The following is a 56,333-nucleotide window of genomic DNA, read 5'->3' on the forward strand; positions in this document are numbered from 1 at the left end:
GGGGCGGAGCCCCAGGGGACGGGAATGGGTAGGGGCGGCGGGGGCGAAAAAACCGCCCCGGCGCCGTACTCAGCCGCGCACCTCGGAGAGCACCGCTTCCGTGAACGGTGGCCACGCCTCGACCGCCCACGGCCCGAACGCCCGGTCCGTCAGGGCCACGCAAGCCGCGCCCGCGACCGGGTCGACCCACAGGAACGTACCGGACTGCCCGAAGTGCCCGAACGTCCGAGGCGAGGACGAACCCCCCGTCCAGTGAGGCGACTTGGCGTCACGGATCTCGAAACCGAGCCCCCAGTCGTTGGGGTTCTGGTGCCCGTACCCCGGCAGCACACCCTTCGTTCCCGGGTACTGCACCGTCATCGCCTCGGCAACCGTCCGCGGATCGAGCAGCCGCGGCGCCTGCACCTCGGCCGCGAAGCGGACCAGGTCGTCGACGGTCGAGACACCGTCCTTGGCGGGGGACCCGTCCAGCGTCGTCCCCGTCATCCCGAGCGGTTCGAGCACCGCCTGCCGCAGATACTCCGCGAACGGAATCTCCGTCGCCTTCGCCACATGGTCCCCGAGCTGCTCGAACCCGGCGTTGGAGTACAGCCGCCGCAGCCCGGGCTCCGACGTCACCCGGTGCTCGTCGAAGGCGAGACCGCTGGTGTGCGCGAGGAGATGCCGGACGGTCGAGCCCTCGGGCCCGGCCGGTTCGTCGAGCTCGATCGCGCCCTCCTCGTACGCGACCAGCACCGCGTACGCCGCGAGCGGCTTGGTGACCGAGGCGAGCGCGAACCGCTGCCCGGTGGGCCCGTGCGCCCCGAGCAGCGTGCCGTCCGCGCGCACGACGGCCGCGGCGGCGTGGGGGACGGGCCAGTTCTCGATCAGCGCCAGGCTCTGCAAGGACAAGGACATGCACACGAGCCTAAGCGGCTCAGAGCTTCAGTCGCATCGAGGGGTCCGGCTTGCGGACGAAGCCCAGGGACGCGTACAGCGGCTCGGCCTCGGCGGAGGCGTTCAGGTCGACGTGCGGGACGCCCTTCGCCCGGAACCAGTCCAGGAGCGTCCGCATACAGGCGCGGGCGTAACCGCGGCGCCGCACGTCCGGGTCGGTGGCGACGCTGAACACGTACCCGACGGACCCGTGGGGGTTCCCGGCCCGCCCGATCCGGTACTCGATGGTCCCGGCCACCAGCGCCGCGAGCGCGCCGGGACGCGCGGGGTGGTCGATCACGAAGGCGGCGAAGCCCCCGTCGGCATCGGCGAGTCGGCGGCGTACGGTCGGCAGGGACTCGGCGTGCCAGTCGGTGGCCGCGTTCGAGGACGAGTCCGTGGTGAAGACCGAGTCGATCATTACCTGGCGCAACCGGAGCAGTTCCTCGGCGTCTTGGGGCGTGGCACGGTGTACGAGGCTCATGCGCCGCACGGTAGCGGCCGCAGCCGTGGTGGGTCGCAGGGATTTCTCACCAAAATTCCCTTGCTTGGAGTGCGCTCCAAGGTTCTAGCGTTGAGGCCATGACGGTGATGGAGACCACGGCCGCGGCCGCTGAGGCCGGCACCAGGACCAGCGTCTGTTCCTCGCCCCCCGCCGGGCACCGGCGACCAGCGGGGCAGGACAAATACACGATCAGCGAGGTGGTGGCCTTCACCGGTCTGACGGCGCACACCCTGCGCTGGTACGAGCGGATCGGGCTGATGCCGCACATCGACCGCTCGCACACCGGGCAGCGCCGCTACAGCAACCGCGACCTGGACTGGCTCGACCTGGTCGGCAAGCTCCGGCTGACCGGGATGCCGGTCGCCGACATGGTGCGGTACGCGGAGATGGTGCGCGAGGGCGACCACACCTACCAGGAGCGTTGCGAGCTGCTGGAGGCGACCCGGCGTGACGTACGGGCCCGGATCGCCGAACTCCAGGACACCCTCGCGGTACTGGACCACAAGATCAGTTTCTACGGGGACGCCGGGCGTGCCCCGGCGTCGGAAAGGTCCTGATGACGGACAGCAAGATCAGCACAGTGGAACTCGGCAGGGGCGGCCCCGAGGTCGGCGTACAGGGCCTCGGCTGCATGGGCATGAGCTTCGCGTACGGCCCGACGGACGCCGACGAGGCGCGGGCCACCTTGGAGCGGGCGCTGGAACTCGGCGTCACGCTGTACGACACGGCGGACGTCTATGGATTCGGCGAGAACGAGAAGTTCGTGTCGCCGTTCGTCAGGGCGCACCGTGACGAGGTCGTGCTCGCGACCAAGTTCGCCCTGTCCCTGGACCACGAGGACCCGACGAAGCGGACCATCCGTAACGACCGGCCGTACATCCGCCAGTGCGTCGAGGCCAGCCTTCAGCGCCTCGGCATCGACGTGATCGACCTGTACTACATGCACCGCCGCGACGTGAACGTCCCCATCGAGGAGACCGTCGGCGCGATGGCCGAGCTGGTCCGTGAGGGCAAGGTCAAGCATCTCGGGCTCAGCGAGGTCACGGGCGCGGAGCTGCGCGCGGCGCAGGCCGTGCACCCGATCGCGGCCCTGCAGTCGGAGTGGTCGCTGTTCAGCCGCGACATCGAGGACTCGGTGGTCCCCGCGGCCAGGGAGCTGGGTGTGGCCCTGGTGCCGTACTCGCCGCTCGGTCGTGGATTCCTGACGGGCTCCTTCGCCAACGCCGACAAGGACCTGACCACCGACGACTTCCGCCGGACGATGCCGCGCTTCACGGGCGACAACGCGGCGGCGAACGCGGAACTCCTGGAGCCGGTGCGGACGGTCGCCGAGGCGCACGGGGCGACGCCGGGTCAGGTCGCGCTGGCCTGGGCCCAGCAGCAGGCGCAGGTCCACGGTCTCGCGGTCGTCCCGATACCGGGCACCCGCAAGCGCACGCGCGTCGAGGAGAACGCGGCGGCGACCCGCCTGGTCCTCACCGACGAGGAACTGGCGCTGCTGGAGCCCATCGCCTCCAAGGTCGCCGGAGACCGCTACGCGGACATGAGGTTCACGTCGGCGGGCCGGGAGTAAGGCCGCGGAAGTAAGAAGGCCGCGGAAGCAATCCGGCGGAGCCGCTCGCGGAGCGCTAGAGCTCCGCGAGCAGCTCCGCCTTCTTCGACGTGAACTCCTCGTCCGTCACCAGCCCCGCCTGGTGCAGTTCGCCGAGGTGGCGGATGCGGTCGGCGATGTCGGCCGGATCGCGGCGCGGGGCTGTGGCGTGGGCGGGGCCGTCGCTCTTCGTGGCGGAACCGGCCGCGCGTACCGCCGCGAGGACCGAGGCCGCGAAGGGGAGCGACTCGTGGACCGGACCGTAGCCGAGGCCGAAGACGACCGCGGCCGGGTCCTGGTCGGCCTGGGCGGGCTGGCTGGGGGCCGGGTCGCTGCGCAGCAGGCGCAGATGGCCCTCGAAGACCTCCGGGGAGCGCCACTCGACCCCGCTCAGCTCCGAGACGGCGAAACTCTGGTCGCCCGACTTCCACTTGGCGGACGAGGCGCCCGTCCAGAACCACCGGAAGGACACCTGCTTGCCGTCGAAGGACGCCTTCCCGTCGTACGCCTTGAACTGCAGCGGCGCTTCCGGCGGGGCCACCAGAAAGCGTTCGGCCGGTTCCGGGCCGTCGAGCGAGTCGTCGTGTACGAGCAGGGACCGCAGTTCGTCCGCGTAGTACTCGGCGAGCGTCTCGCGCTCGCCGGGGAGCACGAGCCGGTAGGGATCGCACGCTTCCTTGAGCTGCCCCGCGGCCGCCTCCATGAGCGGATCCGCGCCCGGTCTCGGTTCGGCGCGCAGAACGACCGTCCCGCGCTTGCCCGGGGACAGTGTCACCGCCGCGATCGCCTCGAGGGGGATGCGGCGCTCGCCGAGCGCCTGGAAGAGCTTCGGTGTACGAATCCCCCGTTCGAAGCGGATGAGCACGGAGTCGGACTCGAACTCCCAGGCGGCATGAAATCCGGCCAGTACGTCACCCATGCGGGCCATCGTATGCGGCATGAGCTTCCTCGTCCCTCCCCGTGCGGGCCGTCGTTTCTTCGTCCTCTACGCGCGTCCGGCTTCAGCCACGTCGGACAAACCCTTCGAGCACACGACATTCTCGTGTGCACAGCGCACAGCGCGGTATGCGCCAATACCGATCTCCGCGAAGTTCCGCAGGCTCTCCGTTCCCGGCACGAAATAACCTCCGTGGCCCTTCGCTCCCTGCGCGGACAGCACCCGCGCCCCGAAGGCCCGGGACATCGGGTCGGCGCCGTGACCGAGCCCGCCGACCTCCAGATACGGCACGTCCTGGACCCAGTCGTCGGAGTCCCGCATGGCCCACACGCGGGCGGAGGTCCGCAACTGCGTGGCCTTCTCCGCGCGCATCCCGGGGCTGCCCGCGACCGCTATGTCGGAGACCCGGGACGGCAGCGTGCGCGCGGCGACTCCGCAGAGCACGGAGCCGTAGCTGTGGCAGACCAGCGCCACCGGCATGCGGCCGGGCAGTGCCCGGACGAGGGCGTTGAGCCGGACCGCGCCGTCCTCGGCGCGCATCGCCGTGGCCGCGTCCATGCCGACCCCGCTGGGCGCCGTGTAGTCGGCCCAGGCGATCACGGCCGTGCGCGTGCCCGAGTCGGTGCTCGCCGCACGCTCCGCCTCGTACAGCGACTTCGCCATGCCGACGGGCGCGGAGTACTCGCGGTCGGTGCGCTGGAAGTTGAGCAGGTCGCTGTCGACACCCGGCACCACGACCGAAACGCGCTGTGCCTTGCCGAGGTCTCCGAAGACCTCGGCGACCCGGCCCGAGCCGTTCGGGTCGAAGGCGAGGATCTGGCGGCCTTCCTGCAGCAGGTCCTCGAAGCGATGCATACGGCGACCCGCCTCGTGCTGCCCGGCGGGCGAGAGCCGGTCGTCGTGCATGCGTTTCCGCTCGACCTTGCGCGCCTGGTCGAGCGCGACACGGTTGGCGCGGTAGCGGAGCTTCACCGGCGCCCCGTTCATGTTGCCGACCGCGAGGGGATAGCGGGTGGCGAGCCGCGTGCGCTGCTGGACGTTGAGCGAGGCGAAGAAGCGCGCGAGGCGGGCGGGCTCGGCGTCCGCGTCCGGCAGCCGGCGTCCGCCGAGGTCACCGCGTTCCCAGGCGGAGAGGGAGGCTTCGAGCGGTGTCGCCGGCCCTCTGTGGTTACGGATCGCGGTCCAGCCGGTGGTCGCCAGCATGACGAAGACGACGGCCAGCGCAAGCAGTGCGCGCCAGACGTTGAGTTGGGGAGGGGAGTCGAAGGAAGTCACTGGGAGGACACACTAAGAGAACGAGAGTGTCTCGCGTTAACCGAGTGAGGGGGATCACGTTTCTCGCCGGGTAATTGGGGCAAAGCGGGCTCAGTGGGAGTTAAAGAGTCACGCTACGTGCACAATTGAGGTGCCACACGTAGGCGGCGGCGGTGACTCGCCGTGCGACGAGGCTTACTCGGTGTGTATTTCGCTGCACATCGACTGCACTCCGGCTGCACCCCGGGTGTACTCCGGGTGCATTCCCTGTGTGTCCTCCGTGGCGGTTACCCACCGTGAGGTCTCCGCTCGTCAGTTCCCCGTGTGTCAGTTCCCCGTATGCCAGTTCTCCGTCAACGCGGGCCCCAGCTGGTCGAGATGCGTGGCTGTCAGTTCACGGATCGCCTCGACGCTGATGTCCTCGCCCGCGCCCCACAGTCGCCCGGTCACCCGCATCACACCGCTGAACGCGGCCACCGCCACCCGCGGCCGCGGATCGGCGTCCACGTCCAGGCCCTCGCGCCCGGCGATCAGCCGCGCCAGCTGCTCCTCCAGTTCCGCGGACCGGCGCAGGTGGGCGGCGATCAGTACGGGTGTCGACTCGATCAACTGGTAGGTGCGCATGTGCAGTTCGAGCGGGACCACGCTCTCGATGGCCTCGTTCAAGGTGTCCCAGCCCTCCAGGACTGCCCGGCGCAGCGCCTCCAACGGGCCTTCGTGGGGTGGGCGTTCGCGCACCAGGTCGACGAAGTGCGCCTCGGCCATCTGCTGGATGGCGAAGGCGGCGTCCTCCTTGCCCGCGAAGTACCGGAAGAACGTGCGCTGCGACACATCGACCGCGTCGGCGATCTCGTCGACGGTCGTCTGCTCGTAGCCCTGGGTCGTGAACAGTTCCAGGGCGGCCCTCACCAGCGCGTCCCGGGTGCGCTGCTTCTTGCGCTCGCGCAGCCCCGGCCGTGTCGCCGTGTCCATGAGTCCTTCCCTCCGAACCGTATGCCCCGACTCGTTTGTTCCCATTGTGTTTTTCAAGCTGTTTTTCCAGGTTGACCTATGTGTGAGCCACGTGACAGTTACCGACTTGTGAATTGGTTTGTCAATTGTCAGTGGCTGTCATTAGCCTCGAACGCATGACTAGTCAGACCACTGTCGACACGACGGGCACGGGGGGCAAGGCGCCGACCGCCCCGTCGGAGCAGACACCGGACCGGGGGCTGCGGGGCCATCCCTGGCTCACTCTCATCACCGTGGCCGTCGGGGTCATGATGGTGGCCCTGGACGGCACCATCGTGGCCATCGCCAACCCGGCCATCCAGAAAGACCTGGGCGCCAGCTTCGCGGACGTCCAGTGGATCACCAACGGCTACTTCCTCGCGCTCGCGGTCACGCTGATCACGGCGGGCAAGCTCGGCGACCGGTTCGGCCACCGGCAGACCTTCCTCATAGGTGTCGTGGGCTTCGCCGCGGCCTCCGCGGCGATCGGGCTCTCCGACAGCATCGCGCTGGTGGTCGTCTTCCGCGTCTTCCAGGGCCTGTTCGGCGCGCTCCTCATGCCGGCCGCGCTCGGTCTGCTGCGGGCCACCTTCCCGGCCGAGAAGCTGAACATGGCCATCGGTATCTGGGGCATGGTGATCGGCGCCTCCACCGCCGGCGGCCCGATCCTCGGCGGCCTGCTCGTCCAGCATGTCAGCTGGCAGTCCGTCTTCTTCATCAACGTGCCGGTCGGTATCCTCGCGGTCGTCCTCGGCCTGGTGATCCTCACCGACCACCGTGCGCAGAACGCCCCGCGTTCCTTCGACGTGTTGGGCATCGGGCTGCTGTCCGGTGCCATGTTCTGCCTGGTCTGGGCGATCATCAAGGCCCCCGAGTGGGGCTGGGGCGACGGTATGACCTGGGCGTTCCTGGGCATCTCCGTGCTCGGCTTCGGCCTGTTCGCGTTCTGGGAGACAAAGGTCAGGGAGCCGCTCATCCCGCTGGGCCTGTTCCGTTCCGTACCGCTGTCGGCGGGTGTGGTGCTGATGGTCCTCATGGCCATCGCCTTCATGGGCGGCCTGTTCTTCGTCACCTTCTACCTGCAGAACGTGCACGGCATGAGCCCGGTGGACGCGGGCCTGCACCTGCTGCCGCTCACCGGCATGATGATCGTGGGCTCCCCTCTCGCGGGCGCCATGATCACCAAGACGGGGCCGCGCATCCCGCTCGCGGGCGGCATGGTCTGCACGGCCGTCGCGATGTACGGCATATCGACGCTGGAGACGAACACCGGCAGCGGGGTCATGTCGATCTGGTTCGCCCTCCTCGGCCTCGGCCTCGCACCCGTCATGGTCGGCGCGACCGAAGTCATCGTGGGCAACGCGCCCATGGAGCTCTCCGGTGTCGCCGGCGGTCTCCAGCAGGCCGCGATGCAGATCGGCGGCAGCCTCGGTACGGCGGTCCTCGGCGCCGTGATGGCCTCCAAGGTCGACAGTGATCTCGCGGGCAACTGGGCGGACGCCAAGCTCCCGCCGCTCACCGAGGCCCAGCTCCACCAGGCCTCCGAGGCGGTCCAGGTCGGCGCCGCGCCGGTGCCGCCGGGAACTCCGGCCCCGATCGCCGAGAAGATCACGGGCGTCGCCCACGACACATTCATCTCCGGCATGAGCCTGGCCAGCCTGGTCGCCGCCGGGGTCGCCGTCGTGGCGGTCCTCGTCGCCTTCCTCACCAAGCGGGGCGAGAACGCGGACGCCGCCGGCGCGGGGGCGGGGCACATCTAGGGGGCGTCGGTCGGATCACCCCGGGTCCGCGCCGCCCGTGCAGCGTGCCCAACCGGGTCCGCCACGCCCACATCTGAAGCCCCGTCGGGTCACCTCGCCCCGGCGGGGCTTTCGCCTATCAGGGTGACGCCTGCCCGTACGACTTTTGTACGCGGTGCTCCGCCGGTCACAGTGAGGGCGCAACTGATCCGTACGCCACGGACGTCGGTGAGGCCGCGGCGCGCTGCCGGAGGGGGGCGGCGCGCCAGGGCCTGGGAAAAGAGCCGCAGTTGTGAGGAAAACCAGCGGGAGGTCTGAAGCGAGGGAACCGGGGTACCCGCCGCACCGAGCCCGAACCGGCCGGCAATCCGGCCGGCTCAGAGTTCCAGGGAGTTGATGATGGCGGGCTTCAGTCACACCACGCGCAGGCACCCCCGCTCACGGAGCCGGACGTGGCATCGGAGCGGGCCGGATCGCGCGACGCTCGGAGTCATCGGAGCCATCTGCGCGGTCGCCGGGTTCTTCGTACTGGGGATCTTCCTCGGCCCGGTGGCCGTCGTCTGCGGATGGCTCGCCATGGGGCGCCGCTGGAACGGCGCCCGTCCGGTACCGGCGCTGATCGCCCTCGTACTGGGCGCAATCGACACTGTCCTGGCGCTCATGGTGATCGTCGGGACAGCGGCTCCCGCGAACGGAATGTTCTGATCCGCGGGATGTGAGGGAAAGACCGCCCGGCGCCGGGGAACCCTGCACAGGTGCGCGGCCGGACGGAAGGGGCCTTCGGTACCACACGCCGAGGGCCCCTCCTCGTTGTTCCACGCGCTACGGCTCCTCCGCCGCCACCCCCGGACGGGGCACCTTGCCGCCCGACACGCCTGACACGCCTGACACGCCTGACACGCCTGGCACGCCCGACAGGGCGGCCACCTCCGCGCGCAGGGCCCGTACCTCCTCCGCGAGGGACTCGATCGCGGCCGTCTGCCGACGCTCCTCCACGTCGTCCGACTCGAAGCGGGCGATGAACCAGGCCGCGATGTTCGCGGTGACCACACCGAGCAGGGCGATCCCGGAGAGCATCAGCCCGACCGCGATCACGCGGCCGAGCCCGGTCGTCGGCGCGTGGTCGCCGTACCCGACGGTCGTCATCGTGGTGAAGGACCACCACAGCGCGTCCCCCATCGTCTTGATGTTGCCGTCCGGCGACTGCCGCTCGACGGACAGCACGGCGAGTGAGCCGAACATCAGCAGGGCCACCACGGCGCCCACGACATACGTGGTCAGCCGTATCTGTGTGGCCAGCCGGGCCCGTTGCCCGACGAGCAGCAGGGTGGAGACGAGCCGCAGCAGCCGCATCGGCTGGAGCAGTGGCAGCAGTACCGCGGCCAGGTCGAGCCAGCGCGTGCGGACGAACTCCCAGCGCCGCTCGGCAAGAGCGAGCCGTACGAGGTAGTCCAGGGCGAACGCGCCCCACACCCCCCACTCGGCCGCCGTGCACAGGGCCCTCACGTCCCGGCCGGCGGCGGGCCACACGATCGGTACCGCGTAGGCGACGGCGAACACCACCGCGAGCCCCAGCAGCGGCTGCTGTGTGCGCTGCTCCCAACGGACGCGTGCCGATCGTTCGTTCATGCCCGCATCGTAGAAAACGCGAGGGGGCGACGGGCCCGTGGCCCGCCGCCCCCACCCGGTATTTGCTTGTGATCCGGCCTCGCGGGGCGCGCCCCGCGAGGGGCGCGGGGAACTGTGTGCCCAGCCCCCACGCACCCGCACGTCGTCGCCCGGCCCTGGCAGAGCGTTTACGCGTCGCCGCCGGCCGCGCCCGGATCGGCCGCCGCCACGTCCAGGAGCTGGTAGCGGTCGATCGCCTGCTTCAGGGCCGAACGGTCGACCTTGCCCTCGCGGGCCAGCTCGGTGAGGACCGCGACCACGATCGACTGCGCGTCGATGTGGAAGTGGCGCCGCGCCGCACCGCGTGTGTCCGCGAAGCCGAAGCCGTCCGCGCCCAGCGACTGGTACGTACCGGGCACCCAGCGCGCGATCTGGTCAGGAACGGACCGCATCCAGTCGGAAACGGCCACGAACGGGCCCTCGGCATCGGTCAGTTTCCGCGTCACGTACGGGACGCGCTGCTCCTCCTCGGGGTGCAGGAGGTTGTGCTCCTCCACCTCGACGGCCTCGCGCCGCAGCTCGTTCCAGGAGGTCGCCGACCAGACGTCCGCCTTGACGTTCCACTCCTCGGCGAGGATCCGCTGCGCCTCGACGGCCCACGGCACCGCGACGCCGGACGCCATGATCTGCGCCGGGATGGAACCCGAAGTGCCCTGGCTGAAGCGGTAGATGCCCTTGAGGATGCCGTCCACGTCGACGCCCTCGGGCTCGGCCGGGTGCTGGATCGGCTCGTTGTAGACGGTGAGGTAGTAGAAGACGTCCTCGCCGTGCGGGTGTTCGTCGTCCGAGCCGTACATCCGGCGCAGACCGTCCTGCACGATGTGCGCGATCTCGAACCCGAAGGCCGGGTCGTACGCGACACAGCCCGGGTTCGTCGAGGCGAGCAGCTGCGAGTGGCCGTCCGCGTGCTGGAGGCCCTCACCGGTCAGCGTCGTACGGCCGGCCGTCGCACCCAGTACGAAACCGCGCGCCAGCTGGTCGGACATCTGCCAGAACTGGTCACCGGTGCGCTGGAAACCGAACATCGAATAGAAGACGTACACCGGGATCAGCGGTTCGCCGTGCGTCGCGTACGCCGAACCCGCCGCGATCAGCGATGCCGTGCAGCCCGCCTCGGAGATGCCGTCGTGCAGCATCTGACCGGTCGGCGACTCCTTGTACGCGAGGAGCAGATCGCGGTCCACCGCCTCGTACTGCTGGCCCAGCGGGTTGTAGATCTTCGCACTCGGGAAGAACGAGTCCATGCCGAACGTGCGGTACTCGTCGGGCGCGATCAGCACGAACCGCTTGCCAATCTCCTTGTCCCGCATGAGGTCCTTGAGCAGCCGTACGAACGCCATGGTCGTGGCGATCGACTGCTGACCGGAGCCCTTCTTCACGCTCGCGTACGTCTTGTCCTCGGGCAGGTCCAGCGGCTTCGAGCGCACCACACGGGTCGGGACGTAACCGCCCAGGCCCTTGCGGCGGTCGTGCATGTACTGGATCTCCTCCGAGTCGCGGCCCGGGTGGTAGTAGGGCGGCGGGCCGTCCTCCAACTCCTTGTCGGAGATCGGCAGGTGCAGCCGGTCGCGGAAGCCCTTGAGGTCGGCGACCGTCAGCTTCTTCATCTGGTGCGTGGCGTTGCGGCCCTCGAAGTTCGGGCCGAGCGTCCACCCCTTGACGGTCTGCGCGAGGATCACGGTCGGCTGGCCGCTGTGCGCCTTGGCCGCCGCGTACGCCGCGTAGACCTTCTTGTGGTCGTGACCGCCGCGACCGAGGTGCAGGATCTGGTCGTCGGTCATGTTCTCGACCATCGCGCGCAGCCGGTGGTCGTCGCCGAAGAAGTGCTCGCGGATGTACGCGCCGGTCTCGGTGGCGTACGTCTGGAACTGGCCGTCGGGCGTGGTGTTCAGCCTGTTGACGAGCACGCCGTCGCGGTCCTGGGCGAGCAGCGGGTCCCAGGTGCGGTCCCAGACCAGCTTGATCACGTTCCAGCCGGCGCCCCGGAACTGCGACTCCAGCTCCTGGATGATCTTGCCGTTGCCGCGTACCGGCCCGTCGAGCCGCTGCAGGTTGCAGTTGACGACGAAGGTCAGATTGTCGAGGCCCTCGCGCGCGGCGATCGACAGCTGCCCGAGCGACTCCGGCTCGTCCATCTCCCCGTCGCCGAGGAACGCCCAGACGTGGGACTTGGAGGTGTCCGCGATGCCGCGCGCCTCCATGTAGCGGTTCATCCGCGCCTGGAAGATCGCGCTCAGCGGGCCGAGGCCCATGGAGACCGTCGGGAACTCCCAGAAGTCCGGCATCAGCCGCGGGTGGGGATACGACGAAAGTCCGTGCGGGGCCTTGGACTTCTCCTGGCGGAACGCGTCGAGCCGCTGCTCGGAGAGGCGGTCCAGGAGGAACGCGCGGGCGTAGATGCCCGGCGAGGCGTGCCCCTGGAAGAAGACCTGGTCGCCTCCGTCGCCCTCGTCCTTGCCGCGGAAGAAGTGGTTGAAGCCCACGTCGTAGAGCGAGGCGGAGGAGGCGAAGGTGGCGATGTGGCCGCCGACCCCGATGCCGGGCCGCTGGGCGCGCGAGACCATGACGGCGGCGTTCCAGCGGGTCGCGTTGAGGATCTTGCGCTCGATCTCCTCGTTGCCGGGGAAATACGGCTCGTCCTTGGTCGCGATGGTGTTGACGTAGTCCGTGCTGCGCATCTCGGGCACGGCCACGCGCTTCTCGCGGGCCCGTTCGATGAGGCGCAACATCAGATAGCGGGCACGCTCGCGGCCGCGCTCGTCGACGGCGGCATCGAGCGAGTCGAGCCACTCCTGGGTCTCTTCGGGATCGAAGTCAGGTACCTGACTCGGAAGGCCGCCAATGATGATCGGGTTGCGATCGGGTCCGGAAGCCACGCTGTTCCTTCGCTTTCAGGGGGCCGTTCTTCTCGGTTTTCTTCTCTGTTTCCTAGGTGTCTGCACCGCTCCCCATCGTGTACCTCGGGAACGAAAACGTCATCTCTACCGAGGGGTAACTGAGGCGTTCGCCCTGTTCCCCCGGAGCGGGCCGGGTAAATCGCAACGATATGCCCGACCTGCGACGCGTTCCGCAAACCCATTCGGTTCTCGTACCCTCGTAGCGTTCCGAAATCCACAAACCGGGCGGATCGCTGTGGTGTGCGTCACCAGGTGCTGTGATTCGCTGTCTGGAGTTGCGGCGACACGGCCAGGATCGTCACCGTTTCGGCGGTCTCGACGGCCGGGTACTTGCGCGATCCGTCCCGCCCGTGTGGACTACGGCCAATGCTTCGCGCACGCGCGTGGCTGAACATCTACCCATTCATGATCAGGAGGCAACCCGTGAGCGCGACCGCGGACCACGCGGAGGAGCGGACGAGCCTGGCCGCCAGGCTGGGATTCCAGCCCGAGCAGGTGGTCCAGGAGATCGGCTTCGACGACGACGTCGACCAGGAGCTCCGCGAGGCCATTGAGGCAGTCATCGGCAGCGAGCTCGTGGACGAGGAGTACGACGACGTCGCCGACGCCGTGGTGCTCTGGTTCCGTGACGACGACGGCGATCTGACAGATGCGCTGGTGGATGCCACCACGTACGTCGAAGAGGGCGGAGCCATCCTGCTGCTGACGCCGAAGACCGGCCGAGACGGCTACGTGGAGGCGAGCGACATCGCCGAAGCCGCTACGACCGCGGGTCTCTCCCAGACCAAGAGCATCAGCGTGGGCAAGGACTGGAGCGGCAGTCGGCTGGCCACGCCCAAGGCAGCCAAGTCCAAGCGGTAGCGATCCGCTGGGGCCGGCCGTATGTCCGGGGGCTTCGCCGCCCCCAGACCTCGTTTTCGGCCGGGACGGCCTTGTCCTCGTCAGACCGGAAGGGGCTCGCAACGTGCGGGCCCCTTCCGGCGTCCGTGCTTGTGGGGCCGGAGCTTGTGGGGCCGGACTCGGGCCGTGGGCTGATCACTGCGTAGGCTGGGGCTCGTCAGAACAGCCCAGGAGAACAGCCCCAGGGAAGGACGCAGGACTATGGCGATCGAGGTCGGCACCAAGGCCCCGGACTTCGAGCTCAAGGACAATCACGGCGCCACCGTGAAGCTCTCCGACTTCCGTGGCGAGAAGAACGTGGTGCTGCTCTTCTACCCGTTCGCTTTCACGGGCGTGTGCACCGGCGAACTCTGCGCCCTGCGCGACAACCTGCCCCAGTTCTCCGACCGCGAGACCCAGCTGCTCGCCGTCTCCAACGACTCCATCCACACCCTGCGCGTCTTCGCCGAGCAGGAGGGCCTGGAGTACCCGCTGCTGTCCGACTTCTGGCCGCACGGCGAGACCTCGCGCGCGTACGGCGTCTTCGACGAGGACAAGGGATGCGCGGTGCGCGGAACCTTCGTCATCGACAAGGAGGGCGTCGTCCGCTGGACCGTCGTCAACGGCCTGCCGGACGCGCGTGACCTGAACGAGTACGTGAAGGCACTGGACACTCTGTGATTCTTCGGGCGCAGGGCCTGCGTGGACGGGGAACCCGTCACTAGGATCGACACGTTGATCCGATACCAACGCACTACGGGGCTCCCCGCCCCTGGACACCAATGGGAGGACTCGTGGGAGTCAGCCTCAGCAAGGGCGGCAACGTATCGCTTTCCAAGGAGGCGCCGGGCCTTACCGCGGTCATCGTCGGTCTGGGGTGGGACATCCGCACCACCACCGGCACCGACTTCGACCTCGACGCCAGCGCCATCCTGACGAACACGGAGGGCAAGGTCAGCAGTGACGCCAACTTCGTGTTCTTCAACAACCTGAAGAGCCCGGACGGCTCGGTCGAACACACCGGTGACAACCTCACCGGTGAGGGCGAGGGCGACGACGAGCAGATCAAGGTCAATCTCGCCGCGGTTCCGGCCGATGTCGAGAAGATCGTGTTCCCGGTCTCGATCTACGACGCCGAGACCCGCCAGCAGTCGTTCGGCCAGGTCCGCAACGCGTTCATCCGCGTGGCGAACCAGGCCGGCGGCGCGGAGATCGCGCGGTACGACCTCTCCGAGGACGCCTCGACGGAGACCGCGATGGTCTTCGGCGAGCTGTACCGCCACGGCGCGGAGTGGAAGTTCCGCGCCATCGGCCAGGGATACGCCTCGGGCCTGCGCGGCATCGCGCAGGACTTCGGCGTCAACGTCTGAATCCTGGGCCCCGTCGTCACCTTCCCGTCGAGAGACCCGGAGGGTGACGACGGGAACCGGCCGCATCATCTCTTCCCGTCCGGCGCCGCACACATCGAGTGCGGCGCCGGACGCGCTCGACAACCGAAGGCTTGACCGGGGAGGACCAGGATCATGGGCGTAACGCTCGCCAAGGGGGGCAATGTCTCCCTCTCCAAGGCCGCACCGAACCTCACACAGGTGATGATCGGGCTCGGCTGGGATGCCCGCTCCACCACCGGAGCGCCGTTCGACCTCGATGCCAGCGCCCTGCTGTGCAACTCGGGACGGGTGCTCGGTGACGAGTGGTTCATCTTCTACAACCAGCTCAAGAGCCCGGACGGCTCGGTCGAACACACGGGGGACAATCTCACCGGTGAGGGCGACGGGGACGACGAGTCGATCCTGATCGACCTCTCCAAGGTGCCCGCCAACGTCGACAAGATCATCTTCCCCGTCTCCATCCATGACGCCGACAACCGCGGACAGACCTTCGGCCAGGTCAGCAATGCCTTCATCCGTGTCGTCAACCAGGCCGACGGCCAGGAACTCGCCCGCTACGACCTCTCCGAGGACGCCTCCACCGAAACGGCGATGATCTTCGGCGAGGTCTACCGATACGGCGCCGAATGGAAGTTCCGGGCCGTGGGGCAGGGGTACGCGTCAGGCCTCCGAGGCATCGCTCTAGACTTCGGAGTCAATGTTTCGTAAAGCCGGGTACGGCGGGGGGTGACCCTCACCGGACTTCGTCCGGGGGTAGCCCCCCAACACACGATGGGGTAGCCAGTGGTTCTGAAAACCTTCGGCTGGTCGTTCGCGGTCACCGCGCTCGGCTTGGTCGCGGCGGTGCTCTACGGGGGGTGGACGGGCTTCGGTGTAGTGGCGATCCTGTCCATCCTCGAGATCTCGCTGTCCTTCGACAACGCGGTGGTCAACGCCGGGATCCTGAAGAAGATGAATGCCTTCTGGCAGAAGATCTTCCTCACGATCGGTGTCCTGATCGCCGTCTTCGGTATGCGACTGGTCTTCCCCGTCGTGATCGTCGCGATCAGCGCCAAGATCGGCCCGATCGAGGCCGTCGACCTGGCCCTGTCCGACAAGAACCAGTACAAGGCGCTGGTCACCGACGCTCACCCGGCGATCGCCGCCTTCGGTGGCATGTTCCTGCTGATGATCTTCCTCGACTTCATCTTCGAGGACCGCGACATCAAGTGGCTGGGCTGGCTGGAGCGCCCGCTGGCCAAGCTCGGCAAGATCGACATGCTGTCGGCCTGCATCGCGCTGATCATCCTGCTGATCACCTCGATGACCCTGGCGACCGAGGCTCACCTGTCCACCGGGCACGCGGACAAGGCGGAGACGGTCCTGCTCTCCGGTATCGCGGGTCTGATCACGTACATGGTGGTGGGCGGCCTCTCCGGCTTCTTCGAGAACAAGCTCGAGGAAGAGGAGGAACGCGAGCACGAGGAAGAGGAAAAGGCCAAGGCCAAGGGCAAGCCGGTCTCGGCCGTCAAACTCGGCGGCCAGGCCGCGTTCTTCATGTTCCTCTACCTCGAGGTCCTGGACGCGTCCTTCTCCTTCGACGGCGTCATCGGCGCCTTCGCCATCACCAACGACATCGTCCTGATGGCCCTCGGCCTCGGCATCGGCGCCATGTACGTCCGGTCGCTCACCGTCTACCTGGTCCGCCAGGGCACTCTCGACGACTACGTCTACCTGGAGCACGGCGCGCACTACGCCATCGGCGCCCTCGCCGCGATCCTGCTCATCACGATCAAGTACGAGATCCACGAGGTCATCACCGGTCTCGTCGGTGTCGCCCTGATCGGCTGGTCGTTCTGGTCATCGGTACGCCGCAACCGGGCACTGGCGGCCGCCGAGGGAAAAGCTGACACCTCGGACGACAACAAGGCTGAAGTCCAGTCCGGGGTGTGACACCGGTCCGTGCGAGGAACGCTCTGTAGCGGGGCGGCCGTCGAGGGGTTCCTCGGGGCCGCCCCGTCGTCTTGTCGAGGAGAACGGGTAAGCGTGGGGGCGGAATGAGCTTCTGGGACGATCTGTGGCGCGGGCGGTCGACGCAGTTCGATTCGGGCAGCGCGGCGACCAACGCCATAGCGCTGACCAAACGGCACCAGGCGGTGTCGCTCACCAAACAGAGCGCGGCCACCGGCAACCTGCGCATCAACCTGTCCTGGCGGATGCGGACCTCCGACATAGGCGGCGGGCGGCGCAGCAGCCTGCTGCGCCACCCCTTCCAGGCCTTCAAGCCCGACGTCGTGCAGGCGCACACCCAGAGCATGGTCAACGTCGACCTCGACCTGGGCTGCCTGTACGAGCTCTCGGACGGCACCAAGGGCGTCGTCCAGCCGCTGGGCGGCTTCTACGGCGAGCTCAACTCGGCGCCGTACGTCAAACTCAGCGGCGACGACCGCTTCGGCTCGGGCTCGGGGGAGACGATCTTCGTCAATCTCGACCACCGCGACGACATCAAGCGGCTCCTGGTCTTCGTCTACATCTACGACCAGACACCCGCCTTCGACCGCACGCACGCCCACGTCACGCTGTACCCGAGCAACGGCCCCCGGATCGAGGTGGGTCTCGACGAGCGCCACCCGCAGGCACGGTCCTGCGCGGTGGTCATGATCGAGAACATCAAGAACGAACTCATGGTGCGCCGCGAGGTGAAGTTCGTGTACGGCTTCCAGGCCGAACTCGACCGGCTCTACGGCTGGGGGCTCCAGTGGGGCCGCGGCTACAAGTCGAAGGTCGACCGCTGAGCGCCGCCCTTACGGGGCAGCGCTCACCGCAGGAACTGCGGCCCCTGCGGCGGCAGCCTGAACTCCGGTTCGGGCAGTGCCGCGACCGGCTGCGGATAGCCGTACGCGGGCTGCGCGGCCGCCGACGCTGCCGCGGCGGCGGGCTGGGGCGGCGCGGTCTGCGGATAGCCGTACGCGGGCTGGCTGGTCGGCTGCGGATAGCCGTACGCCGGCTGGGCAACGGGATGCCGTGCCGGCTCCGTGGGAAACTCCGTGGGAAAGCCGTAGGCGGACTGCTGGGGCACCGCGGTGGGCTGCTCCGGCGGCAGTGGCAGCGAGCCGCCGGGAGCAGCGCCCTCGGGAGCCGCGGCCTCGGACTCGTCCACCGAGATCCCGAAGTCGCTCGCCAGCCCCTCCAGACCGTTCGAATAGCCCTCGCCGAGCGCCCGGAACTTCCAGCCGTCCCCACGCCGGTACAGCTCGCCGCAGATCAGCGCCGTCTCCTCGCCGGTCTCCGGCTTGATGTCGAAGTACGCCAGCGGTTCGGCGTCCGCGAGCGCGGCGTCGTACAGCAGGATCCGCAGTGCGCGGACCCGGTCGAAGGTGACGCCGTCCGCCGAAGCGACAAGGAGAATTCGTCCCACACCATTGTCAACGGCCGCCAGATCCGACTGAATCGTGTCGGTGAGACCCTCGGCGACGCGTTTCTTGCCGAGCCGCCAGACCTTGCCCGAGGGGTGCCGGGGCTGGTTGTAGAAGACGAAGTCCTCGTCGGATCGCACGCGACCGTCGGGCCCGAGGAGCAGCGCCGAGGCGTCCACGTCCGGGACACCCTGTCCCGGCGTCCATCGCAGCACCGCGCGCACCGCGGCGGCGTCCAGCGGGACGTTCGACCCCTTCAGCATCGCGTGCGTCATGCGATCATCCTGCCTTCTCGGTCCTGGTCACGACAACGCGGGGTGCCCCGACACACTGGGCCGGAAGTGTGCAGGGGCGACATGGCTCGGTTTTTCCGCGTTACCTGAACTTCATGCCCAGTGGGAACTCTTGACATGGATCTCTACGTACTATTACCGGCCACATATTGTCAGCCGCCTAGCCGACTCGGGGGAGTCTTATGCGTCATTTCGGGCACATCGCCCCGGAGGTGCGGCAGCGCCTGTTCCACCAGGAGCCCTGCGTTTTCACCGCGGACTCCCCGGCCGCGGTCCTCTCCGTGGCCCTCGGCGCAACCCTCTACAGCCCCGCGACCAGGACACGGCTGGCCGAGGACATCGTCAAGCAGACCGGGCGCGGAGTCGTCTCGATGGTGCTGTGCCTGGAGGACTCCATCGACGACGCGGACGTCGCGGAAGCCGAGGAGAACCTGATCCGGCAGTTCCGTGATCTGGCCGAGCGCTGCCCGGAGACCGAGCTGCCGCTGCTGTTCGTCCGCGTCCGCACCCCCGAGCAGATCCCGGGCCTCGTCGCACGGCTCGGCTCCTCGGCTCGGCTGCTGTCCGGATTCGTACTGCCGAAGTTCACCGAGGAGCGGGGCGTGCCGTTCCTGGAGGCGCTCACCGCGGCCGAGGCCACGAGCGGACGGCGTCTGTTCGCCATGCCGGTCCTCGAATCGCCCGACCTGCTGTACATGGAGTCGCGCGCGGGGACCCTGGAGGGGATATTCCGCGCCGTGGACAAGTACCGTGACAGAGTGCTCGCGCTCAGGCTCGGCGTCACCGACTTCTGCTCCTCCTACGGGCTGCGCAGGGCCCCCGACATGACCGCGTACGACGTGCAGATCGTGGCCTCCGTGATCGCCGACGTGGTGAACGTGCTCGCGCGGGCCGACGGCACCGGGTTCACGGTCACCGGGCCCGTGTGGGAGTACTTCCGCGTCCAGGAGCGCATGTTCAAGCCGCAGCTGCGCCGCAGCCCCTTCACCCCCGAGGCCGAGGACCTGCGCAACGCGCTGATCGAGCACGACATGGACGGCCTGCTGCGCGAGATCGCCCTCGACCGGGCCAACGGACTGCAGGGCAAGACCTGCATCCACCCCTCGCACGTGCTGCCCGTGCACGCCCTGTCCGTGGTCAGCCACGAGGAGTTCAGCGACGCCCAGGACATCCTGCGGCCCGAGCGCGGCGGCGGGGGTGTCCTGCGGTCCGCGTACACGAACAAGATGAACGAGGTGAAGCCGCACCGCGCCTGGGCCGAGCGCACCCTGCAGCGTGCCGAGGTCTTCGGCGTCGCGAACGAGGACACCGGCTTCGTGGAGCTGCTCGCCGCCGGGCTGCCCGGCTGAACGCAAGGACTTGATGAAGGCCGAACACAGGGACTCGATGAAGAACGTGGTGTGGAGCGGGAACTGGGTCGCCGAGCGACTCGGGGTCGAACTCGTCGGCGACGAGGAGCTGCGCGACCTCCTGGGGCTCGCGCTGCGGCGCAATCCCAAGCGCGCGCATCTGCTCGTGTCGAACGTGCTGGGCAAGCACGTGCCGCAGAGCCCGCTCACGGTCTGGCGGACCGGGTACGAGCTGGGCCGCCGGGTACGTGATCTGCTCGGCGTCCCCGGGGCGCGCCGGGCCGTGGTGCTCGGGTACGCCGAGACGGCCACGGGCCTCGGCCACTCCGTCGCGGACGGCCTGGGCCTCGCGCCCTACCTGCACTCCACGCGACGCCCCGTCGACGGCGTCGAGCGGGCGGGCGGCTTCGAGGAGTCCCACTCCCACGCCACCTCGCATCTGCTGCTGCCGGAGAAGCCCGGCCTGCTCGCGGGCGACGGGGCGCTGGTGCTCGTGGACGACGAGTTCTCCACGGGCAACACCGTGCTCAACACGATCCGCGCGCTGCACGAGCGCTACCCGCGCGAGCACTACGTGATCGTGGCGCTCGTCGACATGCGCTCCCCGGCGGACCGGGGCCGCCTCGACGAGTTCGCCCGCGAGATCGGCGCTCGTGTGGACCTGGTGGCGGCCGCCTCGGGCACCGTACGACTGCCCGACGGCATACTCGCCAAGGGCCAGGCCCTGGTCGCCGAGCACGAGCAGCAGCACGAGAACGGGATGGCGGCCTCGGCCCCCGCACCGCTTCCGGAGCCCGGCACGGTCGCCCGCGTGGAGCTCGGCTGGCCGCGCGGGCTGCCCGACGGCGGACGGCACGGCTTCACTCCCGAGCACCGCGCACAGCTGGAGGGCGCCCTGCCCGCGATGGCCGCGCGGCTCGCGGACGCCCTTCCGGAAGACGCCCGCCGCATCCTCGTCCTCGGCTTCGAGGAGCTGATGTACGCGCCGCTGCGGCTCGGCGTCGCGCTGGAGAAGCTGAAGCCGGCCGACACCGAGATCCGCTACTCGACGACGACCCGTTCCCCGGTGCTCGCCCTCGACGACCCCGGCTACGCGATACGCAGCCGCCTCGTCTTCCCCGCCCACGACACCCCCGGCGACGGCCCCGGCGAGCGCTACGCCTACAACGTCGCGGGCGCCGGCTTCGACGCCGTCGTCGCCGTGGTCGACTCGGTGGCCGACACCGCCGAACTGCACGCCCCCGACGGCCTGCTGGCGCGGCTCGCCGCACACACCCCGAGCGTGCTGCTCGCCGTCGTCCCCTCGTACGTCCCAGCGTGCGCGCCTGTTGAGCCGAACCCCTCCGAAAGGCCCTCGATGCTGCCCGAGCCCCTCCGCGGCCCCGACTTCTCCTCGTACGCCCCGGACGAGGTCGGCTGGCTGCTGCAGGACCTCTCGGACACGCGGCTCGAGGCCCCCACCGAGGAGCGCGAGGAGGCGATCCAGAGCGGTGGCGCGCACTACGCGGAGTCGCTGCCGGTTGAGTACCAGCCGAGCGCCCAGTACCAGGAACTGTTCCGCGCCGCGCTGGACGCCTCGGCCGCGCGCATCGCCCAGGCCGTGGGCGCCGTCACGGAGACGGTGCTGGCGGAGCGGTCACCGCGACCCGTCCTGGTGTCGCTCGCCCGCGCGGGCACCCCCATCGGCATCCTGATGCGCCGCTGGGCCAAGGTCCGGCACGGGCTGGACCTCCCTCACTACGCCGTCTCCATCGTGCGTGGGCGTGGCATCGACGCGAACGCGCTGCGCTGGCTGGCCGCCCACCACGACCCGGCCGACGTCGTGTTCCTGGACGGCTGGACGGGCAAGGGCGCCATCACCCGTGAACTCGCCCAGGCGCTTGAGGAGTTCGAGGACTCCGACGGCATCACCGGCTTCGACCCGGAGATCGCCGTGCTCGCCGATCCCGGCTCGTGCGTCCGCACCTACGGCACCCGCGAGGACTTCCTCATCCCCTCCGCCTGCCTCAACTCCACCGTGTCCGGGCTCATCTCACGTACCGTGCTGCGCGCGGACCTGGTCGGGGAGCACGACTTCCACGGCGCGAAGTTCTACCGCGAGCTCGCGGACGCGGACGTCTCCGCCGACTTCCTGGACGCCGTGTCCGACCGCTTCGGCGAGGTCGGCGAGGCGGTCGGCACCCAGGTCAAGGAGTTGCTCTCGACGGACCGCAGCCCCACCTGGGAGGGCTGGGCGGCAGTCGAGAGGATCAGCGAGGAGTACGGGATCCACGACGTGAACCTCGTCAAGCCGGGCGTCGGTGAGACGACCCGCGTGCTGCTGCGCCGCGTCCCGTGGCGCATCCTCGCCCGCGCGGGAGCGGGCGCCGACCTGGACCACGTACGCCTGCTCGCCGAGCAGCGCGGCGTGCCCGTCGAGGAGGTGGCCGAACTCCCGTACACCTGCGTCGGGTTGATCCACCCCAAGTACACCCGGGGAGCGACCGGCGCCGACGGCAGGGCGGTGACGGTCTGATGACGGTACTGGTGGCAAGCGACCTCGACCGCACGCTCATCTACTCCGCCGCCGCCCTGGCGCTGACCATGCCGGACGAGCGGGCGCCCCGGCTGCTCTGCGTCGAGGTGCACGAGAGCAAGCCGCTGTCGTACATGACCGAGACCGCGGCCGGACTGCTCACCGAACTCGGCGACGCGGCCGTCTTCGTGCCGACCACGACCCGCACCCGCAAGCAGTACCAGCGCATCCAACTGCCGGGCCCGGCCCCGAAGTACGCGATCTGCGCCAACGGCGGCCACCTCCTCGTGGACGGTGTCGCCGATGTCCAGTGGCATGCCCAGGTGACGGAGCGCCTCGCCCGCGAGTGCGCCCCACTGGCCGAGGTGCGCGCGCACATGACGGCCACCGCCGACCCGGCCTGGGTGCGCAAGCACCGCGTCGCCGAGGACCTCTTCGCGTACGACGTCGTCGAACGCGCGCTGCTCCCCGAGGACTGGGTGAAGGAACTGGCCGTGTGGGCGGAGAACCGCGGCTGGACGGTCTCCCTCCAGGGCCGCAAGATCTACGCCGTACCGCAGCCGCTCACCAAGAGCGCCGCGATGCGCGAGATCGCCCGCCGCACCGGAGCCGAGCTCACCCTCGCGGCCGGCGACTCGCTGCTCGACGCCGACCTGCTGCTCGCCGCGGACCGCGGCTGGCGCCCGGGCCACGGCGAGCTCGCCGACGCCGGGTGGGTGGCGCCCACGACCACCGCCCTTCCGGAACGGGGTGTCGCCGCCGGCGAGCGGATTCTGCGGGAGTTCCTGCGGGCGGCTCGGTAGGCCAGGACATCCGCAGGCCCGCCTTTTGAGACTGGGCGAGGCGGCTGGTCAGCCGCAGCAGCCGCCACCGCAGCAGCCGCCGCCACCACCGCCGCCCGCCCGGGGTGCGGGCGCGGGCGCCGAGGCCGAGGCCGAGCCGCCGACCGCGACCGTCGACAGGAGCTTCACCGTGTCGTCGTGGCCGGCGGGGCAGGCCGCGGGGGCGGAGGACTCGGCCATGGGGCGGCTCATCTCGAAGGTGTCGCCGCAGGTCCGACAGCGGTATTCGTAGCGAGGCATGAGCACAGGTTACCGGGCGGGGCCCCGCTTGCCCTGGGGCAGCGCCCTGGAACGCACGGCCGCTCTGCGGCGTCGCTCGCGTGCGGCCTGTTCGGGGTGGCGGGCCTGCCAGTAGGGGTTGTCGTGCGGCAGGGCCGAGGTGACGCGGCCGTACATGCCGAAGACCATCAGGAGCAGGCCGACGACAAAGCTGAACAGCACGTTCTGCATGTGGAACGCGAGGATATTGAGATCCGTGTCCAGGAGGGCGAGGTTCACGAACCCGCTGAGGATGAAGAGGACTCCGAAGACCATGTTGAGCGTCGAGGCGAAGTTCCCGCCGATGACCATGCCGACGAAGAGCAGCAGCCCGACGCAGATCGAGAGCACGCTGAGGGCGCCGTTGGTGTTGAGCCCGGCGACCCTGTCACCGCCCGTGTCGAAGAAGCCGACCTTGTCGATCAGGCCCAGGATGCCGAAGGCGACAGCACGAGCCCCATCAGACCCGCGCCGATCCGGTAGACCGAACTGAGGCGGTGGTCGACGGGCAGATGCTCGTCGAGGCTCATCCGCATACTCGGACTCTTCCTTCAGGACCCTTCCCTGAGGGCTGTTCCTTCAGGATCCGCCCGCCCCTGCCCGCTCGCCAGCCCTGGCCCGCCGCCGCCCCCCGGCATGACCGCCGGCCGGTTACGCTCCGGCCCCGCGCTCCTCACGGATCTGCGCCACCACGCGGGCCACCGTCCGCCGTACGGCCTCCGTCTCGGTGAGGAAGTGCCAATAGTCGGGGTGGCGCCCCTCCAACGTGCCGATCGCGCGCTCCAGGCGGGCCACCGAGTCGTCGAGGGGGAGGGCGTGGCGCGGGTCGGGCGTGCTGCGGCCGGCCATCGCCAGGCGCTGGGCGTCGCGGATCGCGAAGCGGGTGCGGTCGATCTCCTGCTGCGGGTCCTTCGACACCTCGTTCAGCCGCCGCAGCCGGTCGCCCGCCGCGGACACGGCCTCGTCGGTCGTGTTCAGCAGCGCCCGCACCGTCGACAGCAGTGAGGTCGCGTCCGGCCAGCGCTGCTCGTCACGGGCCGACCGGGCCTCGGTCAGCTTCTGCTCGGCCTGCCGTACGGTCTCCGCGGCCTGGTCCGGTACGTGCTGCAGGTCCTGCCAGCAGGCAACCGTGAACCGGCGCCGCAGCTCGCTGAGCACCGGCTCGACCTGTCCGGAGCGTGTGGTGAGGGCCTGGGCGCGGGTGCGCAGCGAGACGAGGCGGCGGTCGATCTCGGCGGCCCGCTCCGGCAGCCGCTCGGCCTCCGCACGCACTGCCTCGGCATCGCGCGCGACCCGGTCCGCGCGCTCCAGCGTCTCCGGCACGCCGTGCTGCCCCGCACCCTGGTTGAGCCGGGTCAGCTCGGGGCCGAGGGCGGCGAGCCGGGCGGCCAGGTCGTCGGCCTTGAGCCCCGATCCCCGTACCGCGTCGAGCGCGTTCGACGCGGCGAGCAGGGCCTGGCGGGCGCGCTCGACGGCCGGGGCGAGCCGGGCCAGCTGGGTCTCGGCCTTGCCGAGCAGCGGGCCGAGCCCCTCGGCGAACCGGTCCAGCTCCTGCTTGACGCGGCCCAAGTCGTCCTTGGCCTTGGTCAGCTCCGTGCGCGCCTGGGCCGCGACGGAGGCCTCCAGGTCGTCGCGGTCGAGGTCATGGGCGTCGACCGCGTTGATGTACACGTGGCTGACCTCGTCGATACGACGGCCCAGCGCGTCGAAGTCGGAGACCGCGCGCCGGGCCGCGGGGGAGCCGTCGACGGCCGTGATGGTCTCGATCGAGATCCGAAGATCGCGCTGCGCGGTGTCGAGTTCGTAGAACGCGGCCGCGGCGGCGTCCTTCGCCGCCTGCGCCTCGGCCCGCTGGCTCTCGGAGCGTCCGCCGAACCACCGCCGGGTGCCGCCGCCGGCGAACGCGGCGGGCAGGGTGAGCGCGAGCAGCGGGAGCGGGAGGAGCACCAGGGTCAGCAGGTCACGAGCGACTCCGCGCGGCCTGGTGGACCTCGCGGGCGCGAAACCGGCACGGTGGCGAGGTAGTTCCTGTGCGCATGGCACAAACGGCGTGTACGGCTGCGAAGGTGTCGCCGTCACATCCCTCTCCCGTGCTGTGGTCCGCCCTGCCCGGTGTCATTCTCCCACCAGGTAAGGACGAACACACGGGCCGGTTAGTTCGCGGTACGCACCGTGACTTTCCCGTCCTGCGTGTGGGCGGACACCACGTGCGAGCTGCGCTCGTCCCGGGGCACGGACACCTCCACGCCCCCGTCGTCGGTCTCCGTCGTCACGCGGTACGTCGCGTCCGGCAGCCCGATGGTGATGGAACCGTCCTGGCTGCGCGAGGCGATCCGGTCCGGTACGGCGGCGAGGTCGAGCCGTATGGCGCCGTCCTGAGTGTTCACGTCCACGCGTCGGGAGCCGACCTCGGTCGCGGTGACCGAACCGTCGGAGGTGTGCAGCTGCAGGGGTCCGCTGGAGTCCTCGACGTGGACGGAACCGTCGTCGGTACGGATGTCGAGCGGCTTCTCGAAGCCCCGGGCCCGCACACTGCCGTCCTTGTCCCTCACCGTGACCGCGATGCCGCGAGGCACCTCGATCCGGTGCTTGGCCGAGCAGTCGGCGATCATTCCGGAGCACTTCAACCGGAGCGTGAGCGTGTCGTCCTTCATCGCCCAGGTCACCTCGGGGTCGTCGCCGACGACGACGCTGCCCTTGAACCACCGGGTGACCTCGACCTTGTCGACGTCCGCGGGGACCAGTTCGAGCGCGGAGTCGTCGGAGTCGACGGTCAGCGTGCGGCCGCTGAGCGCGAAGGACCGCTGCTCGGGTTCGTCGTCGTCCCCGGCACTGGCGCCGCATCCCGAGGCGAGCAGCGTGACGGCGGCGACGGCCGCGATGGCCGTGGCGGAACGCCGAACGTGAGCGGACCGGCGAACGCGAGTGGGACGGCGAACGCGAGTGGGACGGCGCATATGAGTGGTCACGGTGGGCTCCCCCTGTCTCGGGCGCCCTCGACCGTACGGACGACCGTACGGATGGCTGGGACGCTCTTCGACCGTACGGAGGCGGGGCGAGCGGCGGGATCCGGAGCACTCCCGAATCAGGGGTGGGGTAAACCCCCGTACCCGTTGTCGGCAGCGCCGGCGCCTCATTTGGGGCCGATACGGGTTTGCGGGGCACTGCCCCGGGCAATGTAGGCTGTCGACTCGTCCCGGGCACGTAGCTCAGTGGTAGAGCGCCGCCCTTACAAGGCGGATGTCGGCGGTTCGAAACCGTCCGTGCCCACCAGTTCCAGGACGTGAGAAAGGCCCAGCTCGGCGGGTGTGCACCCGGAGACCTGGGCCTTGGTCTTTCTCGGCCGGCCGGTGGCGGCGTGCCACTTGAGCCGTGCCACTGAGGAGGAGGGGCCATGCCTGCCGAGGGGCGGTTCCGGGCGAGCGGGTGGCGAGGGCGCGAGGTGGAGATACCGCGCCTCGAGGGGCAGCGGGGGCCCGCGCTCCTGGAGTTCAAGGGGGGGCTGACCACCTCGTTCAAGGTGTCCGCGCTGTACCGGTCGGCGACCCGGAAGATCCACGGCGACGCGCTGCTGTATTCGTACGGGCCCAGGGCGCGACGGGTGCTGCTGCCCGCGCGGTACAACCGGGTGGCGATCCGCCGCGTGAAGCCGAGCCACACCTCGGGGACCGGATTCTCCCGCTGGCACCTGCGGACGTTGGAGGTCGCCGACCTGCCGAAGCTGGTGGACACGCTGGCAGGCAAGCACGAGACGCTCGTGTACTTCGACGGCAGTGCCCGCGTGTCGTTCGCCTGGCTGGGAGACACCGAATACGGAGAGCTCCACTTCACGCCCGAAGGCGGGGGCGAATCCCGAGAGCTGACCCGGCGCGGCCACATCCGCGGCACGGTCGTGATTCCGGGCGAAGGCTTCCTGGCCGTCCGCCACTGCGATCAGTGGACGCTGGAACGGCGGTAGCGACCGTCACACCGGCTCCTCGTCCCCGCGAGGTCCCTCCTCCGCCTCGTGCGCGTGCTTGAGGCTCATCCGTGCGTCCACCTTCTCCGCGGTCGCGACCTCGGCCCAGAAGCGGTGGCAGGTCACGAAGACCGCCAGCTCGCGTTCGCGCTCTCGGAGCTTCTCCACTTCGGCCTGTTCGTCGGCGGACCAGCCGGGCGACGCGGGGCGCTCCACCTTGCGCCAGCCGGCGTCGTCACTGAAGCCGTCGAGCGGCTCGACCGACCAGGGGAGCCGCTTCAGCAGGGCCAGAAGCTCGGCCCGGACCTGATGCAGTTCCTCCTGACCAGCCAGGAGGTCACTCGGGAAGTCATAGGTCGCAGCCACGCGGCAATGCTACGCCTGTTCGAATTTGGGATGCGAGTTTCTTGGGGGACTTCACGCGAACTGTGACCGAGCGACCCCGCGCCCGCCGGGGTCCTCGGTGGGAAGCCGGGGCACCCCCGCGTGCTCGGTGAAAAGATTTTCCGGGGCAGTTGTCGATCCCGTCGTCGCCCGCTCGACGCATGGGTGAGAGGCGGGGAGAGACCCCGTCCGTTCGATCGAGGAGTCACCATGCCGCGTTTTCTGACGATGGTCCGCATCGACGAGCAGAGCATGCCCGCGGAGGGGCCGGGTCCCGAGTTCGAGGAGCGCATGGGCGCGCTGCTCGAGGAGATCACCAAGGCCGGGGTCATGCTGGACACGGCCGGGCTCACGCCGACTGCGGAGGGCACCCGGGTCACCTGGTCCGGGGGCCGGTTCAGTCAGGTCGACGGGCCGTTCACCGAGTCCAAGGAAGTGATCGGCGGCTACGCCATCACCCAGTGCAAGGACAAGGCCGAGGCCCTGGAGTGGACGAAGCGGTTCCTGCAGATCCACCCGGAGGAGTGGACCGTCACGGTCGAGGTCCGCGAGATCGCCGAGGGCTGACCGCTCAGGTCACTGCAGAACGGGTCGCGTTGCGACCCGCCCGAGGGGGAGGCGGTTCTCCCTCGGGCGGCGGACCCGGGTCCTTCCGGCAGGCGATCCGGGCGCCCCGTACGGCTGGGACCTTCGATGGGGAAGAGTCCGCCGGACCGGAGGACCGTTCATGCCCACTCATACCGAACCGCCGCCCACCGCCGGGCGGTTGCGTGCCGCCTGGGCGGCCGCGCACGCCCCCGTGCCGGGGGCGCCTCGCTGGGGGCGGGCGGCCGCGCTCGCCGTCCCGTTGCTCGTGCTGCCGTCCGGGCTGTGGCGGATCGTGACGGTTGTCTTCCCCGTTCAGGACGACGGAAGGGCGCACGGCTCGGGAGACCTCCCGCCATGGCTGCCCGAGGAGGTGTACGTGGTCCTTCTGTCGGTCCTCACCGAACTGCTGGCCTTCACCGCGTACGGGCTGATCGCCACGTGGGGAGAGGTCGTCCCGCGGTGGGTACCGGGACTGGGCGGGCGTCGGATCCCGACGCCCGCCGCCGTCGTGCCCGCGGCGGCGGGCGCCCTCCTCCTCACGGCGCTGAGCTCCGCGACGGCCGTCGCGGACCTCGCCGGAGTCACGCTTCGCGGCGACCCGCTCCCCGAGGGCTACCCGGGACAGGTGCCGGGCTGGAGCGCGGTCGTCTTCTACGTCAGCTATGCGCCGCTCCTGCTGTGGGGGCCCTGCCTGGGCGCGCTCACGGTCGCGTACTGGAGGCGCAGGCGCGCACCTACAGCCGTACCGACGCTCCCGGCTCCAACAGGTGCAGCCGGTCGGTGAGTTCGGCCTCGGTGAAGGCCTTGGTGAGGGTGAGCGGGCCGTCCGGTACCAGCGGGGTGCGCCCGCGAACGGCACCGCCACGTAGGGCAGCGCTCGCGCGGGCGCGCTCGTACGCCGAGGCCGTGGACAGCACCAGCGGGGCGCCCGCGAGGTACCTACGGCCCGAGGCATCGAGGTTGTCGGGGTGCTGGTCGTGCGAGAGCAGGACCGCGTCGACCGCGCCGATGTCCGGGGCGGCGACCGCCGGACCGGCCGACTTCACCAGCTTCCGTAACGCATCCCCGTTACACGAATCCCGGTCACGCGCGAGACTGGACGCATGTGCCGCAGCATCAAGACCCTTCGCCCGCCCGTACTCCCCGAAGAGGCCACCGAGGAGGACATCCGCGCCGCCGCGCTCCAGTACGTCCGCAAGGTCTCCGGCTTCCGCGCCCCGGCCGCCCACAACCGCGAGGTGTTCGACCGGGCGGTCGAAGCGATCGCGCAGGCGACGGCCGACCTGCTGGACGGGCTCGAGGTGCGGGGGCAGGGGCAGCCGGCTGCCCGCCGGGCGGGCTGACCCCGTAAGCCACTGGCGGCCGGTCGGCCCGTCACGCCTCGCCCCGCCGCGCAGGGTCACGCTCCCGAACCGGTCACGCCCCGCAGACTCACGCCTCCGCCGGCGGTCGTCGTATGAGGTACGCCGCCCCGGCGCCCGCCGCGAACAGCGCCCCGATCGAAACGGCCGTGGCGAGCCACGTCGCGCCCAGCCACTGGCCGCCGAAGTAGCCGAGGGCGACGCTGTACGCGGCCCAGGTCAGGCCCGCGAGGACGGACCAGGGCAGGAACTCGCGGACGCGGCGGTGCGCGGCGCCCGCGCCCAGCGAGACGACCGAGCGGCCCGCGGGCGCGAAACGGGCAATGACGACGAGGGCGCCGCCGCCGCGCGAGAGGGCCGCGCCGAGACGTTCCTGCGCGCCGGTCAGGCGGCGGGAGCGGGCGATGGCACGATCCAGTCGCTTGCCGCCGCGCCAGGCCAGCCGGTACGCGACCAGGTCACCGAGGACCGACGCGGTGGCCGCGGAGAGGATCAGCGACAGGATGTCGGGCACATGGCCTTCGGGCATCTGGCCGGTCGCCGCACCGGTGCCGGCCGCGGCGGCCGTCGCCGCCGTGATGACCAGGATGCCGCTCGGCAGCACCGGCAGGAACACGTCGAGCAGGACGGACAAGGCCACCACGGCGTAGATCCATGGGCTGCCGGTCAGCGCCCCCACACTCTCAAGCACCACATCTCCCTGTGTCTCCCCCGTAGGCCCGGCCCGTGCGGCGATGCCGCGATGTCGCGGGGGAGCGGCAGGAGCGGCCTGTGACAGCCATACAGCGTACGCCGCGGGTCAGACGGGAGATCCACAGGGGGATCGTCTGATTGCCACACCATGTTCACCAAGACGACGGCACCCGCCCCCGGTTGCGCTTGGGGGCGGGTGCCGTGACACAGCGTCAGGCGGCGACGGGCTCCGAGCTGCGCTCGCCCGCGGTGGCCGAAGACGTGCGGCGCGAGAAGAGCCGGTCGACGCCGAGCGCGCCCGAGCCGGTGAAGACCAGCAGGAACATCGACCAGCAGTACATGGCCGCGCCCTCGCCCTGGTTCTCGATCGGCCACAGGCCCTGGGGCTGGTGGACCTTGAAGTACGCGTACGCCATCGCGCCCGAGGCGATGAACGCCGCGAAGCGCGTACCGAGGCCGAGCAGGACCAGAGCACCGCCGACGAGCTCGATGACAGCCGCGTACCAGTTCGGCCAGGCGCCCGTCTCGACAGTGGCGCCCTTGCCGTCCATGCCGCCCAGGACACCTAAGAGCGACTGGGCTCCGTGGCAGGTGAAGAGCAGGCCGATGACGATGCGGAACAGGCCTATGGCGTACGGCTGGGCGCTGTTGAGCCGTCCGGTCATTGGGGGAACTCCTTCGGTCTAGTGCGGTCCTCGGGACCGCTGTTGGGGGACGTAAACCGAGCGAGTGACGAGGTTAGGTTACGCTAATCAATGGTTGCAAGTTCAACATCTGGCCAGTAATCGGCTTCCGTATCCGGCTTCGTCGCAGCTACGGCCGTCCGCAGCGCCGCTCGCGCCACCGCATCCGTGTCCGAAAGGGTGACCGAATCTACGCCCGGCCTGGCCCCGGCCGCCGTCACCCAGTGCACGCCCTCCGTGGGCACGCCCAGCACGAACCGCCTTGGGTGCGGGTGTCCCTGACGGTCGATCAGACGATACGGCCGCGGGGTGACGTCGAGCCCTCCGGTTTCGTAACCGTCCACCGTGTGCGGACGGCACCGGCCCGTCTTCAGCAGCCGGGCGAGCAGGTCGTCGGCGGTTCGCCGCAGGTCCGGCTCCGGCAGCCGTGCCTCGATGAGTGTGGTCGCCCGGACGATCGAGCCGGGCACGTCGGGGGAGTGCGCCACCCACGCTCCGTCCTCGGCCCGTACCTCCAGCCGCGGCCCGAGTACCTCCAGGACGCCCGCCTCGATCAGCGCGACCATCTCCTCGATGCGGCGCCGGGGCGGGCCGATCGACAGGAACGCGTTCAGCGGCGTGTACCAGCGGTCCAGGTGGTCCCGGCGCGAGGCGCCCGCCAGCCCGCTGTGGTCCACGATCTGCCGCACCTCGTTGCGCAGGTCGCGCAGGACGTCGAGGGCCGCCTTGAGCGGGCCGTCGACGTTGCCGAGAGCGGCCTGCTCGGCGTCCTCGCGCAGATATGCGAGCAGCCAGCTCCGGAAGTCGCCGGGGCCTTCGAAGACCTGTCCCGCGTGCGGGCGCGAAATCCGGTCCCAGGACCAGCGTTCGGCATCCGGGATGCCGAACTCATCAAGGATGAGGGCCTCTTGGGGCGCACGGTGGGGCACGGCGAGGAAGCGCTCACGGAAGCTCTGTCGCACCGTGCCGGTCCGCATCGCGGGGTCGGCCCGCCGGCCCGGCTCCTGGGCGCGCCCCAGCAGTGTCTCGTAGTAGACCGTTTCCACCTCCTTCGCCACCAACGGCCATATCTCGGCGAGGAAGTCCGCGGCGTCGCCGGAGTCCGCGCGTTTGCGGAAGAGCGAGATGACGTCCGGAGTGAGGACCAGGGGAGTGTGCCGGCCGTACGGGCCCTTCGCGTTGTCGCCGCGGGCCTGGTACGGGATACCGCGGCGCGAACCCGCGTACAGGCGGGGCTCGCGGCCCGAGGCCGCATAGCGCAGGCCGCCCTGTGCCGTGGGGAGGAAGCGGCCGCCGCGGGCCGTCGTCAGCAGGGCCATGTGGTCGAAGAAGTTGAGGCCCAGGCCGCGCAGCAGGACGGGTTCACCGGGGGCGAGCGGGGCGAGGTCGAGGTCGGCCGGGTTGGCGGGCGGGATGTGGCGCAGGCCGTGACGGTCGGCGTACTCCGTGAGGCGCTGCTGTGTCTGGTCCGCGACCGTGGGCAGGTGGCCCTGAGCGAGGATCACGGCGGCCAGGTCCGACAGGGTGCGGCCGTCGTCGAGTACGAGCGACTGGTGGCCGTCGGCCGCGTCGTCGAGGCGTATCGCGCGTGCCCGGTGCACCTCGACCCGTATCGAGGGCGGCGCCCCGCGCACGACCTCGGCGAACACCCACTCCAGGTACTGGCCGTACCGCGCGCGAGTCGGGTACGCGTCCGGGGCCAGCTCGCCGGCGGCCCAGGCGTGCAGGCTCGGTCCCGGGCGTATCGGTCCCGCGCACTCCACGCTGTCGTCGGTGAAGAGGGTCACCTGGGAGGCCACGGTGTTCATCAGCAGCTCGGCCGGCTGGTCGGTCCGCCAGACGCGGCCGGGGCCCGGCGGCGACGGATCGACGACATGGACCGTCAGACGCGTCCCGGGCGTGAGGAGCTCGGGGGCGGAGGCGCAGAGGCGTTCCAGGACGCTCGTGCCGCGCGGGCCGGCGCCGACCAGCGCGACGGAGACCTCGGCGGAATCGGCGGTCGCCGCTGGTTCCGCGGTCGCTGCAGACAAAGGGGTGACTCCCGGGCGTGTGGGGCGCTGGGTAGCAAACCGTCCGCCGGAAGCGGATGGTCCGCCTCATCATGCCGTCACGCGGCACGGGAGCCGAGCCCTTGACGGGATCAAGGGCGTCAGGTGTGGGATGCGTCACGAGCATCACGGGCAACAGGCGTGATAGGCGGGCAACCTGCGGAATAGGCGTATGCAAGAGACGTATCGATCGGTGGATCGGTGGATCGGTGGCTTGACGACTCGCGGCGCCTGTCGTCGCGGGCAGGGTGGTGTGAGTTCGGGCTCGGTGCCCGGCACCCGGCGCCCGTCGTGACCGGCAGGGCTATGTGAGCTCGGACTCGACGACCGTCCTCAGCCGGGCGCTCCCGCCCCGCTCCTCCCGGGCCTGGTCGAGTCGTAGCCGTGCCGAACGGCCGCGCAGTGTCAGCGTCATCAGCTGGTTGCCGAACCAAGGGCCGCCCGTCCGGCGCCAGTCGACCGGCGGGCTCGGGCAGCCGCCGTGGCCGGCGAAGCGGCGGCCGAGGGCCCGGCCCACCCTGCTCCAGCCGAAGTGGAAGCCGAGTTTGATGGACATCGGGATGGAGTTGTGGACCGGCGAGCAGGTCAGCTGCAGCACGCGGGCGTCGGGCCCCGGCGAGCCCTTCGGCCACGACGGTTCGGCGATGTACGCGTGATGCACGTCCCCGGACAGCACGCACACGGTCGCCGGCGCCCCGGGCCCCGAACCGGCCTCGGCGATCAGCTCGGCGAGCGCGTCGAATGACGCCGGAAAAGCCGCCCAGTGCTCCAAGTCGGCCCGGCGCCGCAGGTCCTCACCCCACCGTGCCCATCGCGCACCCCGCTCGCCCCGGCACAGCGCGGCGTTCCACGCCTCGGCGTCGTGTACGAGGTGGGGGAGCAGCCAGGGGAGCGAGGAGCCGAGCAGAAGGTGGTCATAGGGGGCGTGGGGAGAGTGAGGGGCGTGGGGAGCGGTCGTGGGCGTGGAGCCCTGCTCCTCCGCTCGCTCCTCTCCTTGCTCCATGCCTCGCCCCTCCAGTGCCTGTTCGCGCAGCCATGCCATCTCGCTCGGGGCGAGCATGGCGCGGTTGTCCTCGTCGAGGACGCGGGCCGCGCGAGTGTCGAGCATGAGCAGGCGTACGCGGCCGAAGTCGCGGCGGTAGCTCCAGCGGACCGAGTCGGGGGCGGCGTCGGCCTCGGCGGCGAAGGCGCGCAGGACGTCCGTGCCGTCGGGGGTCGCGCGCACGGCGGCGTACAGGAGGTCGGCGGCGAGGCGCTCCGGCGGGAGGTTGCCGAGGTGCTGGTAGACCCAGTAGGACATCAGGCCGCTCACCACGCGCTCGCGCCACCAGGGCGTGGCCCGCATGTCGGCGAGCCAGGCGGCGCTGGTGTTCCAGTCGTCTATGACGTCATGGTCGTCGAAGATCATGCAGCTGGGAACGGTGGAGAGCAGCCAGCGGATCTCGGGGTCGAGCCACGATTCGTAGTAGAGGCGCGTGTACTCCTCATAGTCCGCGACCTCGGCGCCCGGCGGTTCCGTCAGCCCGCGCCGGGCCTCCAGCCAGCGGCGCGTGGCTTTGGAGACCTCGTCCGCGTACACCTGGTCGCCCAGCAGCAGCAGTACGTCCGGGCGTTCGCCGTCCGGGTCCCCGGCGATACGGGCCGCGAGGGTGTCCAGCGCGTCGGGGCCCACCGGGTCCTTCTCGTCGGCGGGCGGCGCGGCCCAGCGGCAGGAGCCGAAGGCGACGCGGACGCTCTCGTGGTCGTCCGCCGGGGCGTGGATCGCCGAGGGCGGGAAGGGGGAGCCGGGCAGCGGCCAGACGGTCGTCCCGTCGAGCAGCACCTCGTACGTCGTTGTCGTGCCCGGCGAGAGACCCGTCACCGTGATCAGGGCGTAGTGGTGGCCCGCGACCTGGAACGTGCGGGTCTCGCCGCGGGCGCCGTCCGCGCAGCGCACCTCGGCGGCGCACGGACGACTCGCCTCGACCCAGACGGTCGCGGACGAGCCGTCGACGTATCTCAGAAGTGGTCCCAGCCGCAGCCTCGCCACGTGATCACCTTCCTCCGTCGCCCCGTACGGTACGGAACGACGGAGGTGATTGGGGAGGTTCCGGTGCGACCAATGATCGGCCGGTGGCCGTCGGGCGCCGGTCAGCAGCCGGTGCGTACGGTCGGCTGCGGTTGAGAACGGAGGTTCAGCGGCCGTTGAGCGCGGAGGTTCAGCAGCCGTTCAGCACGGAGGTCAGCTTGCTCTTCTCCGCGGAGTCGACCGAGAGGTTGTAGTAGTACTTCACCTGGACCCAGGCGCGGACGTAGGTGCAGGCGTACGCGGTCCGGGACGGCATCCAGGTGGCCGGGTCCTGGTCGCCCTTCGCCTGGTTCACGTTGTCCGTGACGGCGATGAGCTGCGGGCGGGTCAGGTCGTTGGCGAAGGCCTGGCGCCGGGAGGTGGTCCAGCTGTCGGCGCCGGAGTCCCAGGCCTCGGCCAGCGGGACGAGGTGGTCGATGTCCACGTCGGAGGCGGCGGACCAGGTCGCGCCCTCGTAGACGGAGTACCAACTGCCGCTGGTGGCCGAGCAGGAGGAGTTGGTGACGACGTTCGTGCCGTCGCGCTTCAGAACCGTCTCGCGGGTGTTGCAGGCCCCGCTGATGGTGATCCAGTGCGGGAACAGATCGCGGTCGTAGCCGGTGCGGTCCTCGGCCGCCACGGTGAGCGAGGCGAGGTAGGTGCGGGCGGTGGCTGCGCTGACCGGGGTAGGCAGGGCGGCGGAGGCGGTCGGACCGTTGAAGAGCCCGACCATGGCTATCAGACCGCTGGCGGCGGCTAGTATGCTGAGCCGTCGACGCGCGTAGACCTTGGGCATGCGAACTCCCTGGGGATGTGGGGAAGTTGACGGTGCGAGCGCATATTTGCGGCACCGTGTTTCCGGGAGGTGTGCGTCAGGTGAGAAATTAGTGACGTGCCCATGACAGGACAAGAGCTGGGGCGGGGCTTTTGAGCTGGCGCCTGCCTTTGCGTGGGTTTGCCCGGGCGTTCATGTCGAGATGATCTTTGCGTCGGGTCGGGTCGGGTCGGGTCGCGTCGGGCGGGGTTCCGGCATTTTGGGGAATTGGTTGCCGTGAGTGGTAGCGGTGCCGGGTCCTTGTTTTGTACCGTGGGGGAACAAAGTGGCCCCCGCCCGCTTCCCCTGACCGGTGGGCGGGGCCACCTTGTCTCCCGGGCCCTGTGCGCCCCTCTTCCACGCTTGGAGCATGCCGATGACGGCCACGACCGTGCTGACCGCCCGTGCCCTGCTGCTGGACATGGACGGCACCCTCGTCAACTCCGATGCCGTCGTCGAGCGCATCTGGCATCGCTGGGCCGAGCGGCACGGGCTGGACGGGGCCGAGGTCATGAAGGTCGTCCACGGGCGGCAGGGGCATGCGTCGATGGCTCTGCTGCTGCCCGGCCGGCCGAAGGAACGGAACCTCGAGGACAACGCGCGCATGCTCGCCGAGGAGACCGTCGACATGGACGGCGTCGTCGCGATTCCCGGAGCCCCGGAGTTCCTGGCCGCGCTCGTCGACCACGGCTTGCCGCATGCGCTCGTGACGTCTGCGGACGTGGCGCTGTCCACCGCGCGGATGCGTGCCGCGGGGCTGGCGCTGCCCGCTGTACGGGTCACCGCCGAGTCCGTCGGCGCCAGCAAGCCGGACCCGGAGGGTTTCCTGAAGGGGGCGGCCGAGTTGGGGGTCGCGCCCGAGGACTGCGTGGTGTTCGAGGACTCGGGGGCGGGGATCGAAGCGGGGCGCTCCGCGGGGATGCGGGTGGTGGGGGTCGGGCATCGGGCCGGGGCCCACGGTCCCGATGCGCTGGTGCGGGACCTTACGCAGGTGCGGGTCGAGGCTTTGGGTGACGGCGGGATCCGCTTGCACATCGGGTGACGGTGCGGTGCCTCCGGCGGTTGGGCGGTCTCGCTTTCTGCCGGTGGGTGGGTCGGGGTCGTGTACCGGTGCGTCCGCCCGTCGCCGCGGGGGCGTACGACCCGGGGTTGGTAAGAGGTGCGGGTTTCCTGAGACAAGCCCTACGCGACGGGCGATGACGCACCGGCACACGCCCCCTCCCGCCGGTGACCAACTGCGGGAGCGTGGGGGTGCGCCCCTCCAGGGGCCACTGGGAAACGGAGCCTGAGCGGGACGCGCCCGTCAGGGGCGCGGGGAACTGCGCGACCAGCCACAACCGGCCTGCAGCTGAAGTGCGAATCCCACCCACCCCCTAACCGCTTCCGCGCATGGGCGTCTGCGGGTGGGGCGTGCCCCTTTAGGGGCGCGGGGAACTGCGCGATCAGCCACAACCGGCCCGCAGTCGAAGTGTGACCCTCCCCGCCCCCCGGAGGGGCCGGCTACGGGACTTGCTGGGACCGGCTGTTCGATGGCGTGACCGTGTTACGGCCACGCGGTTCCGCCGTCTCCGATTCCAGGCGCTGGCGCGTCTGCGCGCCATAGACGCCGGGTTCCTCGCGGAGGCCTCGGCCCGACTGGAAGGTGCGTACGGCGGTCTCGGTCCGGCTGTTGTAGGTGCCGTCGGCGTCACCCGAGAAGAGGGCCAACTGGCTCAGGCGCAGTTGGAGTTCGGTGACTTCCGAGCCACGGTCGCCGGGGCGCAGGACAGGGTCGTCGTCCCCGGGTGCCCCTTGCGAGGAGGCAGGCCCCGAGTCGGTGGGCCGTGCGGTGGACGGTGGGCGGGTCGTGGGGAGCGTGGGGGAGGGCCTGGCCGGGGTGGTCGGCTTGGTGGCCGACGGCGAGGGGCTCTTGCTGCTCAGTGCGGGCGGCGCGGGCGGTACGGCAGACGCGGGCGTCCGGGTGGGTGACTTGGTCGCCGACGGCGACGGCTCCGGCTCGGTCGCGTCCGGCACGCTCGCGCGTATGTCGTCCGGGTGGGCGCTGGTCCGTGACGGCGTCTCATAGGTGAACAGCCCGCTCGCGAAACCGGCCGCGGCGACCACGACGGCGACGGCTCCGGCGCCGACGAGCGCGAACCGGCGCCGTCGGCCGCCGCCTTCGGCGGGCTCCTGGGGCATGGACGCGGGCAGGGACCCGGGGACGGACCCGGGAGGAGCCACGGGTATGGACGCGGTGATGGGCTCCGGGTCGAGAGCCTGCGTTTCGAACAGGCGGAGGTCGGCCGTGTCGGGCGGGGTGGCCGCCGGGACCAGGGGAGCGGAGACGGTCGACGCGGCGGTCGGGTCTGCGGAGGGCTCGGACGCCCGGGGCGCGCTCGGTGCCGAGGGCGACTCCGGCTGGTGCGGCGCCGTGTGTGCCTCCGGCCGTTCACCGGGCTCGCTCAGCGGCCGGGATGCCCCCGCGTCGGCGTCGGCGTCCGCGGCCAGGGGCCCTTCGTCCGCTCCCAAGTCCACGTAGGGCCGAATGCGCAACGGGTTGAAATCCTCCGCCACGGCCGCCTCCGCGGAGCGGGTCTCCAGGAGGGCATCCGCCGCCCGTTGGGCGCACGCGCAGGAGGGCGCGCCCCCTTGCGCCCGGGGCGCCCCGCATTCCGGGCAGACGTGCTCGTGCCGGTCACTCACGTGTGAATCCCTCCCCCAACAGAACTCCAGTGATTATGCAGACCTCCTCCACACCTTCTCCCTGTTACCCCCGGAATCCCCAACTCTATTCAGGATTCAACAGGCCATAACAGGTCACACCGACCAGGATGGGACCGGAACGGGACCCTCGCGGCCGGGAGGTCTGCATGGCCGAGGATGCGCAAGGCGGGAACGCACAGGAGCCGGCGGGCGGCGCCCCGGACCTCGCGCGCCCCGCCCGGAACCACACGCAGGGCGCCCACCCTGATCAGAGGCATCTGCGGGGTGGCGTTCTCGTCTCGATCGGCGCCCTTCTGCTGGGCATGCTGCTCGCGGCGCTGGACCAGACGATCGTGTCGACCGCGCTGCCGACCATCGTCAGCGAATTCGGCGGCCTGGACCACCTGTCCTGGGTCGTGACGGCGTATCTGCTCGCCTCGACCGCCGCCACCCCGCTCTGGGGCAAGCTCGGTGACCAGTACGGACGCAAGAAACTGTTCCAGACCGCCATCGTGGTCTTCCTCATCGGCTCCGCGCTGTGCGGAATGGCGCAGAACATGCCCCAACTGATCGGATACCGGGCCCTTCAGGGACTCGGCGGCGGCGGGCTCATGGTGCTGTCGATGGCGATCGTCGGCGACATCGTCTCGCCGCGCGAACGGGGGAGGTACCAGGGGTTGTTCGGGGCCGTCTTCGGCGCCACCAGTGTCCTCGGCCCGCTGATCGGCGGACTTCTCACCGAGCACCTGAGCTGGCGCTGGGTCTTCTACGTCAACCTTCCCATCGGGGTGATCGCGCTCGCCGTCATCGCCACCGCCCTGCACATCCCGGTCCGCGCCCGGCGGCACACGATCGACTACCTCGGTACGTTCCTGATCGCGTCCGTCGCCACCTGCCTCGTCCTCGTCGCCTCGCTCGGCAGCACCACCTGGGGCTGGGGCTCGCCGCAGATCGTCGCCCTCGCGGTGCTCGCCGCCGTGCTGACCGTGGCGTTCGTGGCAGTCGAACGGAAGGCCGCCGAGCCCGTACTCCCCCTGAAGCTGTTCGGGATCCGCACCTTCACCCTCTCGGCGGTGATCAGCTTCGTCGTGGGCTTCGCCATGTTCGGCGCGCTGACGTACCTGCCGACGTTCCTGCAGGTCGTCCAGGGCGTCTCACCCACCACGTCCGGCTTGCACATGCTGCCGATGGTGGCGGGCATGCTGTTCGCCTCGACCGTGTCCGGCCAGATCGTCAGCCGTACCGGCCGCTGGAAGGTGTTCCCGGCCGCGGGCACGGCCGTGACGGCCGTCGGGCTGCTGCTCCTGCACCGGCTGGACGAGAACAGCTCCACGGGCGAGATGAGCGCGTACTTCCTCGTGTTCGGCCTCGGCCTCGGCCTGGTCATGCAGGTACTCGTCCTGATCGTGCAGAACTCCGTCGCGTACGAGGATCTCGGGGTCGCCACCTCCGGCGCGACGTTCTTCCGCTCCATCGGCGCCTCGTTCGGCGTAGCCATCTTCGGCACGATCTTCGCGAGCGGCCTCGCCGACCAGCTGACGGCGGCATTCGCCGGGCAGGAGCTCCCGCCCGGCGTCACCGCGGACACCCTCAAGGCCGACCCGCGCGGCATCGCGGAACTCCCCGCCGCGCTGCGCCCCGCCGCCCTGCACGCGTACGCCTCGTCGATCACGGACGTCTTCCTGTACGCGGCTCCCGTCGCCGTTCTCGGCTTCGTACTGGCCTGGTTCCTGCGCGAGGACAAACTGCGGGCCTCGGTGACGGCACCCGACGGCACGCAGACGCTGGCGAGCAATCCGGTGGAGCGGTCGTCGTACGACGAGGTCTGCCGCGCGCTGTCCCTGCTCGGCACGCGCGAGGGGCGGCGCGAGATCTACGAGAAGATCACCGCCCGCGCCGGTTACGACCTGCTCCCCGCGTCGAGCTGGCTGCTCCTGCGCATCCGGGGGTACGGCTGGGCCGAGCCGGCTGTCCTCGCCGAACACAGCGCCGTTCCCCTGCCCGTCGTCATCGCCGCCGTCCGCCAGGTCGAGGAACGCCGCCTCGCCGTACGCGAGGGAATGGACCTCGTCCTCACCGAACAGGGCCGCGAAGTCGCCGGCAGACTCGCCTCGGCCCGCGAGGATTCTCTCGCCGAACTCCTCGGCGACTGGTGGACCCCCGACCGCCCCACCGACCTGGCCCAGCTCATCAAGGAACTGAACGCGGAACTGTGCGGCTCCGACGCGGAACGCCCCCACGACGGGACGACGTCCGGGCCGGCGGGGCGGGAAGCCTGAGCGGAGGTCTCACCAAGGTGATGTTGATGCCCCGTCAGGCCGGCGATTTCCAGCTCGGCGGGGTCGGTGGCATGTCCGCGGTGGAGCAGGCACCAGCGGTCGCGTCATGGCGGACATGGTGACGAGGCGCCGTACGCCCTCCGCGAGTCAATTACCCGCGGAGACGCACCCGGTGAGCGTCTTGCCGTGCGACCGTCAGCCGTGCAGCCGTGTACCGGAGTCGTTTGGGTGCCGTGATGCGGGCAACCCGGACGAGGAACCGGCCCGACGGGCCGAGAACCCTCGGAAGGCATCCCATGTCCACAGGCGTGATCATCGTTCTGATCGTGGTCGCGGCGGTCATCGTCGTCAGCGCGGTCGCCCGGCTCGTGATGGCTCGCAGGGCGAGCGGCGGGGCGAGCCTGAAGCGAAGCTTCGGACCCGAGTACGACCGGGCCGTCGCCCGGCACGACGGCGACGCCAAGGCCGCAGAACGCGACCTCGCGGACCGTGTGCAGCGGCACGGTTCGCTGCGCAGGCACCCGCTGGAGCCCGCGGCGCGGGAGCGGTACGAGGCTCGCTGGGCGGCCGCCCAGGAGCGGTTCGTCGACTCGCCGCGCGAGGCCGTGGTCGAAGCGGACCGGCTCCTCGCGGAGCTGGCCGGCGCCCGCGGCTTCCCGGACGGCGACCGCTACGACGAGCAGCTCGACGCGCTCTCCGTGCACCATCCGCACCACGTCCACGGCTACCGGCGCATCCACCGGGCCGCGCATGTGTCAGCCGCCCACAGCGGCACCTTGACAGGCACCTCGACGACGGGCACCTCCACCGACACCCTCACCGGCGTCGGCGAGAGCCGTGCCGGAACGGAGGAACTCCGTGAGGCCATGCTCGAGGCCCGCGTCCTGTTCGAGGACCTGGTGACTCCGGGGCGCGATGACATGGCCCGGCACCGGGCGGACGACGCGACGACTCCGCCCGACACCCCCGCCGCCACCCGGTCGCATCGCCTCGGTAACCGTCTGCACGCGCCGTGGGCGTTCAACAGGCACCACGCCAAGGGGAGTTGAGGCACATGTCGGAGAGCACCGCCCCCGGCAAAGACGTGGGGCCCGGCAAGAAGACCGGTGGCTCGGGCGGGCGGCTGATGTCGCACGACGAGACCGACAAGTGGACGTTGCGGTTGCAGCACGCGGTCGCCGGATTCGTCGACGAACCGCGCGAGTCGGTCGAGGAGGCCGACGAGGTGCTCCAGGAGGTCTCGGCCCGGTTCGCGGACGCCGTCACCCAGCAACGCCGCACCCTGCGCACGTCCTGGCAGACCACCGGCGACGACAAGGCCGACACTGAGCAGCTCCGGCTGGTCCTGCGCGACTACCGCGAGCTGGCGGAGCGAATCCTGCGGCTGTGAACCCGTAGATCTCAGAACCTGGGAGGCTGAGAGCCTCAGAACTCCAGAACCTCAGCACGCCGTAACCCGTGTACGCGGTCCTCCCGCATACGCGGGTTACGTGTCTCTGCGGACCTCAGCCCGCTCCGCCCGCGCGCCGCTCGCGCCACTCACGGACGATCTCCTCCACGTCGTAGGGCTTGAGGCCCAGCGGCGGACCCGGCGGCGGCTTGAACATCATCTCGCGGATCTTCGCGTTGATCTCCGTGATGATCTGCCGCACCACACGCTCCGAACGGGCGTCCGCGGCGCGGGTGAGCGCGTCCTCCGCCTCCTTGCGCAGGGCCAGGGTCGGCGGCAGGACGGACAGCCCCTCTCGGGCCATCTTCTGCTTGATCCACCACAGTTCGTCGTACGACGTGTCGGGGCCGCTCGGCAGCGGCTTGCCCGCGCCGGGGAGCCGCTCGAACTCCCCGCGCGCCTCCGCCTCGCGAATTTGTCGGTCGATCCAGGACTCGAAGCTGACACCGGGAGGTTTTCGCTCGGTCATACATCAATTGTGCCGGACGGTGTGCCGCCGGTCGATCTATCATCCGGGGCGATACGTCGCCTGGGTGCCAACGGCTCCCCGGTGCACGACCATTGGACTGCGGGAACTGAAGGAGCGCACGTGCTCGAACTCACCATGGCCTCGGTGTCCGAGGCGGACGCGGGCGCGACGGCCGGCATGTCGATGGCCGACGCGCCCAGCGAGCCGGGTGCCATGTTGCGGGTGGGACGGGACCGGGCCGTGTGCCGCCTGGCCACGCCCGACGACTGGCTGTTCATCTCGCGGGTCCACCTGGAGTTCCTGTGCGGGCCCGAGGGGACGTGGCAGGTGACATGGCTGCGGGGATCGCATGCCGAGCCGTCGTCCGAGGTGCGTTTCGGGCTGGTCGGCGGGGTCCCGCAGGCCCTGCCCTACGGGGGGACGGCGAAGCTGCCCCGGGGCGGTTCCGGTGAGATAGTCATCCAGGACCGCACCGCGCCGCGCAGCGTGAACGTGGGGTTCTACCACGAGGCATGACCCAAGGCGCGTAACCCCGAGCGCGTAACCCCTGGGCGCGCGCAACCCCAAGGCGCGTAAGCCCACTACGGCAGTACGCGGGCCAGTGCGAAGCCGTCGTAGCCCTTGGTGCCCACCGTCTGGATCGCCGTCGCGGTCAGCTTCGGGTGCGTGGCGAAGAGTTCGAGGGCCGCACGGGTGCCGCGTAGGGCCGGGTCTTCGCGGGTGGTGTCGGCGATGGCGCCACCGCGTACGACGTTGTCGAGGACGATCAGGCTGCCGGGGCGGGTGAGCTTGAGGGCCCACTCGACGTAGTGGGCGTTGTTCTCCTTGTCCGCGTCGATGAAGACCAGGTCGAAGGGGTCGGGGTTGTCGTCGGCCAGTTTCGGCAGGGAGTCGAGGGCGGGGCCCACGCGGATCTCCGTGATCTTGTCGAGGCCGGCGCGGGCGAGGTTGCGGCGGGCCACGTCCGCGTGGCGTGCGGCGTACTCGAGGGTGATCAGGCGCCCGTCTTCCGGGAGGGCGCGGGCCAGCCAGATGGTGCTGTAGCCGCCGAGGGTGCCGATCTCCAGGATGCGGCGGGCGCCCTGGATCCGGGCGAGGAGGTGGAGCAGCTTGCCCTGGTTCGGGGCGACGTTGATGTGCGGCAGTCCGGCGGCGTCGCTGTCGCGCAGCGCCGCGGCCAGGGCGTCGTCGGCCGGGGCGAGGAGGGCGGTGAAGTAGTCGTCCACGTCGGTCCAGAGCTGTGGCTCGGTCATGCACCATGCCTTTCGTCCAGCTAGTTAGGTGCCCTAACTAGTTCGGGTCGAATATAGCCGGTTGCCCATGGAACGGGCGTTGGTGAACCGCTTTCCGGCCGCGCCGCGTTGTACGCCCCGGCCCGGTGGCGTCAACTTCTGGCCAAAAGGCGGAAGGACGTCAGGTGAAGCGGGGGTTGCCTGCGTCTCACTGCGGGGGTCAGTGCGAGCCTCTTAAGGTTCGAACAGGAAAAATGCAGACGAACCCACGGGACACCAGGGACCAATGGGGCGGGAAGGGCCGACGGCGCGTGGCGAATGTGGAGCACAGCGGACGACCAGGTGAGGCCTTCCCGGCGGGAGCCGGCGAGACGGTGAAGGCCAGGCTGCGAGCGGTCCGCGCGGCCCTCTGGCTGGTCGTCGCGGTGCTGGCGATGCGGCAGGTCGCCGTCGACCTGCGTACCCCGAAAGGGGAACGCCTGACGGACCTGGAGACCTGGGTCGGCCCGGGCGGCGTGCTGCATGTGAACGGATCGCTGTACGACTCGACGCGCTTCACGGGCACCCCGTTCGGCGGCCTCGTCCTCAAACCTCTCACCCGAGCGGCCGAACAGGCCCTCGGCTGGGGCTGGACCTTCGGCACGCTGCTGCTGGTCGTCGCGCTGGGCCTGGTCGCTGCCCGCGCCCTGCCGCAGCCCGTGAGCCGGCGCACGGCCCTGCTCGCCGCACCCTTGGCGATCAGCCTGCTGATGCTGTCGCTGCCCGTGCGCAACACGCTGTACCTCGGCCAGACCAGCATCATCCCGGTGCTCCTCGTGCTGCTCGGCTGCTTCCTGGTCCGGGGAGAGCGGGCGAGCGGGGTGTTCATAGGCGTCGCCGCGGCACTCCAGCCGACCGTGCTGCTGTTCGCACCGCTGCTGTGGTTCACCGGCCGCCGCCGGGCCACGGTCTCCGCCGGTGTCACCTTCGCCGCCTGCACGGTGCTCGCCTGGGCGGCGATGCCGCACGACTCGTACACGTACTGGGTGCACCACCTCGCCGGTGTCGGGCTCGGCGGGCGCGCCGACGACCTCGCCAACCAGTCGCTGCACGGCGTGCTGCTGCGGATCGGACTGACCGGGCCGCTGGAGATCACCCTGTTCCTGCTGCTGGGCGCTGCCGTCGCCGCCCTCGGTCTGAGCCGCGCCGTGCGCTACGCGCGCGACGGGCAACTGCTGCTCGCCGTCGCGGTGACCGGCTGTGTCGCGGTCCTGGTGTCGCCGACCACCTGGCAGCACCAGCTGCTGTGGGTGCTGCTCGCGATGGTCGGCCGGGTGGGCCGGAGGGCGAGCGACCGGTTCGTGTGGCCGGTCGCCGTCATCCTGGTGATGACGCTCCCGGCGAAGATGATGCTGCCGAACATGCCGGAGCTCCACCCGCTGCGCGACAACTTGGTGCTGCTGGCCGCGCTCGCCGCCGCCTGCGCCGTTCCGTTTCTGTCCCGTACCTCGCCCTACTACCAGACGCCGATCCCCACCGAGTACGCGCGGCCCGTCCCCACGCGTTTCAGACGCGTCCCGCTCCTGCCGTTTCTGCGCCGGGTCCTCACCCGCCCGAACCTGCTCCTCGAACTGCTGCTGATCCGCGTCGGTTACTCCGCGTACCAGCAGGTCAGGCTCGCCGCGAACGGCGGCAGCAACGAGGGGGCCCGGGCCATCGCCGAGGAGCACGGCGAGCAGATCCACGCGATCGAGCAGTTCCTCTTCATCGACATCGAACACTGGGTCAACCACGCGGTGGTGAACGTCGACTGGCTGCGGGCCTTCTTCGACTTCTACTACACGTCGTTCCACTTCGGCGTGCCGCTGAGCATCCTCGGTGTCCTCTACGTCCGCCGCCCCTCCGACTACCGCTGGGCCCGCTCGGCGCTCGGTTTCGCCACGATCCTCGCGCTGGTCGGCTTCTGGCTGTACCCGCTGGCCCCGCCCCGGCTGATGCCGGGCCTCGGCTTCATCGACACCGTGCACGGTGTGCAGGACTTCTCCAAGCCGGACTACGGGACGCTGACCGCACTCACCAATCAGTACGCGGCGATGCCCTCACTGCACTTCGGCTGGTCGCTGTGGTGCGGGCTCGTCATCGCCATCCTGGCGCCCAAGTGGTGGATGAAGGCCCTCGGCCTGCTGCACCCGCTGTTCACGGTCTCCGCGATCGTGGCGACCGCCAACCACTGGGTGCTGGACGCGGTGGGCGGCGGGGCCGTCGTCGGCGCCGGCTTCGCGCTGACCTACCTGTTGCAGGGGCCGCGCCCCCGTCCGCTCGCCGAGCCCGTGGAGGTCAGCATCGCGGAGCCGGACCCGGCGAAGGACCGTACCCCGAGCTGATCCGGTACACGCCCGGTTCGGTCACCGTCAGCCGCGTGAACTCGCCCCGCCGCTCCAGGCAGCCGCCCTCGGCGTACATCCAGGGCGAGAACGCGACGCGCACGGTCACCGAACCGGCCCGCCGCATCTGCACGACCAGCTCATCGCTCGAGGAGCGGACCACGGAGGCGGGCGCCGAGACCAGCGGCACCGCACCACGGACCCGGAACACCTGCCAGTGGCTGTCCCGCCACACCGGCTCCAGCCACGCGGGCCGGCTCCTGACCAGGCGCGCCTCGTCCTCGGCGTACCCGTCCGGCTGTCCGGCGGGCAGTACGACGAAGCCGACGGCCCACCGGTCCAGCCAGGCCCGGTATGTCGTGGCCGAGAACGTCCCGTCGTAGAAGAGGCGGCCGCGTTCCACGTCCAGCTGCCGGTTCCAGCCGCGGGCCAGGTTCACATGCGGGGCCAGCGCCGTGGCCTCGCGGTGGTTGCGGGCCGGGACCACCTCCACCCGGGTGCGGTCGGCGCCGAGCCGGTCCAGCGCGCCCACGACACCGGTCGTGTCGGCGGCCCAGGCCGGCACGGTCGTGGACACCATCAGGTCGTCGCAGGTCTTCTTGCCCACCCAGCCCACGGAGAAGACCAGCGCGAGGACGAGCGCGACGCGTCTGTGTCCGGGCCCCCGCACCGCGAGCAGCGCGGCCAGCAGGGCGGCGGGCGCGAAGAGCTCGGCGAGCCGCTCCACGTTGGTGCCGATCGGCGAGGGGATCAGATACGTCAGGACCGTGCCGGCCGCGTACACGACGGCGGCCCACCGCAGCACCCGCCAGCCGCGCGGCGCCAGGGTCAGTACGGCGACACCGATCAGGACGGGCGGCCAGATCCGGGCCGCGGGCATCAACTGCTCGCCGGTGAACGGGAACAGCAGCGTGGTTCCCCCGACCACCACGACCGGCGGCGCCATGAGCGCGGCCGCGCGCGCCCCGTCGCGTACGAGGGCGTGACCGGCACCCGCCACGACCAGGAACAGCCCGGCCACCGGGCTCGCCATCGTCGCCAGCGCCGCGTACGCCACCGCCGGCGGCACCCGCCGCTCCCGTGTCAGCAGCACACAGGCCGCGATCCCGAAGGCGACGCCGAGCGCGAAGGTCGTACGGCCGGACGCGACGTTGCACCACAGCGCGAGCGAGGCGAGCAGCGCCGGGCCCAGCGGACGGCGGATCCCCGTACGGACGATCAGGACCGCGGCCAGCCAGCCGGCGAGCAGCCCGGCGACGACCGTGACCGTGCGCACTCCGAAGGCGGCCATCAAGTACGGCGAGATCAGGCTGTAGTTGGCGGTGTGCATCCCGCCGTACCAGAAGAGGCTGTACGCCGAGTCGCCATGCCGGGACACGAACTGGGCCCAGGCCTCCTGGGCCGCGAGATCCCCGCCACCGGTGGCGAGGAGCGCGCACCACACCGCGTACAGCGGAACCGTCAAAGCGGTGGCGAGCAGCGGAACGCGGTGGCGTCGGCAGAACTCCCGGAGCTGCTGCCGGAACGACCCCTTCCGGCCGGCGGCGGAGTCGGCCGGCAGGGCCGGGGACAGCTCGGCGGCAGAGACCACGGTCAGCGTTTTCCGTTCGAAGTCTTCGAGGCTGTGTTCGTGTTGTCAGGTGCCAAGACGTTGTTGTGAACGGAAACGTTCAGTGAATTCCGGCCTGAGGACGTGGCCGGGCCGGGGCGAGCTCTCGGGGAGGCAGGGGCGGGGCGTAGGGAGGAGACGCCCCCGCCTCCCGCGCACCACAGGTCAACTGACGCTGACCTGCAGTTCCTTGACGCCGTTCAGCCAGGCCGAGCGTAGCCGCCGGGGGTCGCCTGCCAGTTGGAGGCCGGGCATCGTGTCGGCGATGGCGTTGAAGATGAGGTCGATCTCGAGCGTCGCCAGGGACTTGCCGAGGCAGAAGTGCGGGCCGCCGCCCCCGAAGCCGAGGTGGGGGTTCGGGTCACGGGTGATGTCGAAGGCCTCCGGCGCGTCGAAGACATCCGGGTCGTGGTTCGCGGAGGAGTAGAAGATGCCGACGCGGTCGCCCTTTCTGATCTGCTGCCCGCCGAGTTCGGTGTCCTGGGTCGCCGTGCGCTGGAAGGAGACGACGGGCGTCCCCCACCGCACGATCTCCTCGGCCGTGGTGGCGGGGCGCTCCCTCTTGTAGAGGTCCCACTGGGCCGGGTGAGTGAGGAAGGCGTGCATGCCGTGACTGATGGCGTTGCGGGTCGTCTCGTTGCCCGCGACGGACAGCGCGAGCACGAAGAAGCCGAACTCGTCCGAGGCGAGGTTGCCCTCGTCCTCCGCGGCCACCAGCTTGGTGACGATGTCCTCGGCGGGGCACTGCTTCCGGTCGGCGGACATGTTCATCGCGTACGCGATGAGTTCGGTGGCCGATTCCTGACCGACCTCCTCGGTGATCGCGTACTCCGGGTCGTCGTACGAGATCATCTTGTTGGACCAGTCGAAGATCTTGAGGCGGTCCTCCTGCGGGATGCCGATGAGCTCGGCTATCGCCTGGAGGGGCAGTTCGCAGGCGACCTGGGTGACGAAGTCGAAGGCGCCGTCGGGGCCGGCGCCTGCGAGCGCGCTCTCGACGATCCGGCCGGCCCGGTTGCGCAGGGTCTCTTCGAGGGCGCGGATGGCGCGCGGCGTGAAGCCGCGCTGCACGATCTGGCGGACGCGCGTGTGCTCGGGCGGGTCCATGTTGAGGATGATCAGCCGCTGGGCGTCGATCGCGTCGCGCTGGATGTGCTCGTTGAAGCGGATGATCGCGGTGTTGAGGTAGGAGGAGAAGAGCTCGGGGTGCGTGGAGACGTACTTGACGTCCGCGTGCCGGGTGACGGCCCAGTAGCCCTCGTCCCCGAAGCCGGCGAGGCCGGGCTGTTGCGGAATCCAGTGGACCGGTTCGGTCCGGCGCAGCTCGGCGAACTCCGGGAGAGGCACACGGTGGTGCAGCAGATCGGGGTCGGTGAAGTCGAACCCGTCGGGCAGCGCTGGACAAGGCATCGGCAACTCCAGGTCTTGCGACGGTCGGGTGCTGTTCTGACGGGTCATCAGGAACCGGGAATTGCCGTGAAGGTAGTAACGGGTTCTACAAGTCGCAAGAGGCATGACGCGCCGAATTGCGTGCGGAGTTCGTGCAGATCACCACTTCGGGAGCTGCAAGACCCTTGCGGTGCCAGGCCCCCGCTCAGCACACTGCATGAAGAACTAGAACGCGTACTAGTTCCTGGGCCGGACCAGGTCGTGACGGCCGGAACCATCAGTTGAGGAACCGAGGCGGCGAGCAACCAGGTCCGCGAGAGCGGCGGCGGTTCAGCCGCAGAGGAGGGCCTGGGTACCCAATGGCCGCTGAACCCGTCATCGTCGAAGCCGTACGCACCCCCATCGGCAAGCGCTCAGGCGCGCTCGCCAATCTGCATGCCGCCTATCTCCTGGGCGAGACCTATCGTGAACTCCTCGCCCGCACCGGCATCCAGCCGGACTGCGTCGAGCAGATCGTCGGCGGTGCCGTCACCCAGGCCGGCGAACAGTCGGGCAACCCCGCCCGTACCGCGTGGCTCGCCATGGGCCTGCCGTACGAGACGGCGGCGACGACCGTGAACGCCCAGTGCGGATCGTCGCAGCAGGCCTCGCACATGGTCGCCAACATGGTCGCGGCCGGGGTCGTCGACATCGGTATCTCGTGCGGGGTCGAGGCGATGTCCCGCGTACCGCTGGGCTCCGCCTCCAGGCACGGGCCGGGAAAGCCGCAGCCCGACGAGTGGAACGTCGATCTGCCCAACCAGTTCGAGGCGGCCGAGCGCATCGCCCGCAACCGCGGCCTGACCCGCGAGAACGTCGACTCGCTCGGGCTCGTCTCCCAGGAACGAGCCGCGATCGCCTGGTCCGAGGAACGCTTCAAACGTGAGACGTTCGCCGTGCAGGTGCCCACCACCGAGGAGGAACAGCGCGCCGGGCAGGGCATGTGGCGGCTCGTCGACCGGGACGAGGGGCTGCGCGACACCTCCATGGAGGCGCTGGCCGCACTCAAGCCGATCATGCCGACGGCCGTGCACACCGCCGGCAACTCCTCGCAGATCTCCGACGGGGCCAGTGCCCTGCTGTGGGCGTCCAAGCGGATGGCCCGCGCGCTGAAGCTCAGGCCGCGCGCGCGGATCGTCGCCCAGGCCCTCGTCGGCACCGACCCCCACTACCACCTCGACGGCCCCATCGACGCGACCCGCGCGGTCCTCGGCAAGGCGGGCATGACCCTGAAGGACATCGACATCGTCGAGGTCAACGAGGCCTTCGCCTCCGTGGTCCTGAGCTGGGCCCAGGTCTTCGAACAGAACCTGGAAAAGGTGAACGTCAACGGCGGCGCGATAGCGCTCGGACACCCGGTGGGCGCCACGGGAGCGCGGCTCATCACCAGCGCCCTGCACGAACTGGAGCGCAGGGACAAGGAGTTCGCGCTCATCACGATGTGCGCGGGCGGGGCCCTGGCCACCGGGACGATCATTCAGCGGCTCTAGTGCCGCGACAGGCAACGTTCGCCCCGTCGCGACGCCCGGCACGCACTCTCGTCGCACCGGGCACAAGCCCAAGTACATCCAGTACGAGGGCCTGCACCCGGCACGCCGAGAGCACGCACCGGACGCCGCTCCTTGACGGGCAAACGTTACCTGCCGCGGCACTAGAATCGTGGCGTGGCATTCATGAGCACCCCGCACTGCTGCTTCTTGTGATCGGGAAGCATTGAGGGCGATGCCGGACGGCGTCGCCCTCCTTGGTGTGCCCGCCGCGTGAACCATGCTCCCAGCGCTGCCCGTACCGAGGCGGCCGGGCGCCGGGCCCGTTCCTTCCTGGGGCGGCGACTTCCCGAGCGCGTGCAGGCACGGTCCCTTCCCTTCACCGTTGCCCGGAGTGCCTTGTGCCCGTGTTACTTCCCCCTGCCCTCGAACCGTTCCTCGACCTGCTGCGCTGCCCGACGTGCCGCACCCGTCTCCACCCCGACCACGGCGCACTGCGCTGCCCGGCGGGCCACACCTTCGACATCGCCCGCCATGGCTACGTCAGCCTCCTGACGGGCGCCCGCGCCACCAGCGGCGACGACGCGGACATGGCCCGGGCCCGGGACCGGTTCCTGTCCACCGGCAGGTACGAGCCCGTCCGCCAGGCCGTGGCCCGCCTGGTGGCCGACGCCGTGCCCGAGCAGGGCACGGTCGTGGACGTCGGATGCGGCACGGGCTACTACCTGGCCGGCGTACTCGACCGGCTGCCCGGCACCCGCGGTCTGGGCCTGGACACCTCGGTGCGCGCTCTGCGCTCAGCGGCCCGCGCCCATGAGCGAGCCGCCGCCGTGACCTGGGACGTCTTCCGTCCCTTCCCGCTGGCCGACGGGGTGGCCGACATCGTGCTGAACGTGTTCGCCCCGCGCAACCCGTCCGAGTTCCACCGGGTGTTGCGCCCGACCGGCCGGCTGGTCGTCGTGCGTCCTACCCGGCGGCACCTGGCCGAGCTGCGCGGCCAGGTGCCCGCGATGGTCACGATCGACCCGGCCAAGGAGCAGCGCCTGCACCGGGCGCTGGCCCCCTTCTTCGAGGCCGCCGATACCGAGCAGGTCGAGTACGCCACGTCCCTGACCAGGCTGGAGGCGCTCGACCTGGTGGGGATGACGCCGAGCGCACGCCACCTGAACCGTGCAGACCTGGACGATCACGTCCCCTTGCCACACCAGGTCACCGTCTCCTTGCTGGCCACCGCCTACCGGCCTCGGTGACCACGAGCGGGCGCGTGCGCGCCTGTTGACCGAGCGGGGCCTCGAAGGCGACCGCGGTCTCGAAAGCCGCTCGGCGGGTGGCCCGGCGCAGGGCCTTGAGGACGGTTGCGCCCAGGGTGACGGTCAGGACGACCGTGACCGCCGCCCGGCCGAGGTCCCAGCCGAGCGAGGTGGCGAGGCAGTACGCCAGGAAGCGGGCGAGGTTGGCGTCGACGCCGTCGTGCGGGTCGAAGGCGACGCTCGACGTCAGCGCGTCCATGAAGGGCCAGCCGGCCAGGTTCATGAGCGTGCCGTACGCGAAGGCCGCGACGCAGCCGTATACGGCGAGCATGAGCAACTCCCAACGGCCGCGCAGGCGGTCGGGGCCGGGCAGCAGTCCCGCGCCCATGGTGAACCACCCCATGCTGAGCATCTGGAACGGCATCCACGGCCCGACCCCGCCGGTGAGCAGCGCGGACGCGAACATGGTGACCGCCCCGAGCACGAACCCGAAGCCGGGGCCGAGAACTCTGCCGCTCAGGACCATCAGGAAGAACATCGGCTCGATCCCGGCCGTCCCCGCCCCGATCGGGCGCAACGCGGCCCCGGTCGCCGCCAGCACCCCGAGCATGGCCACGGCCTTCGCCCCGATCCCCGACTCGGAGATCGCCGCACCGACGACCCCGACCAGGAGCACGAGCAGCCCGGCGAAGAGCCAGGGTGCGTCCTGGGCGTGGGCGCTGATCTGCGAGGTGGGCCCGGCGAAGAGGGGCCAGGTGAAGGCGGCCAGGCCGATGGCGCTGACGAGGGTGAGGGCGGTGAGGGAGCGGGGGCCCAGGCGGATGGGGCGGGCTTGGGCCTGGGTCATTTTTCCGGCTCCTGGTCGGTGGCGTGCAGAGCAGCTCGTATCTGGGTGACCGTCAGCCACTTCTGCGGGGCCAGGATCTTGGCGATCTGTGGGGCGAAGGACGGGGACGCGACGACGACCTCGGCGGTGGGGCCGTCGGCCACGGTTTCGCCGTCGGCGAGGATGACGACGCGGTGCGAGAGTTCGGCTGCCAGTTCCACGTCGTGCGTGGCCAAAACGATCGCGTGCCCCTGGGACGCCAGCTCGCGCAGGACCGTGACCAGGCGCGACTTCGCCGCGTAGTCGAGGCCGCGGGTCGGTTCGTCCAGGAGGAGCAGCGGAGGGCGGGCCGTCAGGACGACCGCCAGGGCCAGGGCGAGCCGTTGGCCCTCCGAGAGGTCGCGGGGGTGGGTGCCGTCCGCGATCCCGGGGAGCAGCTCGGACACCAAGGTGCGGCATGTGCCCGGCTCCGCGCCGGCGTCGCAGTCGGCGGCCGCGCACTCGGCGGCCACCGTGTCCGCGTACAGCAGATCGCGGGGCTCCTGCGGTACGAGGCCGACCCGTCGCACGAGGTCACGGGGTGCCGTCCGGTGCGGTACGGCCCCGCCGACCCGTACGGATCCCGCCGCCGGTTCGACCAGCCCGACGAGCGCGCTGAGCAGCGTGGACTTGCCGGCGCCGTTCCGGCCCATGAGCGCGATGGTCTCGCCGGGGGCCACGGTCAGGGTGACGTCGTGGAGCGCCTCGATACGGCCTCGGCGGACGGTGAGGTTGTTGATCTCAGCAACTACGGCTGTTTCGGCGGGGGTTGGGATGGCGGTAGCGCGCTTGCGGAAGAGGCGGGAGCGGTGCTGTACGGGGCGGGGAGCGGGCGGCGGGGGTGTCGGGGCCGCGACTTCGGCCTTGTTCACTTCCTCGTACGCCACCCCCTCCAGCCGTTCCCCCAGCGCCCCCGCCCTCCGGCGCGCGTCGCGCACCGTCAGCGGCAGCGGGGACCACTCGGCGAGCCGGCCCAGGGCGACGACCGGCGGGTACACCGGTGAGACGGCCATGATCTCGGACGGCGTGCCGGGCACGAGCGGGGCGCCTGGGGACGGGAGAAGGGCGACCTGGTCCGCGTACTGGATGACGCGTTCGAGGCGGTGTTCGGCCATCAGGACCGTGGTGCCGAGGTCGTGGACGAGGCGCTGGAGGACGGCGAGGACCTCCTCCGCGGCGGCCGGGTCGAGTGCCGAAGTCGGCTCGTCGAGGACCAGGACGCTGGGGTGCGGGGTGAGGACCGAGCCGATCGCCACCCGCTGCCGCTGACCGCCCGACAGCGTGGCGATCGGACGCTCGCGGAGGTCCGCCAGGCCGAGCAGGTCAAGGGTCTCCTCGACGCGGCGGCGCATCACGTCCGGCCCCAGGCCCAACGACTCCATGCCGTACGCGAGTTCGTCCTCCACCGTGTCCGTGACGAAGTGCGCGAGCGGGTCCTGCCCCACCGTGCCGACAACATCGGCGAGTTCGCGCGGCTTGTGCGTACGTGTGTCGCGGCCGGCCACCGTCACCCGGCCGCGCAGGGTGCCGCCCGTGAAGTGCGGCACCAGCCCGCTCACCGCGCCCAGCACCGTCGACTTCCCGACCCCGGACGGACCGACGAGCAGCACCAACTCCCCTTCGGGAACGGTGAGATCGATGCCCTGGACGGTCGGCCCGGCCGCCCCGTCGTACGTCACGGAGACATCCTCGAAGCGGATCACGAAGGCTCCTTGGGGGCACGAAGGGCGGCAGGGGCATGTACGGGGGCGAGGGCTGGGGCGGGGGCTGGGGCGACGAAGGAAGGGACGAGGCCGAGCAGGATCGCGGCGGCCGGCCACAGGGGCAGGGTCGGGGACGCCAGGGGTACGACGCCGGGGTGCAGGGCAGCGGGGTCGTACGAGCCGTAGAGGATCAGCAGCGCGGCGACCCCCGCGCCGGACGCGGCGACCAGCCACGCACGGACGCCCCACACGTCCGGCCGGTAGCGCGTGCGCAGCGAGCGGCGGCCACCCAGCCACAGCCCGGCGAGGGCCGCGCCGACTCCGGCCAGCAGCACGGGCAGGCCGTAACCGCCGCCCTCCGCCGTGAGCAGTCCGTACGTTCCCGCGCAGACACCGACCAGGCCACCGAGGGTCAGGGCGGCGGTGGTGCGGCGGACCGCGGGCGCCACCTCGGCGGTGCGGCCGTATCCGCGCGCGTCCATCGCCGCCGCCAGCGCGACGGAACGCTCCAACGCGCCTTCCAGGACCGGGAGTCCGACCTGGAGCAGTCCGCGCATCCCGCTGTCGGGACGGCCGCGCAGACGGCGTGCGGCACGCAGACGCTGTACGTCCGCGATCAGGTTCGGCGCGAAGGTGAGCGCGACGACGACGGCGACTCCCGCCTCGTACAAGGCGCCCGGGAGGGACTTGAGGAGCCGGGCCGGGTTGGCGAGCGCGTTCGCCGCGCCGACACAGACGAGAAGCGTGGCCAGTTTCAGGCCGTCGTAGAGGGCGAAGACCAGGCCTTCCGCGGTGACGCGGCCGCCGACCCGGATGCCCTGCGCCCAGTGGGGGAGGGGGAGTTCGGGCAGCGTGACGAGGGTGTGGGTGCCGGGGACGGGCGAGCCGAGGAGGACGGCGAAGACGAGTCGGACGGCGAGTACGGCGAGCGCGAGTTTCACGAACGCGCCGTACGAGCGGGACCAGGGGGCATCGGTGCGACGAGCCGCCACCACATATCCGGCCACGCCGATGAGGAGCGCGAGGAGGAGGGGGTTCGTGGTGCGGGAGGCGGCGGTTCCGAGGCCGAGCGCCCAGAGCCACCAGGCGCCCGGGTGGAGGGCGTTGGAGCGGGTCGTCACCGGGGCGCGCAGCTGTCGCCGGGCGGTGCGGGGCGGCTGCTCGTTGCGGACCGACTGCTCGTTGCGGACCGACTGCGCCTTGCTCATCGACGCCCCTGTCAGCCGCGCCGCCGACGCGTCTGCCAGATCGCGGCAGCGCCCAGCACCGCCACGGCCCCGACGCCCGCTGCCAGACCCAGGGACGGCCCCTGATCGCCGGACTCGCCGTCGGCGCCCTGGTCATTGTGAGGCTCTGCGGAAGCAGTCGGATCGGCGGCAGCAGTCAGGTCGGCGGAAGCCGTCGGCTCGGTGGCCGAGGCCCGCTCGCCGCAACCGGTGCGCGGGTAGCCCGAGATGGCGCAGAGCAGGGCGTTGGTGTCGTAGCGCAGCGGCTTCGCGACGGCGGCGAGCGCGTCCGCCGC

At 70.6% G+C, this 56,333-nt stretch carries 52 protein-coding genes, 1 tRNA gene and 1 pseudogene (1 of these 54 running past the window's edge); 26 read left to right on the plus strand and 28 right to left on the minus strand.

The genetic code is table 11. The annotated features are described in order from the left end of the window. Window positions 1–69: 69 nt before the first annotated feature. Window positions 70–891 carry a serine hydrolase domain-containing protein gene (locus FGD71_RS33820; RefSeq protein WP_119104466.1) on the minus strand — a complete coding sequence of 274 codons (822 nt, stop codon included), beginning with the start codon at window positions 889–891 and terminating at the stop codon, window positions 70–72. A gap of 25 nt (window positions 892–916) precedes the next feature. Beyond that, the gene (locus tag FGD71_RS33825; RefSeq protein WP_119104467.1) at window positions 917–1,399 is read right to left on the minus strand and encodes a GNAT family N-acetyltransferase; all 483 of its coding nucleotides are present in this window, start codon (window positions 1,397–1,399) and stop codon (window positions 917–919) included. Between the two features lie 98 nt (window positions 1,400–1,497). On the opposite strand from FGD71_RS33825, the gene FGD71_RS33830 reads away from it, so the two are divergent. Further along, entirely contained in the window at window positions 1,498–1,977 is a 480-nt protein-coding gene (locus tag FGD71_RS33830) for a MerR family transcriptional regulator (RefSeq protein WP_119104400.1), read from the plus strand. Further along, window positions 1,977–2,993, plus strand: coding sequence for an aldo/keto reductase (locus tag FGD71_RS33835; protein WP_119104401.1), 1,017 nt, complete (start codon window positions 1,977–1,979; stop codon window positions 2,991–2,993). Before FGD71_RS33830 ends, FGD71_RS33835 begins: the two co-directional genes overlap by 1 nt. 55 nt (window positions 2,994–3,048) lie before the next feature. Here FGD71_RS33835 and FGD71_RS33840 read toward each other — a convergent pair whose 3' ends face one another. The 3 genes from FGD71_RS33840 to FGD71_RS33850 all read right to left on the minus strand — a co-directional run bounded on the left by FGD71_RS33840 (window position 3,049) and on the right by FGD71_RS33850 (window position 6,174). Beyond that, entirely contained in the window at window positions 3,049–3,930 is an 882-nt protein-coding gene (locus tag FGD71_RS33840) for a DUF4429 domain-containing protein (RefSeq protein ID WP_181359324.1), read from the minus strand. Between the two features lie 66 nt (window positions 3,931–3,996). Further along, window positions 3,997–5,223, minus strand: coding sequence for an alpha/beta hydrolase (locus tag FGD71_RS33845; protein WP_119104403.1), 1,227 nt, complete (start codon window positions 5,221–5,223; stop codon window positions 3,997–3,999). Window positions 5,224–5,529: 306 nt separating this feature from the next. Further along, entirely contained in the window at window positions 5,530–6,174 is a 645-nt protein-coding gene (locus tag FGD71_RS33850) for a TetR family transcriptional regulator (protein WP_119104404.1), read from the minus strand. Between the two features lie 155 nt (window positions 6,175–6,329). On the opposite strand from FGD71_RS33850, the gene FGD71_RS33855 reads away from it, so the two are divergent. Both FGD71_RS33855 and FGD71_RS33860 read left to right on the plus strand, forming a co-directional pair. After that, entirely contained in the window at window positions 6,330–7,952 is a 1,623-nt protein-coding gene (locus FGD71_RS33855; RefSeq protein WP_119104405.1) for an MFS transporter, read from the plus strand. Window positions 7,953–8,327: 375 nt separating this feature from the next. Continuing rightward, on the plus strand, window positions 8,328–8,636 hold the full coding sequence (locus FGD71_RS33860) for a small hydrophobic protein (protein ID WP_119104406.1): 309 nt from the start codon (window positions 8,328–8,330) through the stop codon (window positions 8,634–8,636). Between the two features lie 117 nt (window positions 8,637–8,753). On the opposite strand, the gene FGD71_RS33865 is transcribed toward FGD71_RS33860, so the two are convergent. Both FGD71_RS33865 and aceE read right to left on the minus strand, forming a co-directional pair. Further along, a complete protein-coding gene (locus tag FGD71_RS33865) occupies window positions 8,754–9,560 on the minus strand; it encodes a potassium channel family protein (protein WP_119104407.1) in 807 nt (268 codons plus the stop codon). A 167-nt stretch (window positions 9,561–9,727) separates the two neighbouring features. Then, window positions 9,728–12,475, minus strand: coding sequence for a pyruvate dehydrogenase (acetyl-transferring), homodimeric type (gene aceE, locus FGD71_RS33870; RefSeq protein ID WP_119104408.1), 2,748 nt, complete (start codon window positions 12,473–12,475; stop codon window positions 9,728–9,730). Window positions 12,476–12,919: 444 nt separating this feature from the next. Here aceE and FGD71_RS33875 point away from each other — a divergent pair, with 444 nt between their 5' ends. The 6 genes from FGD71_RS33875 (at window position 12,920) to FGD71_RS33900 (ending at window position 17,540) form a co-directional block, all read left to right on the plus strand. Further along, window positions 12,920–13,357 (plus strand): DUF3052 domain-containing protein, encoded by a 438-nt coding sequence (locus tag FGD71_RS33875; protein WP_181359325.1) that lies wholly within the window; start codon window positions 12,920–12,922, stop codon window positions 13,355–13,357. Between the two features lie 240 nt (window positions 13,358–13,597). Next, complete coding sequence (locus FGD71_RS33880; protein WP_119104409.1) at window positions 13,598–14,056, plus strand: peroxiredoxin; 459 nt, start codon at window positions 13,598–13,600, stop codon at window positions 14,054–14,056. 113 nt (window positions 14,057–14,169) lie between these two features. Continuing rightward, window positions 14,170–14,745, plus strand: a complete 576-nt coding sequence (locus FGD71_RS33885) for a TerD family protein (RefSeq protein WP_119104469.1) — start codon at window positions 14,170–14,172, stop codon at window positions 14,743–14,745. 153 nt (window positions 14,746–14,898) lie between these two features. After that, the gene (locus tag FGD71_RS33890; protein ID WP_119104410.1) at window positions 14,899–15,474 is read left to right on the plus strand and encodes a TerD family protein; all 576 of its coding nucleotides are present in this window, start codon (window positions 14,899–14,901) and stop codon (window positions 15,472–15,474) included. Window positions 15,475–15,549: 75 nt separating this feature from the next. Further along, window positions 15,550–16,698: a DUF475 domain-containing protein gene (locus FGD71_RS33895; protein ID WP_119104411.1), complete on the plus strand. Its 1,149-nt coding sequence runs from the start codon at window positions 15,550–15,552 to the stop codon at window positions 16,696–16,698. Window positions 16,699–16,802: 104 nt separating this feature from the next. Continuing rightward, window positions 16,803–17,540: a TerD family protein gene (locus tag FGD71_RS33900; RefSeq protein WP_119104412.1), complete on the plus strand. Its 738-nt coding sequence runs from the start codon at window positions 16,803–16,805 to the stop codon at window positions 17,538–17,540. A gap of 23 nt (window positions 17,541–17,563) precedes the next feature. On the opposite strand, the gene FGD71_RS33905 is transcribed toward FGD71_RS33900, so the two are convergent. After that, window positions 17,564–18,436 carry a TerD family protein gene (locus FGD71_RS33905; protein WP_119104413.1) on the minus strand — a complete coding sequence of 291 codons (873 nt, stop codon included), beginning with the start codon at window positions 18,434–18,436 and terminating at the stop codon, window positions 17,564–17,566. 200 nt (window positions 18,437–18,636) lie between these two features. Between FGD71_RS33905 and FGD71_RS33910 the strand changes: the two genes are divergently transcribed. Genes FGD71_RS33910 through FGD71_RS33920 form a run of 3 tightly spaced genes read left to right on the plus strand, consistent with a single transcriptional unit; the run spans window position 18,637 to window position 23,121 of the window. Further along, window positions 18,637–19,803 carry an HpcH/HpaI aldolase/citrate lyase family protein gene (locus tag FGD71_RS33910; RefSeq protein ID WP_119104414.1) on the plus strand — a complete coding sequence of 389 codons (1,167 nt, stop codon included), beginning with the start codon at window positions 18,637–18,639 and terminating at the stop codon, window positions 19,801–19,803. Between the two features lie 37 nt (window positions 19,804–19,840). Continuing rightward, the gene (locus FGD71_RS33915; protein WP_162931308.1) at window positions 19,841–22,318 is read left to right on the plus strand and encodes a phosphoribosyltransferase; all 2,478 of its coding nucleotides are present in this window, start codon (window positions 19,841–19,843) and stop codon (window positions 22,316–22,318) included. Further along, the gene (locus FGD71_RS33920) at window positions 22,318–23,121 is read left to right on the plus strand and encodes an HAD family hydrolase (protein ID WP_119104416.1); all 804 of its coding nucleotides are present in this window, start codon (window positions 22,318–22,320) and stop codon (window positions 23,119–23,121) included. Before FGD71_RS33915 ends, FGD71_RS33920 begins: the two co-directional genes overlap by 1 nt. A gap of 48 nt (window positions 23,122–23,169) precedes the next feature. On the opposite strand, the gene FGD71_RS33925 is transcribed toward FGD71_RS33920, so the two are convergent. The 4 genes and pseudogenes from FGD71_RS33925 to FGD71_RS33940 form a co-directional block, all read right to left on the minus strand. Further along, window positions 23,170–23,400 (minus strand): FmdB family zinc ribbon protein, encoded by a 231-nt coding sequence (locus FGD71_RS33925; protein ID WP_119104470.1) that lies wholly within the window; start codon window positions 23,398–23,400, stop codon window positions 23,170–23,172. 9 nt (window positions 23,401–23,409) lie between these two features. Next, window positions 23,410–23,954 (minus strand): annotated as a pseudogene (locus FGD71_RS33930) (DUF4383 domain-containing protein). Window positions 23,955–24,069: 115 nt separating this feature from the next. Beyond that, the gene (locus FGD71_RS33935; RefSeq protein ID WP_119104417.1) at window positions 24,070–25,497 is read right to left on the minus strand and encodes a hypothetical protein; all 1,428 of its coding nucleotides are present in this window, start codon (window positions 25,495–25,497) and stop codon (window positions 24,070–24,072) included. 74 nt (window positions 25,498–25,571) lie between these two features. Beyond that, window positions 25,572–26,375, minus strand: a complete 804-nt coding sequence (locus tag FGD71_RS33940) for a DUF4097 family beta strand repeat-containing protein (RefSeq protein WP_119104418.1) — start codon at window positions 26,373–26,375, stop codon at window positions 25,572–25,574. Between the two features lie 241 nt (window positions 26,376–26,616). On the opposite strand from FGD71_RS33940, the gene FGD71_RS33945 reads away from it, so the two are divergent. Then, a tRNA-Val gene (locus FGD71_RS33945) sits at window positions 26,617–26,691 on the plus strand. Window positions 26,692–26,812: 121 nt separating this feature from the next. Continuing rightward, on the plus strand, window positions 26,813–27,376 hold the full coding sequence (locus FGD71_RS33950) for a hypothetical protein (RefSeq protein ID WP_119104419.1): 564 nt from the start codon (window positions 26,813–26,815) through the stop codon (window positions 27,374–27,376). 6 nt (window positions 27,377–27,382) lie between these two features. On the opposite strand, the gene FGD71_RS33955 is transcribed toward FGD71_RS33950, so the two are convergent. Then, window positions 27,383–27,742, minus strand: coding sequence for a hypothetical protein (locus FGD71_RS33955; RefSeq protein ID WP_119104420.1), 360 nt, complete (start codon window positions 27,740–27,742; stop codon window positions 27,383–27,385). Between the two features lie 228 nt (window positions 27,743–27,970). Between FGD71_RS33955 and FGD71_RS33960 the strand changes: the two genes are divergently transcribed. Together FGD71_RS33960 and FGD71_RS33965 are read left to right on the plus strand one after the other, a co-directional pair. Further along, entirely contained in the window at window positions 27,971–28,327 is a 357-nt protein-coding gene (locus FGD71_RS33960) for a YciI family protein (RefSeq protein WP_119104421.1), read from the plus strand. Between the two features lie 160 nt (window positions 28,328–28,487). Beyond that, window positions 28,488–29,132 carry a hypothetical protein gene (locus tag FGD71_RS33965; protein ID WP_119104422.1) on the plus strand — a complete coding sequence of 215 codons (645 nt, stop codon included), beginning with the start codon at window positions 28,488–28,490 and terminating at the stop codon, window positions 29,130–29,132. Here FGD71_RS33965 and FGD71_RS50295 read toward each other — a convergent pair. After that, window positions 29,083–29,394, minus strand: coding sequence for an MBL fold metallo-hydrolase (locus FGD71_RS50295; protein ID WP_420878373.1), 312 nt, complete (start codon window positions 29,392–29,394; stop codon window positions 29,083–29,085). The genes FGD71_RS33965 and FGD71_RS50295 overlap by 50 nt on opposite strands. 57 nt (window positions 29,395–29,451) lie before the next feature. Here FGD71_RS50295 and FGD71_RS33975 point away from each other — a divergent pair, with 57 nt between their 5' ends. Beyond that, window positions 29,452–29,691: a DUF2277 domain-containing protein gene (locus tag FGD71_RS33975; RefSeq protein ID WP_119104471.1), complete on the plus strand. Its 240-nt coding sequence runs from the start codon at window positions 29,452–29,454 to the stop codon at window positions 29,689–29,691. A gap of 88 nt (window positions 29,692–29,779) precedes the next feature. Here the strand turns inward: FGD71_RS33975 and FGD71_RS33980 are convergent, their stop codons facing one another. From FGD71_RS33980 to FGD71_RS34000, 5 genes are all read right to left on the minus strand, one after another. Then, on the minus strand, window positions 29,780–30,400 hold the full coding sequence (locus FGD71_RS33980; protein ID WP_119104423.1) for a DedA family protein: 621 nt from the start codon (window positions 30,398–30,400) through the stop codon (window positions 29,780–29,782). A gap of 214 nt (window positions 30,401–30,614) precedes the next feature. Beyond that, the gene (locus FGD71_RS33985; protein WP_119104424.1) at window positions 30,615–31,067 is read right to left on the minus strand and encodes a DoxX family protein; all 453 of its coding nucleotides are present in this window, start codon (window positions 31,065–31,067) and stop codon (window positions 30,615–30,617) included. A gap of 83 nt (window positions 31,068–31,150) precedes the next feature. Next, on the minus strand, window positions 31,151–33,115 hold the full coding sequence (locus FGD71_RS33990) for an FAD/NAD(P)-binding protein (RefSeq protein WP_119104425.1): 1,965 nt from the start codon (window positions 33,113–33,115) through the stop codon (window positions 31,151–31,153). A gap of 322 nt (window positions 33,116–33,437) precedes the next feature. Next, window positions 33,438–35,162 (minus strand): alkaline phosphatase D family protein, encoded by a 1,725-nt coding sequence (locus FGD71_RS33995; protein ID WP_119104426.1) that lies wholly within the window; start codon window positions 35,160–35,162, stop codon window positions 33,438–33,440. A gap of 169 nt (window positions 35,163–35,331) precedes the next feature. Continuing rightward, window positions 35,332–35,976, minus strand: a complete 645-nt coding sequence (locus FGD71_RS34000; protein ID WP_119104427.1) for an HNH endonuclease family protein — start codon at window positions 35,974–35,976, stop codon at window positions 35,332–35,334. Between the two features lie 388 nt (window positions 35,977–36,364). On the opposite strand from FGD71_RS34000, the gene FGD71_RS34005 reads away from it, so the two are divergent. Then, window positions 36,365–37,036, plus strand: coding sequence for an HAD family hydrolase (locus FGD71_RS34005; RefSeq protein ID WP_119104428.1), 672 nt, complete (start codon window positions 36,365–36,367; stop codon window positions 37,034–37,036). Between the two features lie 458 nt (window positions 37,037–37,494). On the opposite strand, the gene FGD71_RS34010 is transcribed toward FGD71_RS34005, so the two are convergent. Beyond that, complete coding sequence (locus tag FGD71_RS34010; RefSeq protein WP_119104429.1) at window positions 37,495–38,676, minus strand: peptidoglycan-binding domain-containing protein; 1,182 nt, start codon at window positions 38,674–38,676, stop codon at window positions 37,495–37,497. Between the two features lie 167 nt (window positions 38,677–38,843). On the opposite strand from FGD71_RS34010, the gene FGD71_RS34015 reads away from it, so the two are divergent. The 3 genes from FGD71_RS34015 to FGD71_RS34025 all read left to right on the plus strand — a co-directional run bounded on the left by FGD71_RS34015 (window position 38,844) and on the right by FGD71_RS34025 (window position 42,345). Next, complete coding sequence (locus FGD71_RS34015) at window positions 38,844–40,955, plus strand: MDR family MFS transporter (RefSeq protein WP_119104430.1); 2,112 nt, start codon at window positions 38,844–38,846, stop codon at window positions 40,953–40,955. Window positions 40,956–41,251: 296 nt separating this feature from the next. Beyond that, window positions 41,252–42,004, plus strand: coding sequence for a hypothetical protein (locus FGD71_RS34020; protein ID WP_119104431.1), 753 nt, complete (start codon window positions 41,252–41,254; stop codon window positions 42,002–42,004). Window positions 42,005–42,009: 5 nt separating this feature from the next. Beyond that, the gene (locus FGD71_RS34025) at window positions 42,010–42,345 is read left to right on the plus strand and encodes a hypothetical protein (protein WP_119104432.1); all 336 of its coding nucleotides are present in this window, start codon (window positions 42,010–42,012) and stop codon (window positions 42,343–42,345) included. 115 nt (window positions 42,346–42,460) lie between these two features. Here the strand turns inward: FGD71_RS34025 and FGD71_RS34030 are convergent, their stop codons facing one another. Beyond that, window positions 42,461–42,874, minus strand: coding sequence for a DnaJ family domain-containing protein (locus FGD71_RS34030; protein WP_119104433.1), 414 nt, complete (start codon window positions 42,872–42,874; stop codon window positions 42,461–42,463). 120 nt (window positions 42,875–42,994) lie between these two features. Here FGD71_RS34030 and FGD71_RS34035 point away from each other — a divergent pair, with 120 nt between their 5' ends. Then, complete coding sequence (locus FGD71_RS34035) at window positions 42,995–43,390, plus strand: hypothetical protein (RefSeq protein WP_119104434.1); 396 nt, start codon at window positions 42,995–42,997, stop codon at window positions 43,388–43,390. A gap of 65 nt (window positions 43,391–43,455) precedes the next feature. Here the strand turns inward: FGD71_RS34035 and FGD71_RS34040 are convergent, their stop codons facing one another. Continuing rightward, entirely contained in the window at window positions 43,456–44,127 is a 672-nt protein-coding gene (locus FGD71_RS34040) for an O-methyltransferase (RefSeq protein WP_119104435.1), read from the minus strand. Between the two features lie 290 nt (window positions 44,128–44,417). Between FGD71_RS34040 and FGD71_RS34045 the strand changes: the two genes are divergently transcribed. Further along, window positions 44,418–46,469 (plus strand): bifunctional glycosyltransferase 87/phosphatase PAP2 family protein, encoded by a 2,052-nt coding sequence (locus FGD71_RS34045; RefSeq protein WP_162931309.1) that lies wholly within the window; start codon window positions 44,418–44,420, stop codon window positions 46,467–46,469. Here the strand turns inward: FGD71_RS34045 and FGD71_RS34050 are convergent. Both FGD71_RS34050 and FGD71_RS34055 read right to left on the minus strand, forming a co-directional pair. Further along, entirely contained in the window at window positions 46,423–48,066 is a 1,644-nt protein-coding gene (locus FGD71_RS34050; RefSeq protein WP_119104437.1) for a DUF2029 domain-containing protein, read from the minus strand. The two genes, FGD71_RS34045 and FGD71_RS34050, sit on opposite strands and share 47 nt — an antisense overlap. A 177-nt stretch (window positions 48,067–48,243) precedes the next feature. Further along, on the minus strand, window positions 48,244–49,488 hold the full coding sequence (locus tag FGD71_RS34055; RefSeq protein WP_119104438.1) for a cytochrome P450: 1,245 nt from the start codon (window positions 49,486–49,488) through the stop codon (window positions 48,244–48,246). 338 nt (window positions 49,489–49,826) lie between these two features. On the opposite strand from FGD71_RS34055, the gene FGD71_RS34060 reads away from it, so the two are divergent. Both FGD71_RS34060 and FGD71_RS34065 read left to right on the plus strand, forming a co-directional pair. Beyond that, entirely contained in the window at window positions 49,827–50,996 is a 1,170-nt protein-coding gene (locus FGD71_RS34060) for a steroid 3-ketoacyl-CoA thiolase (RefSeq protein ID WP_119104439.1), read from the plus strand. Window positions 50,997–51,394: 398 nt separating this feature from the next. Continuing rightward, window positions 51,395–52,243: a putative RNA methyltransferase gene (locus tag FGD71_RS34065; protein WP_162931304.1), complete on the plus strand. Its 849-nt coding sequence runs from the start codon at window positions 51,395–51,397 to the stop codon at window positions 52,241–52,243. Here the strand turns inward: FGD71_RS34065 and FGD71_RS34070 are convergent. The 4 genes in view from FGD71_RS34070 to FGD71_RS34085 are tightly spaced (at most 11 nt apart) and all read right to left on the minus strand, a layout consistent with a single transcriptional unit that may run on beyond the window. Next, window positions 52,203–53,090 carry an ECF transporter S component gene (locus FGD71_RS34070; RefSeq protein WP_119104440.1) on the minus strand — a complete coding sequence of 296 codons (888 nt, stop codon included), beginning with the start codon at window positions 53,088–53,090 and terminating at the stop codon, window positions 52,203–52,205. The genes FGD71_RS34065 and FGD71_RS34070 overlap by 41 nt on opposite strands. Next, window positions 53,087–54,811, minus strand: a complete 1,725-nt coding sequence (locus FGD71_RS34075) for an ABC transporter ATP-binding protein (protein WP_119104441.1) — start codon at window positions 54,809–54,811, stop codon at window positions 53,087–53,089. Before FGD71_RS34075 ends, FGD71_RS34070 begins: the two co-directional genes overlap by 4 nt. After that, window positions 54,808–56,019 (minus strand): energy-coupling factor transporter transmembrane component T, encoded by a 1,212-nt coding sequence (locus tag FGD71_RS34080; RefSeq protein WP_119104442.1) that lies wholly within the window; start codon window positions 56,017–56,019, stop codon window positions 54,808–54,810. Before FGD71_RS34080 ends, FGD71_RS34075 begins: the two co-directional genes overlap by 4 nt. Before the next feature lie 11 nt (window positions 56,020–56,030). Beyond that, a protein-coding gene (locus tag FGD71_RS34085) for an SCO2322 family protein (RefSeq protein ID WP_162931305.1) crosses the window boundary here: on the minus strand, window positions 56,031–56,333 show its 3' end. 396 nt of this gene lie beyond the right edge of the window; 303 of the gene's 699 nt are visible here — the last part of the coding sequence; the start codon falls outside the window, past its right edge; its stop codon occupies window positions 56,031–56,033.

Origin of the sequence: Streptomyces sporangiiformans (genome assembly GCF_005768555.2) — a bacterium.
In the GTDB taxonomy this organism is placed as follows: Bacteria; Actinomycetota; Actinomycetes; order Streptomycetales; family Streptomycetaceae; genus Streptomyces; species Streptomyces sporangiiformans.

Excerpts from the sequence above, each read along its gene's own strand:
- FGD71_RS33940 (WP_119104418.1), bottom strand. The coding sequence starts at position 26,375 with ATGCGCCGTCCCACTCGCGTTCGCCGTCCCACTCGCGTTCGCCGGTCC.
- FGD71_RS33905 (WP_119104413.1), bottom strand. The coding sequence starts at position 18,436 with ATGACGCACGCGATGCTGAAGGGGTCGAACGTCCCGCTGGACGCCGCC.
- FGD71_RS34080 (WP_119104442.1), bottom strand. The coding sequence starts at position 56,019 with ATGAGCAAGGCGCAGTCGGTCCGCAACGAGCAGTCGGTCCGCAACGAG.
- FGD71_RS34060 (WP_119104439.1), top strand. The coding sequence starts at position 49,827 with ATGGCCGCTGAACCCGTCATCGTCGAAGCCGTACGCACCCCCATCGGC.
- FGD71_RS33890 (WP_119104410.1), top strand. The coding sequence starts at position 14,899 with ATGGGCGTAACGCTCGCCAAGGGGGGCAATGTCTCCCTCTCCAAGGCC.
- FGD71_RS33910 (WP_119104414.1), top strand. The coding sequence starts at position 18,637 with ATGCGTCATTTCGGGCACATCGCCCCGGAGGTGCGGCAGCGCCTGTTC.
- FGD71_RS33840 (WP_181359324.1), bottom strand. The coding sequence starts at position 3,930 with ATGGGTGACGTACTGGCCGGATTTCATGCCGCCTGGGAGTTCGAGTCC.
- FGD71_RS33855 (WP_119104405.1), top strand. The coding sequence starts at position 6,330 with ATGACTAGTCAGACCACTGTCGACACGACGGGCACGGGGGGCAAGGCG.
- FGD71_RS34005 (WP_119104428.1), top strand. The coding sequence starts at position 36,365 with ATGCCGATGACGGCCACGACCGTGCTGACCGCCCGTGCCCTGCTGCTG.
- FGD71_RS33865 (WP_119104407.1), bottom strand. The coding sequence starts at position 9,560 with ATGAACGAACGATCGGCACGCGTCCGTTGGGAGCAGCGCACACAGCAG.
- FGD71_RS33880 (WP_119104409.1), top strand. The coding sequence starts at position 13,598 with ATGGCGATCGAGGTCGGCACCAAGGCCCCGGACTTCGAGCTCAAGGAC.
- FGD71_RS33825 (WP_119104467.1), bottom strand. The coding sequence starts at position 1,399 with ATGAGCCTCGTACACCGTGCCACGCCCCAAGACGCCGAGGAACTGCTC.
- FGD71_RS33965 (WP_119104422.1), top strand. The coding sequence starts at position 28,488 with ATGCCCACTCATACCGAACCGCCGCCCACCGCCGGGCGGTTGCGTGCC.
- FGD71_RS33850 (WP_119104404.1), bottom strand. The coding sequence starts at position 6,174 with ATGGACACGGCGACACGGCCGGGGCTGCGCGAGCGCAAGAAGCAGCGC.
- FGD71_RS33915 (WP_162931308.1), top strand. The coding sequence starts at position 19,841 with ATGAAGAACGTGGTGTGGAGCGGGAACTGGGTCGCCGAGCGACTCGGG.
- FGD71_RS34025 (WP_119104432.1), top strand. The coding sequence starts at position 42,010 with ATGTCGGAGAGCACCGCCCCCGGCAAAGACGTGGGGCCCGGCAAGAAG.
- FGD71_RS33860 (WP_119104406.1), top strand. The coding sequence starts at position 8,328 with ATGATGGCGGGCTTCAGTCACACCACGCGCAGGCACCCCCGCTCACGG.
- FGD71_RS33975 (WP_119104471.1), top strand. The coding sequence starts at position 29,452 with ATGTGCCGCAGCATCAAGACCCTTCGCCCGCCCGTACTCCCCGAAGAG.
- FGD71_RS33925 (WP_119104470.1), bottom strand. The coding sequence starts at position 23,400 with ATGCCTCGCTACGAATACCGCTGTCGGACCTGCGGCGACACCTTCGAG.
- FGD71_RS33920 (WP_119104416.1), top strand. The coding sequence starts at position 22,318 with ATGACGGTACTGGTGGCAAGCGACCTCGACCGCACGCTCATCTACTCC.
- FGD71_RS34070 (WP_119104440.1), bottom strand. The coding sequence starts at position 53,090 with ATGACCCAGGCCCAAGCCCGCCCCATCCGCCTGGGCCCCCGCTCCCTC.
- FGD71_RS34020 (WP_119104431.1), top strand. The coding sequence starts at position 41,252 with ATGTCCACAGGCGTGATCATCGTTCTGATCGTGGTCGCGGCGGTCATC.
- FGD71_RS34040 (WP_119104435.1), bottom strand. The coding sequence starts at position 44,127 with ATGACCGAGCCACAGCTCTGGACCGACGTGGACGACTACTTCACCGCC.
- FGD71_RS34055 (WP_119104438.1), bottom strand. The coding sequence starts at position 49,488 with ATGCCTTGTCCAGCGCTGCCCGACGGGTTCGACTTCACCGACCCCGAT.
- FGD71_RS33830 (WP_119104400.1), top strand. The coding sequence starts at position 1,498 with ATGACGGTGATGGAGACCACGGCCGCGGCCGCTGAGGCCGGCACCAGG.
- FGD71_RS33950 (WP_119104419.1), top strand. The coding sequence starts at position 26,813 with ATGCCTGCCGAGGGGCGGTTCCGGGCGAGCGGGTGGCGAGGGCGCGAG.
- FGD71_RS33900 (WP_119104412.1), top strand. The coding sequence starts at position 16,803 with ATGAGCTTCTGGGACGATCTGTGGCGCGGGCGGTCGACGCAGTTCGAT.
- FGD71_RS34015 (WP_119104430.1), top strand. The coding sequence starts at position 38,844 with ATGGCCGAGGATGCGCAAGGCGGGAACGCACAGGAGCCGGCGGGCGGC.
- FGD71_RS33985 (WP_119104424.1), bottom strand. The coding sequence starts at position 31,067 with ATGACCGGACGGCTCAACAGCGCCCAGCCGTACGCCATAGGCCTGTTC.
- FGD71_RS33960 (WP_119104421.1), top strand. The coding sequence starts at position 27,971 with ATGCCGCGTTTTCTGACGATGGTCCGCATCGACGAGCAGAGCATGCCC.
- FGD71_RS33835 (WP_119104401.1), top strand. The coding sequence starts at position 1,977 with ATGACGGACAGCAAGATCAGCACAGTGGAACTCGGCAGGGGCGGCCCC.
- FGD71_RS34000 (WP_119104427.1), bottom strand. The coding sequence starts at position 35,976 with ATGCCCAAGGTCTACGCGCGTCGACGGCTCAGCATACTAGCCGCCGCC.
- FGD71_RS34030 (WP_119104433.1), bottom strand. The coding sequence starts at position 42,874 with ATGACCGAGCGAAAACCTCCCGGTGTCAGCTTCGAGTCCTGGATCGAC.